The 44,374-nt window shown below is 45.6% G+C and carries 37 protein-coding genes; 20 read left to right on the top strand and 17 right to left on the bottom strand.

The window, feature by feature from the left end:
* Positions 1–577: 577 nt before the first annotated feature.
* Together FCL48_RS22180 and FCL48_RS22175 are read left to right on the top strand one after the other, a co-directional pair.
* Entirely contained in the window at positions 578–1,018 is a 441-nt protein-coding gene (locus tag FCL48_RS22180) for a universal stress protein (protein ID WP_136875808.1), read from the top strand.
* A gap of 172 nt (positions 1,019–1,190) precedes the next feature.
* Positions 1,191–1,451, top strand: coding sequence for a hypothetical protein (locus FCL48_RS22175; RefSeq protein WP_136875806.1), 261 nt, complete (start codon positions 1,191–1,193; stop codon positions 1,449–1,451).
* 100 nt (positions 1,452–1,551) lie between these two features.
* Here FCL48_RS22175 and FCL48_RS22170 read toward each other — a convergent pair whose 3' ends face one another.
* Together FCL48_RS22170 and FCL48_RS22165 are read right to left on the bottom strand one after the other, a co-directional pair.
* A complete protein-coding gene (locus tag FCL48_RS22170) occupies positions 1,552–3,438 on the bottom strand; it encodes an AAA family ATPase (RefSeq protein WP_169309331.1) in 1,887 nt (628 codons plus the stop codon).
* A gap of 88 nt (positions 3,439–3,526) precedes the next feature.
* Positions 3,527–4,528, bottom strand: a complete 1,002-nt coding sequence (locus FCL48_RS22165; protein WP_136875802.1) for a TAXI family TRAP transporter solute-binding subunit — start codon at positions 4,526–4,528, stop codon at positions 3,527–3,529.
* Between the two features lie 781 nt (positions 4,529–5,309).
* Here FCL48_RS22165 and FCL48_RS22160 point away from each other — a divergent pair.
* Positions 5,310–5,756 carry an Hsp20/alpha crystallin family protein gene (locus tag FCL48_RS22160; protein ID WP_136875800.1) on the top strand — a complete coding sequence of 149 codons (447 nt, stop codon included), beginning with the start codon at positions 5,310–5,312 and terminating at the stop codon, positions 5,754–5,756.
* Positions 5,757–5,793: 37 nt separating this feature from the next.
* The gene (locus tag FCL48_RS22155; RefSeq protein ID WP_136875798.1) at positions 5,794–6,174 is read left to right on the top strand and encodes an Hsp20/alpha crystallin family protein; all 381 of its coding nucleotides are present in this window, start codon (positions 5,794–5,796) and stop codon (positions 6,172–6,174) included.
* 202 nt (positions 6,175–6,376) lie between these two features.
* Here the strand turns inward: FCL48_RS22155 and FCL48_RS22150 are convergent, their stop codons facing one another.
* Together FCL48_RS22150 and FCL48_RS22145 are read right to left on the bottom strand one after the other, a co-directional pair.
* A complete protein-coding gene (locus FCL48_RS22150; RefSeq protein WP_136875796.1) occupies positions 6,377–6,856 on the bottom strand; it encodes an S-ribosylhomocysteine lyase in 480 nt (159 codons plus the stop codon).
* Between the two features lies 1 nt (position 6,857).
* Positions 6,858–7,565 carry a 5'-methylthioadenosine/adenosylhomocysteine nucleosidase gene (locus FCL48_RS22145; RefSeq protein ID WP_136875794.1) on the bottom strand — a complete coding sequence of 236 codons (708 nt, stop codon included), beginning with the start codon at positions 7,563–7,565 and terminating at the stop codon, positions 6,858–6,860.
* A 169-nt stretch (positions 7,566–7,734) separates the two neighbouring features.
* Between FCL48_RS22145 and FCL48_RS22140 the strand changes: the two genes are divergently transcribed.
* Together FCL48_RS22140 and FCL48_RS22135 are read left to right on the top strand one after the other, a co-directional pair.
* A complete protein-coding gene (locus tag FCL48_RS22140) occupies positions 7,735–8,682 on the top strand; it encodes a LysR family transcriptional regulator (RefSeq protein ID WP_136875793.1) in 948 nt (315 codons plus the stop codon).
* A gap of 28 nt (positions 8,683–8,710) precedes the next feature.
* Entirely contained in the window at positions 8,711–9,379 is a 669-nt protein-coding gene (locus FCL48_RS22135; RefSeq protein WP_136875791.1) for a hypothetical protein, read from the top strand.
* Here the strand turns inward: FCL48_RS22135 and FCL48_RS22130 are convergent.
* Positions 9,368–12,424 (bottom strand): hypothetical protein, encoded by a 3,057-nt coding sequence (locus FCL48_RS22130; RefSeq protein ID WP_136875789.1) that lies wholly within the window; start codon positions 12,422–12,424, stop codon positions 9,368–9,370. The two genes, FCL48_RS22135 and FCL48_RS22130, sit on opposite strands and share 12 nt — an antisense overlap.
* A gap of 234 nt (positions 12,425–12,658) precedes the next feature.
* Between FCL48_RS22130 and FCL48_RS22125 the strand changes: the two genes are divergently transcribed.
* Together FCL48_RS22125 and FCL48_RS22120 are read left to right on the top strand one after the other, a co-directional pair.
* Positions 12,659–13,357 carry a response regulator transcription factor gene (locus FCL48_RS22125; RefSeq protein ID WP_136875787.1) on the top strand — a complete coding sequence of 233 codons (699 nt, stop codon included), beginning with the start codon at positions 12,659–12,661 and terminating at the stop codon, positions 13,355–13,357.
* A gap of 4 nt (positions 13,358–13,361) precedes the next feature.
* A complete protein-coding gene (locus tag FCL48_RS22120) occupies positions 13,362–14,429 on the top strand; it encodes a cell wall metabolism sensor histidine kinase WalK (RefSeq protein ID WP_169309330.1) in 1,068 nt (355 codons plus the stop codon).
* Between the two features lie 118 nt (positions 14,430–14,547).
* On the opposite strand, the gene FCL48_RS22115 is transcribed toward FCL48_RS22120, so the two are convergent.
* From FCL48_RS22115 to FCL48_RS22085, 7 genes are all read right to left on the bottom strand, one after another.
* A complete protein-coding gene (locus tag FCL48_RS22115) occupies positions 14,548–15,534 on the bottom strand; it encodes a DUF6765 family protein (protein ID WP_136875783.1) in 987 nt (328 codons plus the stop codon).
* Positions 15,535–15,602: 68 nt separating this feature from the next.
* Positions 15,603–16,508, bottom strand: coding sequence for a glycyl-radical enzyme activating protein (locus tag FCL48_RS22110; RefSeq protein ID WP_136875781.1), 906 nt, complete (start codon positions 16,506–16,508; stop codon positions 15,603–15,605).
* The gene (locus FCL48_RS22105; RefSeq protein WP_136875779.1) at positions 16,505–16,945 is read right to left on the bottom strand and encodes a hypothetical protein; all 441 of its coding nucleotides are present in this window, start codon (positions 16,943–16,945) and stop codon (positions 16,505–16,507) included. The genes FCL48_RS22110 and FCL48_RS22105 overlap by 4 nt, the downstream gene beginning before the upstream one ends.
* An 18-nt stretch (positions 16,946–16,963) precedes the next feature.
* Positions 16,964–19,420, bottom strand: a complete 2,457-nt coding sequence (locus FCL48_RS22100; protein WP_136875777.1) for a pyruvate formate lyase family protein — start codon at positions 19,418–19,420, stop codon at positions 16,964–16,966.
* 68 nt (positions 19,421–19,488) lie between these two features.
* Positions 19,489–21,906: a hypothetical protein gene (locus tag FCL48_RS22095; protein WP_136875775.1), complete on the bottom strand. Its 2,418-nt coding sequence runs from the start codon at positions 21,904–21,906 to the stop codon at positions 19,489–19,491.
* Positions 21,907–22,023: 117 nt separating this feature from the next.
* Positions 22,024–22,305: a hypothetical protein gene (locus FCL48_RS22090; RefSeq protein WP_136875773.1), complete on the bottom strand. Its 282-nt coding sequence runs from the start codon at positions 22,303–22,305 to the stop codon at positions 22,024–22,026.
* Positions 22,306–22,314: 9 nt separating this feature from the next.
* Positions 22,315–22,947 (bottom strand): hypothetical protein, encoded by a 633-nt coding sequence (locus FCL48_RS22085; RefSeq protein ID WP_136875771.1) that lies wholly within the window; start codon positions 22,945–22,947, stop codon positions 22,315–22,317.
* A gap of 690 nt (positions 22,948–23,637) precedes the next feature.
* Here FCL48_RS22085 and FCL48_RS22080 point away from each other — a divergent pair.
* From FCL48_RS22080 to FCL48_RS22055, 6 genes are all read left to right on the top strand, one after another.
* A complete protein-coding gene (locus tag FCL48_RS22080) occupies positions 23,638–23,973 on the top strand; it encodes a hypothetical protein (protein ID WP_136875769.1) in 336 nt (111 codons plus the stop codon).
* A gap of 411 nt (positions 23,974–24,384) precedes the next feature.
* On the top strand, positions 24,385–25,470 hold the full coding sequence (msrB, locus tag FCL48_RS22075) for a peptide-methionine (R)-S-oxide reductase MsrB (protein ID WP_136875767.1): 1,086 nt from the start codon (positions 24,385–24,387) through the stop codon (positions 25,468–25,470).
* Positions 25,471–25,806: 336 nt separating this feature from the next.
* Complete coding sequence (locus FCL48_RS22070) at positions 25,807–26,544, top strand: GGDEF domain-containing protein (RefSeq protein WP_136875765.1); 738 nt, start codon at positions 25,807–25,809, stop codon at positions 26,542–26,544.
* 240 nt (positions 26,545–26,784) lie between these two features.
* Positions 26,785–27,240 carry a FecR domain-containing protein gene (locus FCL48_RS22065; RefSeq protein WP_136875763.1) on the top strand — a complete coding sequence of 152 codons (456 nt, stop codon included), beginning with the start codon at positions 26,785–26,787 and terminating at the stop codon, positions 27,238–27,240.
* Between the two features lie 35 nt (positions 27,241–27,275).
* The gene (locus FCL48_RS22060; protein WP_169309329.1) at positions 27,276–27,878 is read left to right on the top strand and encodes an OmpA family protein; all 603 of its coding nucleotides are present in this window, start codon (positions 27,276–27,278) and stop codon (positions 27,876–27,878) included.
* A gap of 1 nt (position 27,879) precedes the next feature.
* Positions 27,880–29,937, top strand: coding sequence for a CHASE2 domain-containing protein (locus FCL48_RS22055; protein WP_136875759.1), 2,058 nt, complete (start codon positions 27,880–27,882; stop codon positions 29,935–29,937).
* A 74-nt stretch (positions 29,938–30,011) separates the two neighbouring features.
* Here FCL48_RS22055 and FCL48_RS22050 read toward each other — a convergent pair whose 3' ends face one another.
* The 3 genes from FCL48_RS22050 to FCL48_RS22040 all read right to left on the bottom strand — a co-directional run bounded on the left by FCL48_RS22050 (position 30,012) and on the right by FCL48_RS22040 (position 32,415).
* Complete coding sequence (locus FCL48_RS22050) at positions 30,012–30,845, bottom strand: S1 RNA-binding domain-containing protein (RefSeq protein ID WP_136875757.1); 834 nt, start codon at positions 30,843–30,845, stop codon at positions 30,012–30,014.
* Positions 30,846–30,991: 146 nt separating this feature from the next.
* Positions 30,992–31,672 (bottom strand): DnaJ domain-containing protein, encoded by a 681-nt coding sequence (locus FCL48_RS22045; RefSeq protein WP_136875755.1) that lies wholly within the window; start codon positions 31,670–31,672, stop codon positions 30,992–30,994.
* Between the two features lie 29 nt (positions 31,673–31,701).
* Positions 31,702–32,415: a VWA domain-containing protein gene (locus FCL48_RS22040; protein ID WP_136875753.1), complete on the bottom strand. Its 714-nt coding sequence runs from the start codon at positions 32,413–32,415 to the stop codon at positions 31,702–31,704.
* 629 nt (positions 32,416–33,044) lie between these two features.
* Here FCL48_RS22040 and FCL48_RS22035 point away from each other — a divergent pair.
* The 6 genes from FCL48_RS22035 to FCL48_RS22010 all read left to right on the top strand — a co-directional run bounded on the left by FCL48_RS22035 (position 33,045) and on the right by FCL48_RS22010 (position 41,277).
* Positions 33,045–33,458 carry a hypothetical protein gene (locus tag FCL48_RS22035; RefSeq protein WP_136875751.1) on the top strand — a complete coding sequence of 138 codons (414 nt, stop codon included), beginning with the start codon at positions 33,045–33,047 and terminating at the stop codon, positions 33,456–33,458.
* A gap of 621 nt (positions 33,459–34,079) precedes the next feature.
* Positions 34,080–35,060 (top strand): virulence protein RhuM/Fic/DOC family protein, encoded by a 981-nt coding sequence (rhuM, locus tag FCL48_RS22030; protein ID WP_136875749.1) that lies wholly within the window; start codon positions 34,080–34,082, stop codon positions 35,058–35,060.
* A gap of 358 nt (positions 35,061–35,418) precedes the next feature.
* Entirely contained in the window at positions 35,419–37,989 is a 2,571-nt protein-coding gene (locus FCL48_RS22025) for a transporter substrate-binding domain-containing protein (RefSeq protein WP_136875747.1), read from the top strand.
* 359 nt (positions 37,990–38,348) lie between these two features.
* Positions 38,349–39,449 carry an iron ABC transporter substrate-binding protein gene (locus FCL48_RS22020; protein WP_136875745.1) on the top strand — a complete coding sequence of 367 codons (1,101 nt, stop codon included), beginning with the start codon at positions 38,349–38,351 and terminating at the stop codon, positions 39,447–39,449.
* Positions 39,449–40,519 (top strand): iron ABC transporter permease, encoded by a 1,071-nt coding sequence (locus tag FCL48_RS22015; RefSeq protein WP_136875743.1) that lies wholly within the window; start codon positions 39,449–39,451, stop codon positions 40,517–40,519. Before FCL48_RS22020 ends, FCL48_RS22015 begins: the two co-directional genes overlap by 1 nt.
* Positions 40,516–41,277, top strand: coding sequence for an ABC transporter ATP-binding protein (locus tag FCL48_RS22010; protein ID WP_136875741.1), 762 nt, complete (start codon positions 40,516–40,518; stop codon positions 41,275–41,277). Before FCL48_RS22015 ends, FCL48_RS22010 begins: the two co-directional genes overlap by 4 nt.
* A 54-nt stretch (positions 41,278–41,331) precedes the next feature.
* Here FCL48_RS22010 and mmuM read toward each other — a convergent pair whose 3' ends face one another.
* Positions 41,332–42,276: a homocysteine S-methyltransferase gene (gene mmuM, locus FCL48_RS22005; protein ID WP_136875739.1), complete on the bottom strand. Its 945-nt coding sequence runs from the start codon at positions 42,274–42,276 to the stop codon at positions 41,332–41,334.
* A gap of 128 nt (positions 42,277–42,404) precedes the next feature.
* On the bottom strand, positions 42,405–43,829 hold the full coding sequence (locus FCL48_RS22000) for an aldehyde dehydrogenase family protein (RefSeq protein ID WP_205747796.1): 1,425 nt from the start codon (positions 43,827–43,829) through the stop codon (positions 42,405–42,407).
* Positions 43,830–44,374: the final 545 nt, after the last annotated feature.

The raw sequence follows: 44,374 nt of genomic DNA, 5'->3' as shown, positions 1-44,374 counted from the left end.
CAAAGTGTCAAGGCTGCGAGGAACGAGCACTCGCCTTGGTCTTGACACTTTGAGATAGCTGCACTACTCGGGCCTTTAAATAAACACGAAAGGTTAGCCGAATTTACAGAAAGAATGTTGCTTTATCCATTGAAGCGCTCTCATTATTGGGATAATTGCTGGTTTCATGAAAACAGGTCGTATCATTTCTTACAGATTGGAAATGATCTTTGACCATATCAGACTTCTTCGCTCAACATAAACATGACCATGTTGCTGCACGCTTAAATCAAAAAAAACACTATTGATCTGCAAAAATTTGCAGATCAATAGTGAGAAATTCTGCATGACATTGTTTTCCTCTGTAGAGAATAGAAAGATGACCGGAGTAGAGTTTTGTCCTCATTTTGTTTCCATAATCCCACAGCTCTCCCAGTACTGGAGGCTGGGTTGCACAACTCTGTTTTCAGGGCTCGGACATGAAGTCATCTCATCATCTTTTTGACTAGTATATGGCATAGTTTGTGCTGAATTAGAGTAGGAGGTTTGTTGTAAGGTGGAGGCTTTGTTGTTCAATAAATTAGAAGGAGGATTGACGATGAAAGTAACAAATAAAATTGTTGTTCCCGTAGATTTCTCAGAAGCGACCGATGGCCTTGTCGACTATGCTATTTCTATGGCGAATAAGCTGGCATCCAAGGTGCATTTTATTCATGTCCTGAATATGTATCCAGGTGATGCCATGTTTGGTGTTCCCTTCCCTCAGGATTGCGAAGAAAACCTTCGTAGTGCGGCTAAAGAGAGAATGTCAAATCTCATTACAGATATGACAGAAAAATCTGCCGGATGTACAGGTGAGGTTATTTCTGGTGATCCTGTCGACAAGATCCTTGCCTGCGCCAAAGAAAAAGAATCAGACTTAATTATCATAGGTACCCATGGCGCGAAGGGGTTGGAAAAAATTTTACTGGGAAGTGTTGCGGAGAGAGTCGTGAGAAAGGCAGAGTGTCCGATATTGGTCATGAATCCGTTTAAATAATTTCAGCCTCAAATATATGGTACAACCATAATGGGCTATGGGGTGTTCCCCATAGCCTGGGTCGTGGTTGCAGCTGTTGTATGATTATGTAGATTTTCAAGCTTGGTTTACCTGAGCTGTCAGTCCTTCATGGTGAGGTGGAGAAGAATAATGTACAGGGAGGTGTTTTCATATGAAAGAAGAATTGAACAAACTTGTGGAAAGACTGAAAACGGAACGAGACGAGTTGAAGTTAAGAATGCACCTGGCCTCAATGGAGGGAAAGGAAGAATTCAGTGAGGCGGAGAAAAAATGGCAGCAGTTGAAGGCAAAGGCCTCCGAAATAGCCGATGATGCCGTGGAAACATCCGAGGACCTCATTGCTAAAACAAAAATTGTGGGTGAAGAGCTAAAAGAGACCTACAAACGTATTTCTGAGCGATTATCGCAATAAGACTGTATTCGAGTATGGCTTTTACGAGCTTGCACAGATACGGCCCTTCTGGGTCCATATGAACAACGTGATGCTACTGTGATGTAATTTTTTATCTCATTTACTGGTTCTGTTTGGCTTTGAGGAGCCAGTCTATGATGGCGCCCGGATCCTCATTGCCCCCAGGCTTCACCTTTTTAGGTGGAGCCGCAGTTTTTTCGGCTTCTGCGATTACATCATCTGTAGCTGTTTGTGGTTCTATGACCTGGGATGTTTCCTGTGCAGGTTTGGCGACCTCTCCCTGACTCTCTTGGGTGCCGGTATTTGTAGCTATAGCTGCAGCCAGGTCGGGCATGGACGGTGGTTGTGGTGTGACGGGCTGTGACTGTTGCGAAACATCCTGAAGTTTTTCCGGATCTTTCTGAGCTTGTGTCATTAACTCCTGCCCGTCTTTCTGGGATATTTCCACCTCAGCTGGTGTTTTTTCCTGCACATCCTTAGGTACTTCTATTGTCATCTCAATGGAATTGGTGACAGAACTGTTCTGTTGCCCTGAGATAATGGCTGGCGATGTCGGAGTTGCTAATGCCTCAACTTGCTCTTTACCGGGAGCCGGAGTTTTCTCAACCATGACTTCTGGGGTAGCAGTTTTCCCAGTTAATTGAGGTGCTTGAGGTGTTCTTATCCCTGAGGGCTTTTGAGGTGGTGGAGCCGTTTGAATCTTGGGAACCTTCCGGTCGACAAGATCAACCTTGTTGGTTTCCTGTACTTTTGCTTCCTGCTGTCCTGCAGTCTGCTTTTCAGGGGATAGTGTTGTCGTTTCGGTGCTTTCAGCTGGTCCTGTATTTTCTTGTGGTTCAGAGCTCGTGCGGTCAGGGTGTGACACTGCAACTGTCTGGCCCTTCTGCAATGGAGCGGCTATTGTTTCACTGATTTTTTGTGTGAAGATCTGTATGATGGAGTTAAATGTATCTCCTTTAAATACCAGAAATGCGGCAAATACGAGCGCGACGGCAAAGATTGGCACAATTGCCCGAGAGAGCAGATTTCTTCTTTTTGTCTCCGGCCTTGGCATTATTTCAGGATCAGGGAGTGGTTTTGATGCCCTCTCAATCGCCTCAATGGACAGAGGTGGAATCTCAGATTCTTCGAGCCATTCATTGTTTGTATTGAAAAAACTATTTTTCTCATGGGAGGCAGGGAAGTGGGCAGGGTGGAGCTCTTTTGAACATCGACCAATCATCTCCTCAGAAATGATCTCCTGTTCCTCCACATAACCAAGCAGCAGGGCATGGTCGCAAATAATGTTAATGACCCGGGGAAATCCCATGGAGATGGAGTGAATGGCATCGATGGCTGCGGGGGTAAAGATCTCTTTTTTAACCCCAGCCACGGCGAGGCGGTATTCAACACAGGCTCTGGTTTCTTCGGCATTAAAAGGCGTCAGTGTGTAACTAATGGTTAAGCGTTGCCGTAGAGCTCTGTTCTTGTATTTTCCGAGGGTTTCGTTGAACTCGTTTTGCCCCACCAGCAGGATAGTGAATAATTTCCTATCTTGCCTCTCAATATTTGAAAGCAACCTGATTTCTTCAAGGGTTTCATCGGATAATTGTTGCGCTTCATCGATGATCAGAATGACTTTTTTATTGTCGGACTCCGCCTGCTCAAGAAATTGAGTGAAAAGCAGAAGAAACTCACTCTTACGTTCAAAATCGGTATCTATTTTGAACATCTGAGCGACGTATTTCATGAATTCGAGTTTTGTCAGTCCCGGATCAGAGACTCGCGCAGCTATAACATCATTTCCTAAAATATTTATAAAGGCATTGATCAGTGTCGTCTTTCCTGTGCCGACATCCCCGGTGAGCAGGAGGAATCCCTTGTCGTTTGTCACGCCGTATTTAAGGATTGATAACGCTTCTTTATGCTTTTCCCCCAGCCAGAGAAAGCTTGGGTCAGTGCTTATCTCAAAAGGATTTTTGTTGAGTTTGTAGTAGGAAAGATACATAGCCGGACTCCTCGGCATTAAGTATTCCAGTTCGCTGGGATGAAAAATAACCTGGTTTCTGGAGTACTGCTCAGTCAGATCAGGTTACCTATAACATTTCTTTTATCGCTTCTAAAATTGGATTGTCGTCTTTTATAGTTGTAGGCCGTGTAATATTTTTATTCAATCGGTTTTTTACACAATCGTATTGTTCCCAGCCTTTTAATGGGTAATTCAGATCAACGGAGTTCCACTTCTGGTGTCCGTTTTCTTTCAGCCACTGAAGGTTATCATGAAGCAGAGTTGCAAAGCTTCCAACATTTCTGCAGTTAGCGTTACGAAAATCATACGATACCAGTACGGCTTTGACTGCGACCGTGTTAACAGGTTCCGGCTGCCAGGAATACGTGGCTCCGGGGATTTCACCCTCGGGGTAAAAATCAACAATCGCCTGGTTTTCAATAGGTACCACGTGGAGATTGTCCGCATCGCTGATCTGTTCACTAAACAGCTTAACGGGATAGCCGGCTACATAGAACATCGCATCCACTGTGCCCGCTTTGAGTTGTTCCAGAGCGTCAGTTGTTCCAACCGTAACCATATTAGACGGCTGTATACCAGAAACTTTAAAGAGTAGTTTGGCCGTCAGATAGGTTCCACTTCCTTCCTGACCGATAGCAACATTTTTGCCCTGAAGATCGTCAAAACCTGTGATGTCTTTTTTGCCAACCAGATGAATCTCTTCATTATAAAGAGGAAAAACCATCTTCATTTTCCGGGCAATTTTTTGTAATTCAGGATCGGTTTCAATCTTGGCCACGAAGGCGAGTACGTCGGACTGGACAATTCCCATCTGGGTTCGCGGTCGTTTGTACACTGCATACACATTGGAAACAGAGCCATCTGAATTGAAAACAGAGAGGTCAATACCATTATGGCTCATGAGTTCTTTGAGGTTTAAGCCAAACTGATAATATGTTCCCTGAGGCCCACCGGTCATCATGCCCATAGGGGTCAGTTTTACGGGTTCTGCATTTGCCGAACATACTGTGAATACTGAAAACGAAGTGAAGAGAAATATGAAAAGTGCCGTTGAAAAGATTCGTGTCATTGTAGAGGTCTCCCTGGATAATAACATGATGCCTTCTCCTAGAGAATACGAGAAGACAGATACGAAATTTTAATATCTTTATTATCCTAACGAGATTGTGAATCGTTTTCAATTGTTTTTAGCGGCTTTAAAACCCGCAGGGGAATAGAGGAGGGCAGAGGATTATAGGCCTCCATACTGTGAACTTGTTGTACCGACTGAGTCTACACAGGATAAAAATTTGAATATTAAGGTTTTTTGACCAGTTGTAGTTGTTGCCTTGTCGTGTCAATACTGCTTCGTTGCCTTTATTCCAGAATTGCATATTCTGGCCTGAGTATAGGCTCCTGAAGCTGTTGGTTTTCTGTGCAGTTTTATCAGTGGCGTTCTTTGGACTGTCTTCAATAGAGCTATCTTTCGTAGGCTCTGGCCTTTCAATTCCACTATCAATAGCAGAACTTTTTATTGCCGGCCCGTGTAATTGTAAATGCGCTGTGAAAACGTGTAAAGAAGATCACGATTTATCATCCTGAAATAACACCATATTTATAAAATGACTGGTCAAGTTACTCATAAGTTAAAATGTCATATAGTAATAAATAATAAAAATGTAAAAAAATACATTGCGTGAATTGACATGGAATTTATGTGTAATTATTTTTCTTGGCAGGAAATGAGGTGGAACGAAATTTTCTGCAGGCCTGTCTGGGGTGCTTGCATGAAGGTAACTGGGATAATTTATAAATATCGTTCTATTGAGACGGGATGTAAAACAGAAAAAGATAAAACAGGAGGGATAGTCATGTGGACAAGAATCAGTGATCTTGATCGTATGTTTGCAACAATGGATTTACTTCGTGGTAAGATGGATCGGCTCGGTACGGGACTGGACAGATCCTATGGCGAAGGTTCCGGCTGGAGAGTTGTGGGTGGCTTTCCCAGAACAAATATGTATGACAACGGAGACTCTTTTCAGGTAATGGCTGAACTTCCAGGCGTAGCAAAAGAAGATCTCAGTATCAGAATCCAGGGAAACTACCTCGAGTTGAGTGGCGTGCGCAAAGCTGTTGTTCCTGAAGGTTTTACAGCGCAACGAGTTGAGCGGGATTCTTCGTCTTTTACCCGTAGTTTTACCCTTGAGGCTGAGGTTGATGCTGACAAGGTTGAGGCCGTCTTGAAAGATGGCTTGCTCACCTTGATTCTACCAAAGGCAGAATCTGCAAAACCAAAACAAATTTCAATCAACTAACCCGTTACAATTACAGACAGAAGACGGAGGTAGAACAATGAGCACGAATACCGAACTTACCAAAAGAACAGAGGACATGGTGGAAAAACGTCCGGACTTGCTGACAGTAGCACCCGCTGTCGATATTTTTGAGAATGATCATGAAATCCTTCTCAAGGCGGACATGCCAGGGGTGCTTAAAGAAAAAATATATGTGAACATCGACAACGGCAAACTTGAGGTATCCGGAGCGCGTCACCTTGAGACGAAGGGGGCCAGAAACTGGCAGGAATTTGATGATGTCGAGTATCGCAGAGTGTTTTCTGTGCCGCAGACAATTGATGTAGAAAAGGTACATGCGGAGCTCAAGGATGGAACACTTGAGTTGCACCTGCCAAAAGCGGAGTCAGCTAAACCGAGAACAATTCAAATCAGTTAAAATCAGAGTCGTTGCAGGTTGACGAAACATGTTGTGAGTTGAGTGTAAGATTTCCGCTGAAAGGGTAGTAAAAAAAGAGGGTACCAGGGTGCATCGGTTACCCTCTTTTTTTTTAAGTCAGACGATTCGACCATGAGATCTGGTCTGGTTCTCTTTGCTCTCTGTAGCTTTAAAGCGGAGGGCATTTTTACTGGCTTTCAACTTATTTGGGGTAGAAGAGATGAGTTGAGTCGATTTCTGTGAGTATCTCACGGGTAAATTTACGAGCTTCCTGCCGTGCTCCGGTAAGATCCGTCAGTTTGTAATTGCCGCATTCTATAGCGGAAGCTCCTGGAATAGCACCCTTGAAATCAGATATATGCTGGAATAGTTCCACCATCAGGGGGATGATCTCCTGGGATTGCAGGTCACCTGCAAGCAGGAGATAAAATCCGGTCAGACAGCCCATTGGACCGAAGTAGATTGTTTTATTGGCATAGAGAGGATGGTTCCGGAGAAATGTTGCTGCGATATGTTCTATGGTATGGGCCGCGGCAGAGGTCAGAGCGGCTTCTGTATTGGGCTCTTTGAGTCGCAGATCAAAGGTTGTTACCGTTTCTGTGCCGATACTGTCTTTTCTGGACACATAAATTCCTCTTTTGAGCTTTGTATGATCGATGGTAAAACTTGCTATCTTTTCCATTTCAGGCACTCTCTTGTATATTTTTCAAAAGGTGTAAAACCATTTTGACTGAATTTTCTGCCACTCTTGCCATGCAGGCGCTGTAGTTGCCGACACTCCCATGCTCGTATACTTTGTCTGAAACCGATCGTATCAATACGAAAGGAACATTGAAGAGGTAGCTTGTTTGGGCAATTGCCGCACCTTCCATTTCCACAGCCATTACCTCGGGGAAATTCCCCAGAATTTTATTTATCTGGTCAGGTTGATGGACAAAGGAATCTCCTGAAAGAATTGTTCCCTGATGAATTTTTACTGATTCATCTTCAAAGGTGGTCCTGCATGCCATATCCATAAGATATTGGCTTGCCCTGTAGGCCGTTGGCATTTTAGGGATTTGTCCGAATTCATAGTCAAATGCCGTGGCATCTGCGTCATGGTAACGGACCTCGCTCGAAATAACGATGTCTCCAATATTGAGGTTTTCAGGGAAGCCTCCTGCAACACCGGTATTTATGAGGTAGTCAGGTGCCAGTTTATCTATCAGTAGCGTTGCGCCAACCGCAGCATTTACTTTGCCGATCCCACAGAGAAACACTACGACCTCTGTTTCGCCCACCCGACCGGTGTAGTAGGTGAATTGACCAAAGTTTACTGTTATACAACGGTCGATTTCTTCAACAAGCAGAGAAAGTTCTTCTTCCATTGCCGCTATAATTCCAATTTTCAATCCGCTAAATCCTTCCAGTTTTGTTGTATCTACGTTCGGTAAGCTCACGTTCAACCGAGCTGTAATCAATGGTTGCCATAGTAAACCGGAAAGTGTAATTAGTAAAATTACTACTTCTGATGATTTTAGTTAGTTTAGCTTCTTTAATAAGGTGTAGAGGAATACGATAATGCTGCCGGATTTCAACAGGTTAAAGGTGTTTTATCATATTTACAACGAACAAAGCAGTACAGCTGCGGCCAGGCAACTGCATATCACCCAGTCAGGGGTCAGTCAGCACCTGAAAAAACTGGAAGAGGAGATGCAGGCAGTATTGTTTACCCGGGTGAAGCGACGGTTAGTTCCAACTGCTGCGGGGATAAAGCTCTATGAAATTGTAAAAGGTTTTATGGTTGAGCTGGAATATGGGGTGCAAACCATACATGAGACAACTGAAAGACCAGCAGGGCTTCTTCGTATTGGTGCTCCTTCCGAGTTTGGTAAAAATTATATTCCCCTGATTTTTGCAAGTTTTAAAAGAGCGTATCCTGATGTATCGTTGTATCTGGAGCTGGGCGACCCAAAGCACCTTTTTTCCATGGTTGCAGAGGGGAATCTGGATTTTGCCTATATTGATATCTTACCCATTTTTATAGACACTCCAGGTGGGGTGTCATCTTACACTATTGATACTGTTGTCTGTGAGGAATTTGTCCTCGCCTGCTCTGAAAGGTATTATAACCGTTATATTGTAAAGCCCAGTTTCGACACTCTTGTGGGCTTGGAATTTATTGCCTACAAGCGTGATCCGGCACTTCTTCTCAGCTGGTTTGACCTGCATTATGGTACCACACCTTCAAAGCTGAAAGTGGCATTTACAGTGGACAGTGCCCAGGCGATCATTGCTGCCATAGAAGAAGATCTTGGCCTTGGTATTACCGTAAGTCATCTTATGAGAAAGCAGATTGCAGAGGGGGCGATTGTGCCAATCACAATTACCTCAAAAAAACTTAAAAACACCATTGCCTGTGTGCGATTTAGGGATAAAAAACAGACAATCACAGAAACCGCTTTCCAGACACATCTGGTCAAGGAGCTGGGGAGAAATCCATCTTTGCTGAGACAGTTGCGCGGCTAAGGCCGCTGGAAGAAAAGGAGACAAGAAGATGCAGTCCCGAGAGACTATCTGGATTCTAGGCGGTGGAAAATTTGGTCTTCGTGCCGCCAAACTTTTACGACGGCTGACGCCTCAGCCAGCCATCGTGGTCATTGACAACAGGCCGGGACCTGAGCTTACAAAAGGGCTTGAAGGGATCGAGACTATCTGCGCCGATGCCGTTGACTGGTTTACAAAAAACTTTGTTGCAGGTGCCTATGTCAGCAGGGTTGTCCCGGCTATTCCGCAACACGTCGCAGTGGAATGGTTGAAAGCAAAACTGGCCGAGACCAACTTTCTGGTAAAAAATCTTGCCTTACAAGATGAGTTGCTCAACCAGCTGCCAAATCCTTTTCGTACCGGACCAGGGCAAATTGCGGTTTCCTATGCGGACTTTCTCTGCCCGGAGAACTGCCCCGAACCGGAACAAACCTGCACGGTTACGGGGGAACCTCGGTCCACCCCATTGTACAGCTATCTGAAACAGTTCAAATTGGCAGGTTTTACACCGGTCATCCTGCGTAGCCGACAGTTTGCGCCGGGAGTTGGCGGCTTTTACCCTGAGGATTTATGGCATCTGCTGGCAGAAGTAGAGGCCTTACCACAACAGCCGCTCCTCATCGGTACTGCCTGCAAATGCCATGGCATTGTTGATGGATTACTCATTCTATTGAAATAGCTTCTGCAGCAGCTTTCCAGCCTGATCGCTCAGCTGTTTTTTCCCTGCCTCTTTGATAAGATCGCCAAGGGCCCTCTGGATAACCTTGTCACTGACTGAGGGCTTTGAAACAGTGCCTGTTATCGGAACAGTGATAGAAGTACCTTCCAGATATTTGTATACATCTCCGCCGACCATCTTTCGGGTAATTGGGATCTTTGCAGTATAGTCCAGACTCTGATCAAAGCCGATTGAGCCTTCCATGATAAGAGAATGTTCGTTGATGACAGCTTCAAGGGGTGAGCAGGTAATACGTTCATCTTTTCCGACAAAGGTCATCGGTGTGTCGGAGAGTCGTATTTCATTTTCGTCAACCTTCATGACAGCAAGAAGTGGGGTGAGTAGAGTTCCGGCCTGCAGCTTCACATCATTAAAGGTGAAGGTTCCTTGAAAGGTAATATCTTTTTGCAGCTTCTTGTCGGTGGGTACTTTGAGATGCTCCATTTCCAGATTGATGGTTCCAAGGGCCACCGAGGCACCTTTGAATAACGGGTGGACTTTGGCCAGCAGATCGTTGGACATTTCTCCCGTGAGGCCGACTTTATCCAGAATCATACTGTTTTCCGGCAGGGTGATAACGGGGGAGGTTCCTGTAAAATCAATGGCAGGTTTGACCGTGAGTGCCCCTTTGTTGACCGTGGCCTTCATATCTATTGTTGCAAGCGCGTCTTTCAGTTGCAGCGGCAGACTGAGCGACTGAATATCGAGTCCATATCCTCTGATGGTATCGGCTTTTAATGCGGTCGCAAAAATACTGTGTTTTGGTATCTCTACCCACTTCCCTGCTGTTGTACGTGCCTGCAGATCAAATGGGGTATTGGAGACGCCACCCATGGTCAGTTTAAGCTCTGCAAAAGAATTCAAAATCTCGCCGATCAAAGCGAGATCAAGGCTCGTAGTGCCTTTAGCGGAGATCATCTGCTCCTTGTTTTCTGGCAGAAGGGTCGCGCTGGTTTCTAGGATCAGTGGCTTGGAATTGAGTTTGAAATTTTTGATGGTGTAGTTTTTTGCAACCAGATCAGCCAAAACTTCCAGTTCGAATTGGACATTTTCTTCGGTTATTGTCTTCTCTCCATTGTGAAAGGTCAGGGGATGGATATCAGCCGTGAGGGCTATGGCTGGTTTTTCCAGCTCGCCATCTATATTGATGGAAAGATCAAGTGCTCCTGCAAGCCTTTGCTCTGCAGGGAGTGAGTCAAGGGCGTGGAGCAGGGTTGTGATACGCTCAAAGTCAAAGCTGCCTTTGAGTTGCCCTGCGGTAACAGCGCCTGGCGTTTGAGCTGTTTTAAGACGAATGTTTTCCACTGCAATAGTTCCGTTGCCCTGCCAGGAAGAAAAATCAATTGTACTGTTAAACAGGGAGGTGGGCTTCATCTTAGGATCGAGCTGCACTTCACTTGTAATCCTGGTGGTGAGGGGGGCAACCGGGCTCAGGACTACTCCATTGTGGCTCAGTTTGAAGTTATCCACTTTGATATCTGCTGTTACCGCACGCTTTTCTTTACCCGCATCTGTCACATTTACGTCAATGGCTAATTTACCAGCAGGCGCCCACCCGTCCAGATCGATAAATTTTTCAAATTCACTGAGTGCTGTTCCGATATCTGAAAAAAGATGAAGCTTGATGTTTTGGCTGTCTCCACTACCACTTGCCTGCAGAAAGGATGAATCGACGTTGAGCATATCAAGGCTAAGGGTGTCGGGGCTCTGCCTGCCTTGAACGGTAATTTTCACAGGTTTGTCCCAGGTGATCTTTTTCTGTTCCGCGATCCCGGCCAGTCGTTTAAGGTTGGCGTTTGCCAGAAATATGGTGGACGTGCCTTCAGTAGAAAGATCTGCTGTTAGATCTATCATTCCCTCAGAGAGGCTCACTCCTTTTTTGAGGTTGAGGGTTGCCGGGAATTGAGAAAGTAGCTCGGCACCATTTACCTGAGCCTGGGCTTTGATAGTCTGAACCTTCTCTCCTACCAAGCTTCCTGTGACCGAGCCATTCAACAGTGGAGATTGAAACTGTAATTTTTCTATTGTTAGGATGTCCTGGTTTTTTTGTACGGTTACATCGACATTTATGCGATCTATTGACGGTGTGTCTGACTTGAGGGGACCATCCTGCAGAGATAAATCCCGGACAGCAAGGTTTCCGGTTAGGCCAATTGAAGACGTCCCTTTACCAGAAATCTGAAAAAGTCCATTGATGGTGCCTTTTCCGTTTGGAATATTTGCCTGTTTGGCTGCAATGGCGAGCAGGTCTTCTATCTGCCAGTTTTCAATTTTGAGATCTGCCTTTGACTGGAGAGCATCCAAGGACTCGGCGAGTTCCTGGGGCAGCAGAACATGACCTTCACCTGTGATCCGGCCTGTTCCGGGATCATCCTGAAAACTGAGCTGGTAATCGATTATTTTGGTGTCGCCATTGATCTTAATCAGCAGATTCAGGTCTTTGACGACTGTTTTTTTAAGGTTATCCTGGCCGATGGTAAGCAGGCTTCCATCAGTAATATTAAGCTCAGCATTGACGGGTGGCAGAAGCACAGTGGAACTCTGGCTGTCTTTCGTTTTCTGGTCGCCCGCCTGTTCAAGCTCTATTGTTTCTTTTACCACTTCTGTCGAGGCCGTGTCCGCTGTAGTGGTTTTTTTGTCCGTTGGTAAGATTATTGTGGCTTGAGGCCTTTTGATATCAACTATTCCGACATCTGTATAATCTGTGGCAAGGGCCAGCAAGCCTTTACTTGTGGTAATTGTATCGGCTGTAAAATTGACTCCCTGGGCAGGATCCTCATATTTCACTTCACCAATCTGTACGCCTTTGAGCCAGGAGAGGGTCAGCTGAGAAAAGTTGAGGTTACCTGGGATTCTTGTGTTGATAAGGTTTTTAACCTGATTATTCACCCAGGAAGTTGAGCAGATTTGTGGTAGAAAAACCAGACCGAGCAGGAGGAGAAACAGAACTCCCAGGCCAATTTTAAGCAGAGGGGATTGTAGCAGAACTTTTTTTGATTGTGCCATCGTCTTTAGCTCCTCAGGGTACGTTGTCGGCGTGTTAGCATCGTTTTCGCATGCAGGTGGATGCTAAAAAGAAAGATTGTTATTTGAAAAGGATACCGTCCTGTTGTGATAAGATGGTTATAAATTTATGAAGGTAAAGAATTTTACTTCAATATTTGGGCTTAATATAGTCTTTTTGCTAGGAAAATGTAACATGTAACGTAGACAACCTCAGTAAAGGAGCCTGACTTGGCGATGCTGGAACGTCCAATCCTGATTGTTGAGGATGATAAGAACACCTCGAAACTGGTTACAACCTATCTTGAAAAAGAAGGTTTTTCCACAATTGCAGCCTATGATGGTGAGCACGCACTGACGCTTGCGCGCCTTAAAAAACCTGGGTTTGTCATACTGGATGTGATGCTGCCCAAGGTCGACGGCTGGGAGATATGCCGGGAACTCCGAAAGTTCTCTGATGTTCCTATCCTCATGCTGACTGCCCGTGAAGAAGAGATAGACAGAATTCTTGGTCTCTCATTAGGGGCGGATGACTATGTGGTGAAACCTTTTAGTCCAAGGGAACTGGTGGAACGGGTCAAAGCTATCCTGCGTCGCACTCAACCCAGGCTTCCGGCTCGTGATAAGGTGTTCTGCCATAAAGACCTGGTGCTTGATCCCGGTAAATTCAAGGTGACCCTTGCGGGGAAAAATATAAATCTCACAACCTCTGAATATAAGCTTCTACATATCCTGATGCGTTCGCCCGGCCAGGTCTTTTCAAGAGAACGGTTGCTGGCCCGTTTTTATGAGCATGGGGAGACGGTGGTTGAACGGGTTATTGATGTGCATGTGGGTAAGATACGGCAAAAAATTGAAGAAAACCCATCAAAGCCACAATACATCATTACGGTTCGGGGTTTTGGTTATAGCTTTGCAGATGGCAGCGAGGACTGATTGGATGAAAAACCGGCTGCTCTGGAAACTGCTCCTGACCAATATTCTCCCCGTTATTGGGGTCATTTTTCTCATTGTCTGGTTTGCCGTCGATAAGCTTGCCGCCAACTATTTCATGGCGCTCATGGAAACCTATGATGTCTCACCGGATGAGATCCATCAGATGTTTCTCACGTCGATTCATTATTACCTGGTCTGGGCAAGTCTTGCCGCCTTGGGCCTCGCGATTGTGCTCAGCTACCTTCTTACTCGAAGAGTGCTGCGGCCGCTTTCCCAGATGACGGCAATCACCAAGGAAGTTGCCGCTGGAAATTTTAGTTTAAGGACGAAAGTCAAAACAAATGATGAGGTGGGCGAGCTTGCGGTTGCCTTTAATAAAATGGCAGACAGTCTGGAGCAGATTGAGCAGTTGAGGAAAAATATGGTGGCCGATGTTGCCCATGAGTTGCGTACCCCGCTCACCAATCTCCGCGGATATCTCGAGGCCCTGCACGACGGTATCATTCCCCCCACAACAGAGACCTTTCAGATGTTGCAGCAGGAAAATCTGCGGCTTGTTCATCTGGTCGAAAATCTTCAGCAACTCGCCAGGGCAGATGCGGCGAGAGCCTATTTGAAACGGGAAAAACTGAACCTTGGAGAGCTTGTGCAGCAGATGGTGGAATTGCAGGAACCAAATTTCAGAGCAAAAAATATCGGGGTGTTTATTTCAGATCATGCAAGGGATGTGATGGTGGCGGCGGACCCGGATAAAGTGCTGCAGGCTCTTAGAAATATGACGGAGAACTGTTGGAAATACACTCCTGCTGGTGGCCAGGTAACAATATCTGTTGCAGCGGTTAACTCAGGGATCAAGGTGGACTTTCAAAACAGTGGCCCGGGGATATTAAAAGAAGACCTCCCCTATGTTTTTGAGAGGTTCTTCCGGGCGGATCGCTCCCGATCAAGGGATGCGGGAGGTGCAGGCATCGGTCTTGCCATAACCAGAGAACTCATAGAAGCCCATGGCGGTCAGGTTGGTGCAGAGAGTCGGCCCGAAGAAACCCATATCTGGTTTACCCTGCCTGTTTGACAGTACCAAAGTTCTTGAAGGTGTTATCCTGATCGCAGCTTTTACAGATAAAATCCAACTTGATGGTATGCCTTATTATTTTTGTCCCCTCTGGAGTGGGAGGGGACGACAGCCCTTATTAGACAATATGAAGATCGATTCCCATTTGTGAAAAAGTTGGTTCAAGGTGTTTCATTGCCGTGGCCTGATGTTCTTTTACCGCTTCCTGAAAACAGTACCAGTTAGTCTTCTCATAATCGACGTCCTCCCTCCATGCATACCAGCAGTTGTCGGTAAGTAATTCAAGAATGCTGCCTTGCATGGCCTCTTGTTTCCAACTATTTTTATTGAAATTTTTTAACCAGGGGGCGAGTTTTTTGTAGGCTTGCAGGCGTATCTTCTCGTTTATGTTTTTGCAGCCGGAGTAGGTGGTACCACCCATGGCACCATAGAGATCTGATTGTAATTCACTCCAGGAAAGATTGGCCGCAATAGCTTTGGTCTGCAAGTGGTTGCGATACCGTTGGTAGATACATTCTGCTGCCTGAAGAAAACGCCTGGTATTGTCAACCTGACCATCAACCAGTCGGTTGTCATCCCAGCGGTGAGCGATCCAGTCGGGATGGTGTTCTGCATCAGCGTGTCCGATGTCTGGTTTTGGGTCCAGAGCAATATTGTTGAAATAATCATACCAGCCAACAAAATTCTGATGGGCCCAGGTATCAGCATAGGCATGGGTTGCAATGCCGATTCTGTACAACCTGGTTTCTGAAGAATTGTTGAGAGCTTCATCGAAAAGCAGACCAGCCAGGCCATTATCGGGTGTGGTGTTGAGTATATGCATTTTCCCATCTCTTCTCCTGGCATTCGGGTCGTTGGGTTCGCCTGGAACAAAATGGAAAATTGGGTATATCCTCATCAATGTATGTTTTGGTTTCAGGATATTCATTGTTTGCGAGATATAGTTTTCATATATCTCGTCATTGTTCCGGTTCTGAACCCGGACAACCTCATCGTTTTCATCGGTAAATTCACTGGCCCATGCAATCCTGGTGGCGTCTTTCTGGCTGAAACCTGCAGCGTGGGCGATAATTCCAGTAATGTAATAATGAAATTCAGTATCCATGTTTAGCCCTCTTATGATATCTTTGTATTGGCCTGCCAAAAAACCTGATGATTATTCATGAAAATTCCTCAGTTTATTACCTCAAAACTGTATCCTTCAAGTAGATTCTGCCATTGGCGTAGCTCCTTATGGTTCATAGGTTTGTCTGGTAATTGTGGTTGTGATGCTGGCTTTCTGGTGATCATCTGACTATGCAGACCAAAGGGATGGTACGGCAGAAGCCGAGCCCGGGTTACACCTGTCTCCTCAAGCAGCTCAGCTATTTGTCTAAGATTTGTCGTGGTTGCCGTGTATGTTGGAATAATTGGGATGGAGACAATGAGCTTCTCTTTGTATAAACCTGTGAGTCGCTGCAGGTTCTCAATGATTAGACTGTTATCCTGACCGGTGCACCGTATGTGTTCTTTTGAATCAACTCTTTTTACATCGAAGTAAATCAGATCAAGGGTCTCAAACAATTGTCGAGCTTTGTCGTTCCAATTAAAAAACCCGCAGGTCTCTATGGCTGTATGGATCTTTTTTTTGTGCAGGCTCAGTGTTAATTCGAGTGAAAAATCCATTTGGCTGGTGGGTTCTCCGCCACTAAGCGTCACCCCACCCCCTGAAGTCAGGTAATAATTCTGGTCACGCAGAAGTATTTCCATTAGCTCGTCAAGATGGTATTCCACACCCACTTTTTGCAGAGCTTTTGATGGACAGACCTCAATGCAAGCCATGCAGTACGTGCAAAGAGAAAGGTCAATACGCGCGATGCTTTCAACGGTGATAGCGTCTACGGGACAGGCAGCGGCGCAGTCTCCGCAACCGATACAAGATTTTTTATTAAACGAAATCTCCGGGTAGTGCTCCTGAAATTCAGGGTTGTGACACCAGAGACAGGACAGGGGACACCCTTTGAAAAAAAGAGTGGTCCGAATTCCCGGGCCGTCATGAATTGAATAGCGGCCAATGCTGCCGATTATTGCAGTTGTCATAACCTGGGCATGAGCTGGAGTAAGCGTTTGCTCATATAGCCAAATTTGGAAATATAATTTAAGTTCCCATTGGTCTGGATCTCACGGTTGAGCATGGAGATAAGGATATCCTGTTTTGGTGAGAGTAAAAAGTTCAGCAGGGCTTTGCCGCTGCGAAAGGTGACAGTGATGTTGGGATCCTTAATTGTCCCTTCAACGACTTTCATGCGGTTTTTCCCAAAAATAGCAGCTACTGTTACCTCACCATCTTTGCTTGCAAACTGGTATCGGCCATTAAAATTGACGATATTGCGTCTGTAATCGGGCTGAATTACAAACATGATTTTCATCAGAGTAAGCAGGGTCTGGAGGAATTCTTCCGCAACTTCTGATTCGATGCAGTTGTTTAATTGCCGCCAAAGTCCCTGGTAAACCTGCTCTTGGATCAGTTCGATCATTGTAAGCTCCTTTATCTGCTACTCAGGGAAGTCAACGGCATGACCGTTTGTAAGATTGTACTGGGTACGGTGTATCAGCTCATCTTTCATGTGTTCGTTGAGATGCTTGAAGTAGGCAGAGTAGCCTGAAACCCGAACCATGAGTTCAGGATATTTTTCTGGATGTTTTTTGGCATCAAGCAGCATCTCATAGGTCATAAGGTTGAACTGGACCTGCTGCCCACCCGAACGAAAATAGGCCTCTACGGTTTGGGCAAAACGTTTGCCCATGGCATCTGTATCTTCTTCTGGGGTATATTTCATGTTGAGGGCCCAGCAGCCGGGGATTTCAGTCCCTCCGAGTTCTGCGACTGCATTGAGACAGGTTGTGAGTTCGGGTGCCGCACCAGAAACCGGAGTGATACCGCTTGCAAGCAGCTCGTTTGCACGCCGTCCATCCGGCAGGGCACTGCTGATTGCCCCAAGGCCTGCGTGATTTGTCATGGTCCAGTAGGCAGGGCGGTATTTTCCACCTCGGTAGTTGGTGTAGCTCTGATAGGTCTGAAACAGAAAGCGGGTGAGGTTGCGGGCGTTTTTCCTGGCAATGGGGTGTTCGGTGCCGTATTTCGGGGCACGGTTTTGCAGGTAAACCCGCATTTTTTCACCATCGCTGCCGCTGAAATTGTTTCTGACTGCAGTAAAAAGTTCCTCAAGTGTGTATTTCTTTTCATTAAATACAACCTCTTCAATGGCATTCAGCGAATCTACAACGTTGGCAAAGCCAATGTGGGTAGCACCTGAGGAGTTGTAGACTGCCCCACCTTGTATCAGATCACGGCCCTTCTCCATCGGACCTTCAAAAAAAGCAGAAAGAAGAGGGGAGGGCATCATCTGCTGGTGGATGGTACCGAACATTTCGTTAAGCTGGACCGCCTGGTCAATGAGCCATCTGGTCTGGTTCTTAAAGATTTCCCAAAACCCTTCAAAGCTGCTGATCTGTGATGGCGAAGCGGTGACAGGGCCTATCTGTTCCTCCTCTGTGATGGGGCGTTTTCCCTGATACATTGCCATTTCCATACAAGCGACAAGATTGAGCATGATAGAGCTCGATGCAGGGTAGTCCCGGCCGCTGCTGGCCAGTTCTACACAACCTATTATTGCATAGTCCCTGGCATGTTCAAGGGTTTCACCCTGACCCATAAGTGCCTCTATGTTTTTCACATCGTTGAAAAATGCAGGCACCGCCCTGGTGTTGATGATAACGTCTGATACGCGCCTGCAATATTGGTGGGAGTTTACCTCGTAATGGTATCGGGCATTGACATTTGGGTCGCGGGTTTTCAGGAGTTCAGTCACCCTCAGCATAATATAGGTAAGATCATTGACGCAGTCCCTGCCTTCTTTATCCACGCCTCCAAGGGTAACGGCCGGAACTGTTCCGGCACCGCCAAACATTTCTTCAGAGGCTTCCGGAACCATGGTGACGTTATCGGATAGTTTCAGCCACAGGCACCCAAGGATTTCGATAGCCTCGGCAACAGTGAGTTCCCCTTTGGCTATATCTTGCTGATAATATGGCCAGAGTATCTGGTCGAGTCTGCCGGGACTCATGGCCATATTTATGTTTTCTGCATGAATGCCTACCTGACAGATCCATATCGCATTAACCGCCTCGCGAAAGGATCTTGCAGGTTTTGCTGGGACATGGCGACAGACTTTTGCTATCATTTCGAAATGATTTTTTATCTCAGGCTGGTCTGAAATTTCAGCAAGATTTTCAGCCTCTTCGGCTAAATGTTCGGCGTAGATTATGATTCCTTCAAGGGCAATCTGTATGGCAGCATAAAAGTCCTGTTGCTGTTTTGTTTCAGGGTTGTTGTCTGCTGCAAGCTGATTTTTTCTTGTTTGTGCAATTTGTATGAGCCCTTCCAGCCCCTGCTCAAGCATAGGTTTGTAGAGCGGGACGGCATGGGAAATACAACCAGCTTTACCAGCCAGGAAAAAACTCAAATTTTCAAACAACTGTAAGCATCTCGGATTGCCGAACCGGGTCCGGGCAAGCTCAATGACGTTGCGGTCCATCCAGAAAGGAAAAATCTCAAAATTGAGTTCATCGGCTTCAGCCGTTGTAAGGGTCATTGGATTTTTTTCTCTGGTGCTGACGCTATCCAATTCTGGCCAAAGATAGAGGGCAAAGAATTCAGGAAAAAGCGGAGCGCCCAGTGGTTTACTGGTGGTCGAGCCTGCAAGCAGGTTTTTATCAAAAAATTGGACTGATTTATGCCGAAGGAAATAGTGTACGGCTCTTGCCTGCCGGACCTCTGGTGCATCATCAGGCTTGTCATGTTTTCGCAGGAAGCGGGTGATATAACGTGCTCGTTCTATGCAGATTGCAGGTTTGCTGTTCAACGAAAGTGTGCGTAATTCAGCAAGTCGCGGCAGGCTGGCAAGGGTATAGTTCTCTAGAGAGTAATCAGGAAGGTTAAGTAGTGTCATGAGAATTCCTCCTCGGCCAATTAATATGTGTTATTTTGATAGCTTGAAAAAATGATTCACCTTATATTTTAGTTTTTCCTCTCTTTATCCAGGGTATCCAACCCTATCTCAAGTCGATGCTTCTGCCACTGGGCATCGAGCAGAAGAAAGTAGCCAAAGAGTTGATATCTATATTTTTGCGGATCAACAGAGGAATGAAACGGTGTATCAAGGGCCGTGGAATAGATGAGCTGGCCCAGAAAAAGCCCCGATGCAATTTCAACTAACTCATCGAGACAAAAACCGATGGGGATAGGACCACCGATCATGGGATACCGATAGTGAAATTGAAACACCTTTTTCTTTTGCCCTGGACCACTGTTCATTGGCAGTATCGATTCCCGGTCATCGGTACCTAAAAAGACATATCCTTGTCTGTAAAATGGAGAAGGACTTTTGTCTGAAGCGTCTTGAAGTATGGGGTGGAGTGGGTGATAGTTGATATCAATCTGATGCATCAGACCATCGAATGTGAGAATACGTTCGTCCATCAGATTAGTACCGTAAATCCAGTTATTGTCCGCCTCCTTTTGCCAGAACAATTTATCATCGTCATTCATGGTTGTGTCCCAGCTGCCATTTTGCAGATGTGCATGAAACATTCCCGGTTTCTGCCAAAAACCATCTCTGTTTTTTTGAATAAGATGGTAGTGGGGGGCACTGGCAGGGCAATTTCGCAGCTCTTCAACACGATGAGGGTAGCGCTCTGCGAGATCCTTACTTTCATCGAGGAACATACTGAGTTTTCGGCCACTGATTTTTTGAAAGGATTTTCCGGCCCATGGGAATATATATTTGCCTATTGAATGCCAGATGGCATCGAGAAGGTTGTCTGGTGGACAGGCGGCGGATTTTAGTGTGTCTGCAAGGAACTCCGGGAAAAACAGAGAGTCGTCCAGCTGTTTTTCAAAATCAGGCCGGAAAGTATCTTGAAATCCACAGTGTAAATTGAGATTTGCACCGTGATAAAAGTCCAGGCCTGTAATGGGTTCCGGCTTACCGTACCAGGATGTTGCCGCTGCTGTTAGTCTATGGTTGTATTTTTGTTGTCCACTTCCCGTGAACAGACCGTTTTCGATGTGAGGTGCGATCCCACGACGAAAGAGCATATTGAATTTTTCGAAATAACGCAGTGTATCTTCATGACGACTTTGTCTTGAAATTTCATTGCTGATGCGTTGGAGCATCTGCAGGATAGACTCCCCTTCGTTGAGCTCATTGCAGATATCAGGCTCGTCCGGACGCGGAGAGGGTTCAAGGATAAAGGTTGTAAATTTTTCTCTGAGACTGCGGTCATTTTTCCAGCTCTGCTGAAGCCTGTGAGGGGGATGACGCTTCTCAGGCTTGACGGGAGGTTCTAAAGACTGTGATAGCTCGGTGTAGGCAAATTCTCCCGACCGTGGACGAATTTCATAAAAACTGTCCGCACTATATATTTCAGCAGAATTGTCTGGGTCCAGCATGAGAAAATAGCCGTTATTCTGGTATTGATAATAGGCCGGTGATACAGCTTTTCCTGTTCCTGGATTATAGGGCTCACCAATGGAATGCTCAGGTAGAACAATACCGAGTGGTGAGGTGATAGTGCCCAGACTGAAGTGGCGGGTGGCATAAATGAGTTGGCCGAGATAAATGCCATCCGCTATCTCTACGAGTTCGTCAATTAGTCTGGTCATCGGATACACAGGGGCAAGGCGAGGCCAGCGGTAGTTGAGCTGATAGACAGGTTTCTCTGCAGTCTCCGGCAGAATTGAGGTGCCCAGATCGCCTAAGAAATAGCCTCCGGTTTTTTGAAAAGGAATCTTAAGTTCCTTCGCCAGGTTTTCTTGAAGAAGTATGCTGTCAAAATCGTCCCGGGATGTGTCCAGAGGCCTCTCCTTTAAATTCCACAACACGGTGAGAGTAGGCAGGCTGATGATTTGCAAAGGGGTCGGATCTGGAGGGGTACGGAAGAAGTTTCGGCCAAGACGGGTAGTGTTCTCGTTATAGCTTTGCAGCACTGCAGCATTGCCGTTACATTTTTCTTGTACAGTCTGCCTGTCTACCGGTTCAAAGGTTTTTCCCATCCACAGGCCACTATAGGCAAAGCTCATATTCCAGGCGGTGGACATCCATTCGATACTGGCGACATGGGAGCGATCAAGGTCAAAGAGCCGGGCCGCGTCTCTGAAATAATCACTATCCCGAATACCCATGGATACTCCAACCATTGGGCCATTGATGGTTCTACAGCGCCCACATTTAAACAGCGTTTCAAGTTTTTTATGCAGCCCTGGCCACAGCTGGCGCTGCTTGTTGTCAGAGAGAATTCTTTTGTAATTGGCAAGAGTTGTGTAAATGTTGCCTCCAAAGTCTTCGGCAAAGATTTGCGCCAGATCTCCTGCAAGTTTATCCGCTGTGCTGGAAGACGATGAAGGAAAATTTTCTGCTGAAAGATAGATACCCATCTGTTTCTCCCCCTCAGTTACAAAAAACGTTAAGTGGAAAGTAATCTCCAAAATGTAAAACATTGAATAATGATGCGTTTACAATTGGTACGTTGCCGCTGAGTTCTCTTGCCTGCCCTACGGGATGGTGACGGTTTGTATCCTGTTGTTGCCTGAAATATTCAGGGTTACATCGGTTTTTTTTCCCATGTAGATCACCGTAAAGGTGTTTTGCCCCTGGGGATGATTGATGATGATTATCCCCTGGTTATTTGTATAACCAATATGTTTGTCATGATGAGTAACAACGGCAGAGACTGCTTTTATCTGTTGTTCGGCACTGATAATTTGAAAAATATCCGCAATTGCATGTGTTGATAGTGTCTGAAGAACGAGGAGGGTAATCGCAATTTTTTTCATGATTGACCTCTAGTTTGGGGTTGGACACGCTTCAATATCTATGGATGCGGCGGTGAGTGTTATGTCATGATAGATTATCTTATTGCCATCTAATGATTTGATGATGCTTGGTTTGCTGTCCTTGAAATTCTTTATTTCTCCACTGAGATCTATCTGGGCGAAATAGGATTTCCCACAGTTTCCACACAGCGTAAAATCGATCTGTTTGACTTCATCTTCGATCGGGACTCCTTTTTTGATGTCACAGATATATGAGAAAAAACCGTGGATATCTGGCCCCTGTGGCGTACATTTGGGCTTCTGGTAGGAGAGATGTCCCCGATCGAAGTTGACTACCTGGTCTTTGGGAGGGACGAGCCGTCCTGAAATAAACCACTCAGCGGTGGAGTTCATTGTTTGCTCAAGTTTCAATTGCTCTAAATCGACAGCTTTGTCATAGCCGTAAGCGGCAAGTATTGAACCGATGAAAACGAAGGCAAGTGCAGGATAGTTTGTGGTAAGTTTTCCAAAGAAGGGGACATCGACAACTGTTTTCTCACCCTTTTCGGTCTCTACCTTGTACACCTTCTGGAGAATAAGAGATAAACCTCCAAGTAGGATGATGAGTGCGGCCAGAATATATAAAGACATTGCTCCTGTCATGATTCCTCCTCTACGAAGAAAACAGATAACTTTGGATTAATCACTCTGTGCTTCTTCCTGCACCTCCCCATACTGCAGATGTGAGAGTCGGGCTGTTCAATAGGTAGCAATTCATCTGTGTTCCCCTCCTCAGCAGGGAAGTATCCACAGGATGAAATATCCTTGCCTAAAAAAGAGATTGCAGGTGGCAAAACAACGTAGAGGGTTAATGGCTGGTGTAGGGAGAATGAGGTGACAGCGACGGATATGTGCAATACATGCAATGTGGGAATTGGTGACTCCTGACAATTGCAGATATCGTCTGACATGTCAAAGCCATTTGTTACTGTGTAATCCCCCAAAAACAGTTGTTTAAGTCTACTTTTATTGTACCTTTTTCAGCACCTATTTGCAAAAAATACTTCAGCCGGAATTATTATGTAACAAAGGGAAAGGGGTCTTCATTGCCAAAGCCCGGTGGCACATTAAAAAATGTATGGCAGTTCAAGACAAAGAGGTACATAAGGTGTCGATATTGCACCATTCACCCATAATGAACTAGTAGTTGTTGTAAAAAAGCAACTACGTTTTCCCCTTTACACAATCTTTACACACCTTTTAATCGCCTTTTACATTGCGTCCCCATTGTAATCGATAAGAGGAATAGGCCTCTTGTAACATTCACGATTATTATTTTTCGGAGGACAGACAATGAAACGCTCTCAATTGAATCTTTTGACAGGTACCCTCTTTCTGGCTGTTATTGGCTTATCAGGTTGTACGGGACACGATAAAATGGCAATGGCAGATGGCATGAAGCATGACTCGACGATGATGAAGACAGAACCCATGGATAAATCGAGCAAAAAGATGGCAGAGGATAGGAACAAGCCTGCGGCAACTGAAATGAATCATAGTATGGATACCATGAATGTTACAGTTCAAGAGCCCATGGATACGATGAAACCTGCAATGGAAAATGAAATGGTCCCAATGGAGAGTAGTGTAGAGACTCCAATGGAAGCTGACATGAAACCCATGGAATAGCTTGGTGGGGATCTGCGTTAAGTCAACTCATACAAATTCAAGAAAGGGCAGGGAATACTATGAAATTACGCAATAAAATAGTTTTTATGCTTGTCGTCAGCCTGTTTTCAGTTTTGTTGAGCTCTTTTTCAGCTCTTGCTGAACGACAGAAGGCGGTTTTTGAGGTCGGCTGATATGACGTTGGTAAAGCTGCCCTGGAAGGGCAGCCCGGCATTATAGTGGTTGAAAAGGGTTGGAGTCATGGGCGGGAAATTAACACGGTTGTTTTTGATACGGGCAAGACTGATATTGGCTTCATGGAACAAACACTTCAACAGTCGGGAACCTATATCAGCACAATTGAAAAATAACCGTATGCGACATTACCGGTCCGGGGTAAGTGGTTCTAACAGGTATTCAGGGAGGTGACGCATGAAATCTTTTCTCATCATACTATTTTGTATGGCGTTTATTGTGGTTGGCACAGTGATCGCAAAGAATGTAAATGAATCTCAGCCGGGCAAAGAGACGGCTATGATGAAGGGGACAGATGGTACTCTTGCAAAAGCGGTGTTTGCCGGAGGCTGTTTCTGGTGCATGGAAAAACCTTTTGAAGAACGTGAAGGCGTTGTTGCCGTGGTTTCAGGATATGCGGGGGGCGATACTGCGCATCCCAGTTACAGCAACTATATGAAGGGGGGGCATATCGAGGTCGTCGAAGTTTCCTATAATCCAATGATTATAACCTATAATGAGCTGCTTGATATTTACTGGAGACAGGTTAACCCGACCGATGCCGGGGGACAGTTTGTTGATCGCGGCCATGGTTATACCACAGCAATCTTTGTAAACGATGCTGAGGAGAGGCGGATTGCGGAAGCGTCGAAAATGGCCTTGGGGAAAAGTGGTGTGTTTAATAAACCTGTAATAACCCCAATTATGGCAGCGGTTCCTTTCTACCCGGCTGAACAGTATCATCAGGACTATTACAAGAAAAATCCGATCAGATACAAGTATTACAGATCCCGTTCAGGTAGAGACCAGTTTCTTACAAAGATATGGGGAGATGAAAAGGTGACGAAACGAAACACCCCAGATAACAATGGGTTAAAAGAAAAGCTGACTCCTTTACAGTTCCACGTGACTCAGGAAAATGGAACAGAAGCACCGTACAATAATGAATATTGGAACAATAAAAAGTCTGGAGTCTATGTGGATATTGTCTCTGGTGAGCCACTTTTCAGTTCTCTGGACAAGTATGACTCAAAAACAGGCTGGCCAAGTTTTTCCCGTCCTCTGGTCAAAGAAAATATTGTGGAAAAAGAAGATGTTTCACTTTTTTCTGTGAGAACCGAGGTCCGGAGCAAAAAGGGAAACTCGCATCTGGGGCACGTCTTTGAAGATGGCCCGGCTCCTGATGGGCTCAGGTACTGTATCAACTCTGCGGCCCTTCGTTTTATACCAGCTGAAAAATTAGAGGAAGCCGGCCTGGGGGAACTCGCGAAAGATTTTAGGTAGCAGGAATTGTATCGGCTCCTGAAGTTAAAATTTGTAGAGAGCACTATTTTATCGTAAATAGTGCTTTTTTTATTTGAATTTCTCTTTTACCTTGTGAAACTATTTTCTTTCATTTTTCCTGTGCAATTCTGGCTTCTGGTTTCTATGATGTTGATATCAGTTGTAGAATTATTGAAATATTGAATTTAGATAACAACCTGTATTGAAATAATTTCTCAACAGGAGAAAATGAGAGGGCTGGGAGTTGAAAATAATCTCAGTGTCTTTTAAAATCTGATAGATGTTCACGTTCATCAGGATTTTTTGTAAATTTATATCTGTATCTCGGGGCCGTTCATGAAAATTCGTAAATCCAGTAGTCACCGTTCAACGGGAACGAGTGCGACGAACAGTACTTCGGCGGCGACCGCAGCCAAAGCGTATGCCGATGCCTCAGTGGCACCTGCCCGCACAATCACCGATACAACCACTATAATGGGGATTCCTGAAGCGGAATTGACGCCAAAAGTACGTGAGGCCATTTTAACCCTGATGCAGGAGGTGGACAACCTTCGCCGCTCCATGGATGGTATGAGTAAACGCCTGGCGGCAACGGAAGCACTGGCAGACCAGGATGTTCTGCTTCCTATCTATAACCGTCGGGCCTTTGTTCGTGAGTTGACCCGTCTGCAGGCCACAGTAGAGAGATACAACAGTGATGCCTCATTGGTGTATATTGATCTTGATAATTTTAAGTCGGTAAACGATACCTATGGACACAGTGCTGGGGACTATTTGTTGTCGGAGTTTTCCGCAAGGCTTATGGACAGTGTCCGTGAAACTGATATTGTGGGGAGATTAGGGGGGGATGAATTTGGGCTTATTTTGTCGCATACCCATCGTGAGGCGGCAAACACTATGACGGGCCGGTTGGCCAAAGACTTGAAAGAGAATCCTGTGCTCTGGGAGGGGAATCCACTGGAGGTGGGCATGTCCTATGGTATCGTGGCCATTGAGCCTGGCCGGGATGTACAGGACACCATGGATCTGGCAGACAGTGCAATGTACCAGCAAAAATTGAAGGGGAATAAATAGGCTGTGCTTTTTCCACTGCAATCAACGGATAACGTTTTTTGTCCCCCGTGCTGTGCAGTTTTATCTCCTCTTGTTTGCAGGGCTCTCTCTGCTCTACCATCCTAGCATGAGAAGTGCTCCTTTCCTGCCTGATCTCTCGGCTTTTCACAGCTTGTACCTAACTGAATAAATGTTTATGTGTAGATACTGTATCGAAGTGCTGTTGAGTCTGGATTGGCCATAACAAAAGTGGAGATATTTATGGAAAAATTAAAAATATCGTTGTTGTTGCAGCTGTGTTGCATCTTTATTGTAGGTGTTTCAATCGCTCTGGCCAACCAAACTGAGCGTATCGGAAAAATAAAAACATCCCAACCTGAAGCTGATATACGAAGAGATACCACGGTTATAGCCGCTCGTGCTGGGAGTGAGGTATTCGCAAATGATATTCTGGAAACGGGAAAAGCAGGCAACTTGAGCATCATCTTCAGAGATGGGGCTATGCTTACCCTTGGACCCTCATCAGAATTCACCGTTTCTGAGTATATTTTTAATCCTGTTGAGAAATCGACCTCCTTTATTTCAAAAATGAAAAAAGGTGCAGCCTCCTATATTTCCGGGGCAATAGGCAGAATCAATCCTGAATCTGTACGTATTGAGACACCTACAGCTTATCTTGGGCTGCGTGGAACAAAAATTCTTATCAATGTGGATTAATTTCAGTTACACACAATTGAGCTATGGGGAGCCATATGATCTCGTCTCGAATCCTGAGTCTCTGCTTTTTCCTGCTGTTATTCGTCTCTGCCTGCAGTAAAACAATGGTTGTGCTTGTCCCCGATCCAGATGGTGCTGTGGGTAAGGTAACCGTTACACCTAAAATAGGATCCAGCCACCTGCTGGAAAAGCCCATGGAGAGCATAAACACCTATCCCGTCTCCATTCTTTCTCGCGGAAGTGATATTATAACCATGGAGTCATTACCGGAGTCTCTCAAGGAGACACTGCGCAATGAACCTGAATATCTCAGCCAGTTCATTTTTTATTTTCAAAGCGGATCAGTAGAACTCAATGAAGAGTCACTTGGAAAAGTCAGTTTAGCGGTGCAGAAGATTGAGGCTAAAAAATCCTGTGATGTAGTCTCAATAGGTCATTCTGATTCTGTTGGAGATGAAGAGTATAATGTAAGGCTTTCCAGCCAGAGAGCTGAGGTGGTAAAATCGATGTTAGTGGCTGCTGGTGTTGCCGCAGAATGTATTGAGACAATCTCATATGGTGAAAGTGATCCCCTGGTGAAAAGTGGCGACAATGTGGATGAAAGTGTCAATCGCCGGGTCGAGTTAGAGATTCGTTAGCATGTTAAGGTCATTGTTTCGAGCAAAGCCACGTTCCTGGGTGGAGTTGGAAATAGATTCCTCCAGGCGAATGAATCGCTATATTCTCTTTACCGGCTTTATTGTTTCCCTTCTGGCAGGTGCTTTTACCTACACTAATCCGGTCTTTCTAGAACGTATAAAGGCCATTGTCTATGATATACAAATCAAAAAATTAGACACGGTGCCACCATCCTCCTCCCTTTTGATCGTCGATATTGATGAACAAAGTCTCGGCCAATTTGGTCAATGGCCCTGGCCCCGCTATAGAATAGCCCTGTTGTTGGCAAAACTGCAGAGCTGGGGTGTTGCGGCTGTGGCTCTTGACATGGTTTTTCCAGAGCACGACAGGACTTCTCCCAAAAATCTTCAACAGGCCATTGAGCGGGATTTACAGGTTTCCCTGTCCCTTGATGGTATACCTGAAGCCCTACAGGACAATGATGCGATTCTCGCGAATGTTTTGCGCGACAACCCCGTAGTTCTTGGAAATTATTTTCATTTCCAAAAAGATGTGCAGGAATCAGAGTGTTATCTTCCAGCACCCAATGTTGCCATCGTCTCCAAAGGGGAGAGAAACACCTTTATCAGTAGACTGTTAAACGCTCAAGGAGCCACCTGTAATATTGAGATTCTTGCCAAGGCCGCTACAACGGGTTTTTATAATGCCCGGCCCGATGATGATGGGGTTTTTCGCAAGATTCCCCTGTTACTTTCCTATAAAGAAAACATCTATCCCGCTCTTGCCCTTGAAACAATCCTCACCGCCATGGGCAAGAATCAACTTATCGTCGAGCAGCAAGAGGATGGGTTTCTCCTGAAGATGCCCCAGAAAAATATCCAACTGGACAACTCAGGGCAAATGTATCTGCGATTCCGTGGGCCTAGCCGCACCTATCCCTATATTTCAGCACAGTCAATCCTCAATGAGAATGTTGATAAAGGTCTTTTCAGGGACAAAATTGTATTCATAGGTTCTTCAGCTATAGGTCTCAATGATATTCGTTCCACTCCCTTTGACGCAGTGATGCCTGGGGTGGAGATCCATACCGTCATAGCTGACAATATTCTTCAGGGAGACTTTCTACTCAGGCATTATTGGGCAAATCTCCTTGAAGCTGTTACTGCCTTTTTTGCTGGTTTGTTCTTATACTTTTTCATGATGTGGACGAAACCATTTGTCGGACCACTCATATTAATTGGTGCATCCGTTGTGCTCCTTAGCGGGTCACAACTTGCCATGGATGACCAGGGCATCATTATATCTGCAGTGCCTGCAATCATGACAATGCTTGTGAATCTTTTTCTTCTTTCAACCCTGAAGTTCTGGCGGGAAAAGGTCGCGAATAAAAAACGTACAAAACAGTACCAGGAAAGCCAGGAGGCCACTATCGACGGTTTTTGCGCACTTGCCGAATACCGCGATCCTGAGACTGGCGGTCATATTCGAAGAACCCAGCATTATGTAAAAGAGTTGGCAACGTATTTGTCCGCCAGGAAAAAATATGCGGATCAACTCAATGACGTGATTATTGATGTCATGTTTAAGGCCGCTCCTCTCCATGATATCGGTAAAATAGGAATAGCTGATAATATCTTACTCAAACCGGGCAGACTGACTGACGATGAGTTTGTGGACATGAAACGACATGCGGAGTTTGGTGCAGAGGTTTTTAAAGGGATTGAGAGGAAAATCGGCAGTACCCCGTTTGTTCAGATAGCCCGGGAAATTGCGAATTTTCATCAGGAAAAATGGGATGGCTCCGGCTACCCTGAGGGGCTGGTCGGAGAGGAGATACCACTTCCCGCAAGGTTAATGGCCCTGGCAGACGTTTACGACGCCCTTATCAGTGAACGGGTATATAAAAAGGCCTTTAGTCATAAGACATCCCGAACCATCATCATGAATGGTCGTGGGTCTCATTTTGATCCCGATGTGGTTGATGCCTTTCTGGCGATTGAAGAGCGTTTTATACAGATTGCCCTTGATTTTTCCGATTCTGAAAGTCAACGTGAGGCCTTATTGAAGGAAGAGGAGTGACAGTCTTTTAAGATCTGCCTTACTTTCAGACTCAATCAGTGTGGCCGTTCTGCATCAAAGATCAATTCCGTTCTTTAACTGACGAGTTTGATACCATCTGAACTGATTTGTATCAGTTTCTGTTTGTAGAGGGATCCCACTGCTTTTTTAAAGGTTTTTTTACTGACGCCAAATGTGGTGTAGATCTCTTCCGGTGGGCTTTTATCGCTGAGGGCGACGCTGCCATCATTTTTTTTCAGTGTCTCAAGGATGTCCTGGGATATGTCATCAACCTGCTGATACCCTCTCGGCTGCAGGCGCAGATCAATTTTCAGATCATCACGTATTTTCTTGACGTAACCTTCAAGTCGCTGGCCTATGGCAATTTTTTGAAAGACTTCATTGCTGTAAATCACACCTATATGAGAGCCATTGACAACGGCGCTGTAACCAAGATCTGTGTGTGCATAAACAAGCAGATCGACCTTGTCGCCCTCCTTAAATTCAGGAAGCCTGCGACCAAGAAATTTATCAAGTTTCGACGAGGCTGTAATGCGGTGTGTCTTTTCACTCAGATACACATAAACAACATAGGCATTGCCTTTTCTCATACTGTTTTGCTGCTCACCTTTTGGTACAAAAAGATCGTCTTCAAGCCCCCATCCAAGAAAAGCACCAGCCGGAGACGTTGAAACGACGGTGAGAGTGGCACATTCTCCAACCAGAACCGTTGGTCTGTGAACCGTTGCCATCAGCTGTTGTTGTTTATCGACATAAACAAAGACATCTATGGTGTCATCTTTCAGATATCTTTTGCCAGACGGTGTGCTTTTTAAAAGAACATCACCGGCCTCACCGCCCGATAAGAGAATGCCATTTTCATAAATCTCTTTTATCAAGAGCCGGTTTATCTTGCCTATCTGTACCATTTTGCCTCTATATATCTCTTACGTTATTTGATTGTAAGACTGGTTTTACATTGTTTTTAAGGAAAAATTAATGGAGCCATGGGGGAAGCTTTGATGCACTACCCTTTGTATTGCCTTTTGCAGAGCATCTACTGATGTTCTGGGGTTTAGTCAAGAAGGACGTCCTTGGCCGCATTTATCTTGGCGGTTAAAAATGCGGAGCCTCCGTGGTCGGGGTGTACTCCTTTTATGAGTCGCCGCCAGGCCTGATGGATTTCCTCTCTGGTTGCGCCGGGCTCCAGACCAAGAATCTGGTAGGCCTCCTGTTTGCTCATGTTTTTCAGTCCAGAGGTGTCATTTTCCTGCCTGGCCGAATCAGGATCAACATCATCGCGCCAATTGGGGTGATAACGATCGAGAAATGAAGCAAGCAGGGAGGCACTGTCTGCATCTGAACTGATTTCCTGATACAGCATGAACAGGTCGGCCTCTTTCATTGCTGAGAGCCGGGCTCCCTGCTGGCGACCGGCCAGCACTTTGCCGTCGATCTCACCTGTATCATGGTCAAGTTCCATCTCAAGGTATGTTGAGCGGACAGTTGATTTTTGTCCGCCGGGGTGATCGACGGGGCGTCTCGACCGATTGCGCCGCCACCAGGAAAGGCCTAAAAACATGAGAGGCATTCCAACCACACCACGCCTGAACAGGGTCAATATCGCTCCAGTCGTTATGAGAATCAGGGGCCCCATGTTTGTTAAAAAGGCGGCGCTCTTCTTGGCTGGCTGGGTGAGGATCAGCCAGAACAGCAGGAGCACCATGAATAAAAATAAAATAATATACAATCCCATTCACCTATCCAGACAAAAAAGGTAAAAACTTATTGCTCCATCTGCTGCAGGAGTAACCTTGCCTTGTGTTTATCGCTGTTTGACAGGGCTTTTATACCACCTTGTGCATATATTGCCACTGCTCCAAGCAGTTCGGCTAGTTCTTTAGCCGAATCTGGTCCAAGCCGAAAATAGGCACCTCCTGTGAGCCTCGCCATCTCACGAAAGCCATTTTCAGCTGTACCATCATGTCCTTCCTGGAAAAAGAAACAGCGTACTCCTTTTAAACCAAGTTCACCTGCTTTCTGGCAGAGAGAATCGATACTTTCTTCAATTGCATCACCGATAAAAACAAGTGCCGCGACTTTCTCTCTGGTTGTCTCACGATAGGCGTGATTGAGGATTTTCGCAATCTGTGTATGGCCACCTCGACATTTAATGTTGAGCATCAGGTTTCGGAGCGCAGCGGCATTAATAACCCATTTGGAGGCACGACATTCGTCAAAACCTCGAAAATAAACGAGTTGCACCGATAAGCCTCCGGCCTTGGTTACGGCATCGAACATTGCAGCCTGAATGTCCATAGCCCTGTCCCAGGTTGGCTGCCGACTGTTGGTTGCATCGAGTGTGAACAGCAGTCGTCCGCTCTTGGCAAGACTTGCATTACTGACCGCCTTGAGAAATGAGGCTATTTCAGTCGAAGATGATTTTTCTCCAAGTGCTTTGCCGCTGTTTGCAGTGGAAGTAAGGTCTTTATCTTTCATACTTTGAGTTACTTGTCAGTTAATAAATCGAAATGGCGTAAAAAACATATAAAATTACAGGTCGAAATAACGACCACTCTGTGAAAACACAGATCGTGTATCTAATATAAACAGTGAATCATAAAGGGCAAAATGTAGCCGAGGAGAGATTCACCTGTTTCGTGAAAATGTCGTCAAATCAGCCCTGTACGGGTGCTGAAGATAGCAGCAGAAGACAATGGCCTTAATCAAGCAGGGAAGCAGGTAATAGGCAGTGCCTCCTTTGCAGTGTTTTTTTGTAATATCGTGGTGTAGAGGAACTCATTTTTATTACTGCTCCCTTTTTGCCACGACTGATGTCGTGTAATAAAATCCGCTGATGCCCCATACATTTAACGATATTTCCTAACGTATTATTATTCTGGCAAGAGGGCAAGATCTACCTGCAATTTCGAGAGAGGCGGCTCCTGCACGCCTGACAGGGCGAGGTGGTGTTGTGTCTTGATTCACAAGGGAGGCCGACTCCAGGCCTCTGATCGTAGTTTCCCCTTTTAAAGGCTGAATTTTTGCGTTAATTGTTATGGGAGTGACATATACTGTCGTACGTACTGCTCGGATTTTTCAGGTAACCAGACAAAGGAGGGTTCCCTATGGATCTTATCACGTCGAAAAAGCTGTTAAAAGATTCCACTGATCAGAGTCAAGCTTTGACTCCATCTGCTGCCTCGCAGTATATTGCAGCGGTCAAGGCTATCCTCTTTGAGGATTACTCATCGCCATCACCTGATCTGATACAATATTTTATCAACCGTTTGCCCCTGGCAATCCGCTCAGAGAAAACAGTCGACCAGTTTCACACCATAGTAAAAATAGCATTGAAAGAGTTTGTCGATGAGTGTGTGAGCGATCGACTGCAATTGGATATGTCGGCTGATCAGAAGGATGTGGAGAGATCAAACCAGGCTCCTGATGTTTGTTGTGGCAAAAAGAGCGGCCTGAACAGGCAGGACAACTCCATCAAGGATGAAGACTTTGAAAAGTTCTTTGTTGTTGATGTGACATAGAGCAGGTGGCTTCCTCTCTGTGGCTCCTGCTTTGCAGTAAATATCGAGAGATGGGGAGACAGGCCGCACAACGATAACGAACCTATTGTTTTTGCTACAGAGAAAGACTTGTTTCCAAACTTCAGCCAAGCTGATGACAACCTCAGCCGTAATTCTTCGTATTATCTCGGCCTGCTGAGTTTCTCGTCTCAGCTGATGGATCATGATATACTCACCATACAACGCTTTCGGTATTGTTGAGGACGATTGAATTTGTTCCGATGCTGCTAGTGGACCACCTCCTGGTTGTTTCGTTGAACCCCGATAAATCTGTCATCAACGACTACAACCAGATTGGTTGTGGAAAAAACGGTACAACTAATTTAGCCAGCTGTGCACCAAGTGCATCCTCCCTGAACAATTCAGTAAATATGGGGACGGAACGAACAGGTAGAACCATGCCAAGAAATGTGATACTTTCAATAAGGATTCTGAGGAGAGTGGTTTCCGCCAGAAGATTGAGATGTATGTCTTTCTCCTGATGTTGACATCCTCTGATTTCCTAATTTCCTTGCCAATAGTCAGGTGAGGGGTGATATTTTACACTGCAGCAACAAAAAATAAGATAGATAATATAAAAATATGCAACCAGATCGCGGTAATATAATATTGTACCAGGCAGATGACGGCCAGCAATCGATAGATGTCCGTCTCGCAGGCGAAACGGTCTGGTTGACCTTAAACCAAATGTCAGAGGTATTTGATAGAGATAAGTCTGTAATATCAAGGCATCTCAGAAATATCTTTGAGACTGGTGAATTAACAAAGGAAGCAGTTGTTGCAAAAAATGCAACAACTGCTGCTGATGGGAAAACTTATAATGTTGAATATTTCAATCTTGATGCCATAATCTCGGTAGGCTACAGAGTCAATTCAAAGCGCGGTACCCAGTTCCGTATCTGGGCGACTTCCATACTCAAAGACCATCTCGTCAAAGGCTATACCCTCAGCCAGCGTCGACTGGCGGAAAAAGGTATCCATGAAGTGCAACAGGTTCTAGCATTGCTGACGAATACTCTGGAAGACCAGAAACTCGTCAGTGATGAGGGCCTTTCGGTACTGAGCATCGTTAATCAGTACGCCAAAACCTGGCAGCTGTTATTGCAGTATGACGAAGATAATCTGCCGTCTCCAGGTATCAAACAGGTCTCAGGTGAAATTCTTGATCTTGATGGTGTAAGAACAGCTATCACTTCCCTGAAAAAGGAGTTACTTACCAAGGGGGGGGCGACCGATCTCTTTGGTAATGAGCGTAATAATGGCCTTGCCGGGATCATCGGAGCAATCCACCAGACCTTTGGCGGGCAGGATCTCTATCCAAGTACTGAGGAGAAGGCGGCCAATCTTCTTTACTTTTTGATTAAAGACCATCCTTTTACAGACGGTAATAAGCGGATCGGTTCTTTTCTTTTTCTTCTGTTTCTAAAGATAAACGGGCGGCTCAGCATTAATACATTTGATAATAAGGCACTGGTTGCCTTAACGCTACTGACGGCTGCGAGTGACCCTGGCCAGCGAAATGTATTGATCCACTTGATCGTCAACCTCCTTTCAGGTGATTAGCGGAGAGAGTCTCCCTCCATGTGAAGGCATAAGTTTAGTATTATTTTATTGATATATTGGCGACCGATTATTCCACTAAAAAAGCTATGATAAAACATCTAAAAAGCATATAATTCAGGCAAACGGTTGAATTGTTCTCCCCTTGGCAGGTGCTACGTTTTATTGGTTCAAACGTGCAGAATCTGACCTGAGGTTACACTTGACTCGTGATGCCTGGAAGTGTAAATCATCAGCCCCCAAAAAGCTCATGTTGATCTTTCTGTACAGGTAAATCCTACTAGTCTTGGATTGTCTGTATTCCATGGGAAATAGATCTGATTAAAAACAGTGTCGAAGAGATATCGAAATACGGATAATTGTGAAAAAGATTAATTCTTTCTTTGATGTAGGACTCCTGCTACAAATCATCATCTGCGCTCTACTTTTTCAATCTACAGCTATTGATGTTACCGAGGCTTTAGGACAGGAAGAGAAAAATGGTGTAGCGCTCTCGCCAGAGGAAATATCCTGGCTTAAAGCACATCCGGTGATTCGTCTGGCACCCGACCCTCATTTTCAGCCCATAGAATTTTTTGACAGCAATGGTCTATACGCAGGTATTGGTGCGGACTATACACAGCTTATCACTCAAAAACTGGGGATCAGCTTTGAAGTTGTTAAATGCAACAGTTGGGATGATGTTGTCAAGCGAATAAAAAACCATGATGTCGACGTTTTAAATGCTGTTGTTAGAACTCCAGAACGAGAAACCTATCTTGATTTTCCACCACCCTATCTCACTATTCCTTCAGTCATTATTGTCAGAAATAGTGTCTCTGACGAGTTGACACTCGATAGCCTCAAAGGTATGCGTGTTGCCATGGTTAGAGGCTATGGCTATGTAGATCTGGTTCGCCAGAATTACCCGGATCTGGAAATTGACTTGGTCTCTAACCTTAAAACAGCTTTACGAAAAGTGTCATTTGGTATGGCTGATGCCTTCGTGGGGGATCTGGCAACAGCAAGTCATACTCTAGAGGCTGAGGGTATTACGAATTTAAAACTGGCAGGGGAGACGCATCCGCCTAATGTTTCTGGATTTGCCGTGCGCTCTGATTGGCCGGAATTAAGTGGGATCTTGCAAAAGGCTCAGGCGTTATTGACGGAGGATGAACGGAATACTATTCGTAATAAATGGATACACCTTCAGTTAGCCCCTGGGATTTCCAAGGAAAAATTGCGTAACCTGATAGCCATTGTTTCCGCTGTTGTTTTAGTTATCGTTTGTTCTTTTCTGCTGTGGACTCGTATGCTGAACAGGGTGGTCCGTACTCGCACGAATGCTCTTTTTCAGGAAATTGAAGAGCGTAAACGTGCTGAACAGGCGTTGAAAGAGAGTGAGAAAAAATTTCGTGTTATGGTCGAAATCTCACCTCTTGCCATTTATATGTTTGAGGGAATCGAGCAGAAAGCTGTATATATCAACTCCACGTTTACCAAATTGTTCGGTTATACGATGGCTGATGTTCTAGATGTCAACCAATTGTGGCCACTTGCTTATCCTGACGAAAAATACCGTACTGAGGTGATGGAAGAGTGGCAAAAAAAGGTAATACATGCCATTCATACGAAGACAGCAATTGAACCGATGGAGACCGTCGTTATTTGTAAGGATGGGTCCAGAAAAAATATTTCCTGGGGATTTATTGCAACAGGAGAGCAACACTGGGCTTTTGGCCTTGATCTGACTGAGATAAAAGAGGCAGAAGAAAAGAAGATCGCCCTTGACGCAAAGATGAACCAGTTCCACAAAATAGAGGCAATCGGACAGCTTGCCGGTGGGATTGCCCATGACTTCAATAATATTCTGGGTGTTATTATTGGTTATGCTGAAATGATTCAGGCAGATAGCCGCACAGGATCCACTGTTAGAGCGGATATTGACGAGGTTATCAATGCAAGTCGCAGGGCTAAAGAACTTATTAAACAGATTCTCGATTTTAGCCGCCAGAGTGTGCCGGAATGTATTTGCTTCCAACCTGTTCAGGTTGTAAAAGAAACCCTGAAAATGATCCGCTCCTCATTGCCGGCCACAATTGAAATCCGTCAGGATATAGATTCCCAAACTGGTATGATACTGGCGGATCCGACTCAGATCCACCAGATTTTGATGAATCTTGCCACCAACGCCTATCATGCAATGGGAGACAGCGGTGGTATTCTTACCGTATCATTGAAGAATGTCGTTTTTTCAGCCGAAGACCTCACTGCTCAGCCTGATGTTAAGTCCGGCGACTTCATAGAGCTCGCTGTGGCGGATAATGGTTCAGGGATAGCACCAGAGATCCAGAACAAAATATTTGACCCGTATTTTACCACCAAAGAGATGGGCCGTGGTTGTGGAATGGGACTGTCCATCATCCACGGTATTGTCAAGAAATACAGGGGTTTTGTCAGCTGTGAGAGCAAAGAGGGTGAAGGTTCTGTGTTCAGGGTCCTCATCCCCGTGGATGCTGAAGCGAGGTCCCATGAATCCCAACCTGCAGGGGAGCCAGATCGTCAGGGCGGCAACGAGCGCATTCTTTTTGTGGATGATGAAGAATTACTTGTAGAAATAGGCAAAATCATTCTTGAACAGTCGGGTTATGAGCTGTTTTGCAAAACGAGCAGTCTTGACGCTCTTGACGCTTTTCAGACTGATCCGTACCGCTTTGATCTTGTTATTACCGATCAGACAATGCCGGGGTTAACAGGACTTGAACTATCACGGCGGATTCGAAAAATTCGATCAGATATACCGATTGTGCTTTGTTCTGGATTTATCAGCCAACTTGAAGAAGAGGAGGCAAAGGTCTGTGGAATTAACGCCTTTGCCATGAAACCTATTGAAAGAGAAGTGCTAACAGATCTTGTTCGAAAAGTACTGAATGAAGAAAAAAAGGACTGCTAAGCCGTGTTACCATCTTACTAGAAAGTTAAATTGTGTCTGTTTTTTGCGTTTTGTTCATGCAGCCGTTGCTTTTTTCTTCACAGTTTTATCAATAAAATTATTGGCGTAACGCCAATCTCCATGTGCATATCCTGATGTTTCCATATCTTGGTCGCAACGCTCTCGGTAAAGTTGCCGATCACCTTATCTGTAAGAAAATTATCGTATTTTCATAACAGTCCTGCACGACACGGAGGACCTTTGGTAACACGAAATGAAATTACGTAACATTACTTCTTGACCGCGTTGTGTGTAAATGTTAACTACTAGTAACACGAAATAAAATATCGTCATACTACCTTCTTTAAAAAGGAGTATCTATGTTTTTAAAGGTCTTCATTCTTGCCTGTCTGCCTGTAATCTTTTGCGGCGAAATAGTTGCCCAGTCGATTACAGACGTCCATGGAGAGCTGCTCCAACCCGGAGCACCTGTTGGCCATGTCATATGTTCCGGACCGGGTTGTCTCAGACTGCTTACTTATCTGCAGGCCCAGGACCGGATTGCTGGAGTAGACGATATTGAAACAAGGCATAAGATACTTGATGCCAGGCCGTACGCTCTGGCCAATCCACAGTTTAAACAACTGCCTGTTTTTGGGGAATTTCGCGGGAAAGACAATCCGGAGCAAATTCTCAATCTTGTGCCGCAACCGGATCTCATTTTTAAAACCTTTCCCTTAATGGGGCATAATCCAGTTGAACTGCAGGAGAAAACGGGCATTCCAGTTGTTGCTCTTGATTATGGCGATCTTGGAAAGAATTGCTCGCAGTTGTATGAGACACTTCGACAGATGGGAAGCCTTTTAGGCAAAGACAGACGTGCTCAAGAGGTTATCACCTTTTTTGAGGAGACCATCGCCGATCTCAGGCAGCGCACTGCATCAATTGATGCAGACCACAGGCCTTCTGCATATATCGGGGGTGTCGCAGCCAGGGGGCCTCACGGCTTTCAGTCTACTGAGCCTCAATATCCACCTTTTACCTTTATAAATGCACGTAACCTGGCCTTCGATGAGTTTGCGGTGAAAAGGGGGTTGAGTGGGTCCAATATTTCCAAAGAAAAAATTATCGTCTGGGATCCTGACTACCTTTTTCTTGACCTTGCCACATTACAGCTTGAAGGTGCGGGAGGTGGCCTGCATGAATTAAAAACTGATCCGGCCTATCAACTGTTGACCGCAGTTAAAAAGAAGCGGGTATATGGGTTGCTCCCCTACAATTTGTATGCCGCAAACTATGGTTCGATTCTGGCTAACGCCTATTTTCTGGGAAAATTAATTTATCCGGATCGATTCGAAGATATCGAACCAACAGAAAAAGCAGATGAGATCTACAGTTTTCTTGTAGGCAAACCGGTATTTGCAGAGATGAGCAGCCTGTTTATGAATCTTGTTTTCCAACCGATACAACTGACAGAATAATGAATCTTAATCCGGCTGATGTACCAGCTAAATATCGACAGTATATCAGCCGTAAAATATTGTTTTTATGTTGCATGATGGTAAGTCTAGTGCTTGCGTCGATAGCCGCGATATCTCTTGGGACCGCCGATATATCCTTTTTTGCTGTTGCCAAAAGTCTGCTTGGCTTCAACACCAGCAGGCAAGTTGAGATGATTGTCTGGAATATTCGTTTGCCTCAGGTGTTGGCAGCCATCATTGCAGGAGCTGGGCTGGCTGTTGCAGGAGCCGTGATGCAATGCATTTTGAGGAACCCTTTGGGATCACCATTTACCCTTGGCATCTCCCATGCTGCAGCCTTTGGTGCTTCGTTATCGGTGATGTTGCTGGGAAATGATGGTCTTGTCGCAAGCAGTGCGGGAAACGTATCAATCACTCATCTCTATATGACCACTGCTGCGGCGTTTATCTGCAGTATCGCTGCTTCTGCCCTCATCGTTGGTGTAACAAAAATACGCGGAGCCAATGCGGAGGTGATGATACTTACCGGAGTAGCACTTGGAGCCTTCTGTACTGCGGGAACGATGTTTTTACAATTTTTTGCCGATGACACCCAACTGGCGGCAATGGTGTTCTGGACCTTTGGGGACACGGGCAGAGCAAGTTCGCAGGAGTTGATGTTTATCTTCGTTGTGACACTGTTTTGTTTAATTTGTTTTTTTGCTGACAGTTGGAATTATAATGCCATAAGTGTCGGAGATGAAACCGCAAAAGGCCTTGGGGTCAGGGTTGAACGAGTACGTTTGACAGGGATGTTTCTTTCATCAATTCTTACCGCAGTAATTATTTCATTTCTTGGAATCATTGGTTTTGTCGGCCTGGTCGTGCCCCACATGGTTCGTAAGATCATTGGATCGGATCACAGATTTCTGCTGCCGGCTTGTATTTTGGTCGGAGCTTTCCTTCTCCTTGTTTCTGATGTCGTTGCTCGATTGCTCCTTGCCCCCCATGTGTTGCCCGTTTCTGTGTTAACCGCCTTTATAGGTGCGCCTGCTTTTTTCTGGATAATTTTAAGAAGAGGATCACGATGATTTTATCTGTAAAAGACCTCGTTTTTGCGTATAACGGCACCGATATTCTTAAAAAAATAGATCTTGCTGTGGAGCCAGGTCAGCTGCTGGCCATTCTTGGTCCCAATGGTGCCGGGAAAACAACGCTTTTAAAATGTATTGGCAACATACATTGCCCTGCTGCAGGAACTATCCAGGTTGAGGATCGTAATATCCTGAAGATGTCGCCGGATAAGGTTGCCTTAAGTATTGGCTATGTCGCTCAGCACAGTGAAACCACCCGGCTGACCGTTTTTGATGCTGTGCTGATGGGACGAAAACCGTATATCAAATGGCATGTTGCAAGCCATGATCTGCAAGTTGTGGAGGAGGTTCTGATGCAGCTTGATCTTTCGAAACTATCTCTGCGCTATTTAGACGAGCTCAGCGGCGGAGAGCTACAAAAAGTCGCCATTGCCCGGGCGCTTGTTCAGGAGCCACGGCTGCTGCTTCTGGATGAGCCCACCAGCGCTTTGGATTTAAGAAATCAGATCAGTATCTTATCTATTGTAAGAGAAATTGTGGACACCAGGCAGATCGGAGCTGTGATGACCATGCACGATCTGAACAGCGCCCTGCGTTATGCCGATCGTTACTGTTTTCTGCGTAACGGCTCTATTTATGCAGAGTGTGACCGCAATACAATATCCTCTGACATTATAGAAGACGTCTATGGTCTGCCCGTCTCAGTCCACAATATTGATAACTGTCCTGTGATAATTCCCCAGCAGCCATTATAGCGGGCGGGGAGGTGGCTGTTCGTTTCAGCCGCAGGCACCACAACAAAGAATGTTTCACGGTTGTAGGTTGCGTGCCCAGGCAGATATTTCTCTGATATCCTCTGGTGTTGTACGGCAGCAGCCTCCAATGATTCGCGCCCCCTGCTTGTACCAGCTGTGTGCCCGTTCTCCATAAGATAGAGGGGCAACATTGCCGTCCCAGGTTTTTTCCTCAGGATTATAACATTCACCTGAATTCGGATAGATGATGATTGGTTTGTCCGTGTTTTTTCGGATTTCGGTAATCAGGGATGCAATATGCTTTGGAGCCGTGCAGTTTATGCCAATTGCTGCCACCTGCTCCTGGGTATTGAGCCATTTGGCACAATCTGTCATTTTTTCACCATTACTGATGTGTAGACCGTCTTTGGCACTGAAACTGAGCCAGCAATAACTGCTGGGGTTTTCCTTGAGGAGTTCAACTAAAACCTTTGCCTCCATCAGACAGGGGATCGTCTCGCAGGCCAGAATATCAGGTCTTGCATCAATGAGTGTCTGCAACCTTTTTTTGTGAAAAGCGCTGAGTTCTGACTCTGAGAGGTTGTAATCGCCCCGATACTCCGAGCCATCAGCCAGGTAGGCGCCGTAAGGCCCAACTGATGCTGCTATCAGGGGTTTTGGTCGATTGTCATGATTGGCAGAATTTGCCCAGAAGGCATCTCTTGCCGTGGTTGCAATGGTAATGGAAAGTTGAATGAGATCATGGGCCTGCTGTTGATTGAGCCCACGTTTCATAAAGCCTTCGTAGCTGGCCTGGTAACTGGCGGTTATGACACAATCGGCTCCCGCTTTTAAATAATCGGCATGAACCTCGCCGATGACTTTAGGATTTTCTATAAGGACCTTGGCCGACCATAAGGGATCATTCAGGTCGTAGCCTCGGCGTTCCAGCTCACTGGAAAACCCGCCATCAAGAATCATCAGTGGGTAGGTATCTAAAATATCCTGGATAGGGTTCATCTATGTTTACCGTAAAAGGAGTGTATCTGGTAAAGTTGGAGGACCTTTGAACCCGTGTTAAACGAATATTTATGGTTCTCCTGACCTTGAAAAGCCTGTGTTTAACAAAAGAAGGATTATGATAAACCTTATGTGCTGGGCTTTACAACGACTAACTTCATTTCCGTCATTTCAGTGACAGCATAATGAAGTCCTTCACGGCCGGTTCCGCTCTCCTTAACTCCGCCATAGGGCATCTGGTCGACTCTAAATGTCGGTATGTCGTTTATCATGACCCCGCCAACTTCCAGTTTTTTTGCGGCGTGCAGTGCATTGTCAAGAAGAGGGGTATAGATTCCAGCCTGTAGACCATAAACGCTGTCGTTGACTTGGTCTATGGCATCGCCGAGTTCATCAAAGGGCCAGATAACCACAACTGGTCCAAAGACTTCCTGGCAGGACACTTTTAGTCCCTTGGCAACGTTGGTGAGGATAGCAGGGGAGACCATGTTCCCGGTTCGCTCACCTCCACAGAGAACTGTGGCGCCGTCATCCTCGGCAGTTTTGATCCACTGTTGAACTCTGTCTGCATCCTTTTCACTGATGAGAGCAGAGTAATCCGTTGTGGCCTTGTCAGGCTGACCGCCGTTAAGTTTTTTTGTCGCGATCACCATTTTCTGGCAGAGATCCGCATAGAGACTGCTGTGGACAAAGATGCGTTGTAGAGAAATGCAGACCTGTCCCTGAAAGGAAAAGGCCCCGACAACGCAACGATCGATCAGGGTATCAATATCGACGCCCTGATCAATGATGACCGCTGAATTGGAACCCAACTCGAGGGTCACTTTTTTAAGTCCAGCCTTTGCCTTAATGGCTTTTCCAACGGGAGGACTGCCGGTAAACGTGACCATGGCGATTCTTTCGTCCTCTACAAGGACATCTCCAACGACAGCGCCACTTCCTGTGACGACGTTGAGAGCTCCTGCAGGCAGGCCGGCATCGTGAAATAATTCGGCGGTAAAGAAGGCTGAAAAAGGCGTCTGGCTGGCGGGTTTGAGGACTACCGTGTTGCCACCAGCAAAGGCGGGACCTATCTTATGAGCCACCAGGTTAAATGGGAAATTGAATGGGGTGATTGCAGCAATAATCCCAAGTGGTTCCTGGATGGTAAAGCCAAATCGGCCTTTGCCGCCTGGAGCTGCGTCAATAGGGATCATCTCTCCACTTAAGCGACGGGCTTCGTCCGCTGCAAAGTGATAGGTCTGTACGGTTCTGTCTATCTCCGCGAGAGCCGCATTTAAGGGCTTGGCCGCCTCAGCACAGAGAATAGCGGCAGCTTCATGCCGGCGCTTATCAAAGAGCTCTGCAACCCTGTCAAGGATTTCGCCCCGTTCATATGCTGATAAGGCCCGCATAGCAGGTCTAGTTCTTTCAGCGGCATCTATTGCAAGTGAGACCTGAGAAGAAGTCGCAACACTGACTTCTCCGACCAGATGTCCATCAAAGGGGCTATGTATGGTGAGGGTTTGTTCTGTTGGTACCCACCGGCCATTTATCCATAAATCTTTTTTCATGGTTTCTCCAATAGTCTTCATTCCTGGTATGCTGATTGAATATGATAGATCTAACAATACTTATCTTATGCGTGGTGTTTCCACAAATTATTTTGTGATTGCCTGTTCCGGTTTTAAATAATGCCATTGGAGTTTGACGGCGAATAGAGTTTGGCGCAGGTGGCATTTTGATATCACCTGACAAAAAGGTATGCAATGAAGTGAGCATGTACAAACAAAAATCCCCAATCAACAGTTTAGTTGAATGGGAATTGGTGTAAGGCTACGGCAATGACCTACTCTTGAGCGCAGCGCCCGTGCACTACCATCGGCGCCAGGTAAGTAAGCGAAGTGAGACTCCGAGAGAGGTAGGTAAGGGGGCGGGGCGAGACTCCGAGAGAGTTAATTTCCATGTTCGGAATGGGAACGGCTGGATCCCCTTTGCTGTGACCGCCGTAAAACTTGTTGTGCCTGAGGTGGAGAAGGGGATATGTACCCATCCTGCCTTGCACTGTTTTACGTGTAATCCCAGTCGATAATAGAATAAAAAAAATCCCCAATCAACA

The sequence above is a fragment of the Desulforhopalus sp. IMCC35007 genome (assembly GCF_005116575.1).
GTDB lineage: Bacteria > Desulfobacterota > Desulfobulbia > Desulfobulbales > Desulfocapsaceae > Desulforhopalus_A.
The sequence above is the reverse complement of the archived record's forward strand: the minus strand, read 5'-3'. Positions and strand labels throughout refer to the sequence as shown.

Bases quoted from the DNA above. Each gene is read 5' to 3' on its own strand.
- FCL48_RS22125 (WP_136875787.1), top strand. From the start codon at position 12,659: ATGCTGGAACGTCCAATCCTGATTGTTGAGGATGATAAGAACACCTCG.
- FCL48_RS22095 (WP_136875775.1), bottom strand. From the start codon at position 21,906: ATGGGTATCTATCTTTCAGCAGAAAATTTTCCTTCATCGTCTTCCAGC.
- FCL48_RS22100 (WP_136875777.1), bottom strand. From the start codon at position 19,420: ATGACACTACTTAACCTTCCTGATTACTCTCTAGAGAACTATACCCTT.
- FCL48_RS22020 (WP_136875745.1), top strand. From the start codon at position 38,349: ATGTTTTTAAAGGTCTTCATTCTTGCCTGTCTGCCTGTAATCTTTTGC.
- FCL48_RS22070 (WP_136875765.1), top strand. From the start codon at position 25,807: ATGAAAATTCGTAAATCCAGTAGTCACCGTTCAACGGGAACGAGTGCG.
- FCL48_RS22080 (WP_136875769.1), top strand. From the start codon at position 23,638: ATGAAACGCTCTCAATTGAATCTTTTGACAGGTACCCTCTTTCTGGCT.
- FCL48_RS22000 (WP_205747796.1), bottom strand. From the start codon at position 43,829: ATGAAAAAAGATTTATGGATAAATGGCCGGTGGGTACCAACAGAACAA.
- FCL48_RS22165 (WP_136875802.1), bottom strand. From the start codon at position 4,528: ATGACACGAATCTTTTCAACGGCACTTTTCATATTTCTCTTCACTTCG.
- FCL48_RS22055 (WP_136875759.1), top strand. From the start codon at position 27,880: ATGTTAAGGTCATTGTTTCGAGCAAAGCCACGTTCCTGGGTGGAGTTG.
- FCL48_RS22150 (WP_136875796.1), bottom strand. From the start codon at position 6,856: ATGGAAAAGATAGCAAGTTTTACCATCGATCATACAAAGCTCAAAAGA.
- FCL48_RS22140 (WP_136875793.1), top strand. From the start codon at position 7,735: ATGCTGCCGGATTTCAACAGGTTAAAGGTGTTTTATCATATTTACAAC.
- FCL48_RS22050 (WP_136875757.1), bottom strand. From the start codon at position 30,845: ATGGTACAGATAGGCAAGATAAACCGGCTCTTGATAAAAGAGATTTAT.
- FCL48_RS22065 (WP_136875763.1), top strand. From the start codon at position 26,785: ATGGAAAAATTAAAAATATCGTTGTTGTTGCAGCTGTGTTGCATCTTT.
- FCL48_RS22170 (WP_169309331.1), bottom strand. From the start codon at position 3,438: ATGTATCTTTCCTACTACAAACTCAACAAAAATCCTTTTGAGATAAGC.
- FCL48_RS22060 (WP_169309329.1), top strand. From the start codon at position 27,276: ATGATCTCGTCTCGAATCCTGAGTCTCTGCTTTTTCCTGCTGTTATTC.
- FCL48_RS22130 (WP_136875789.1), bottom strand. From the start codon at position 12,424: ATGGCACAATCAAAAAAAGTTCTGCTACAATCCCCTCTGCTTAAAATT.
- FCL48_RS22110 (WP_136875781.1), bottom strand. From the start codon at position 16,508: ATGACAACTGCAATAATCGGCAGCATTGGCCGCTATTCAATTCATGAC.
- FCL48_RS22010 (WP_136875741.1), top strand. From the start codon at position 40,516: ATGATTTTATCTGTAAAAGACCTCGTTTTTGCGTATAACGGCACCGAT.
- msrB (WP_136875767.1), top strand. From the start codon at position 24,385: ATGAAATCTTTTCTCATCATACTATTTTGTATGGCGTTTATTGTGGTT.
- FCL48_RS22085 (WP_136875771.1), bottom strand. From the start codon at position 22,947: ATGACAGGAGCAATGTCTTTATATATTCTGGCCGCACTCATCATCCTA.
- FCL48_RS22120 (WP_169309330.1), top strand. From the start codon at position 13,362: ATGAAAAACCGGCTGCTCTGGAAACTGCTCCTGACCAATATTCTCCCC.
- FCL48_RS22045 (WP_136875755.1), bottom strand. From the start codon at position 31,672: ATGGGATTGTATATTATTTTATTTTTATTCATGGTGCTCCTGCTGTTC.
- mmuM (WP_136875739.1), bottom strand. From the start codon at position 42,276: ATGAACCCTATCCAGGATATTTTAGATACCTACCCACTGATGATTCTT.
- FCL48_RS22160 (WP_136875800.1), top strand. From the start codon at position 5,310: ATGTGGACAAGAATCAGTGATCTTGATCGTATGTTTGCAACAATGGAT.
- FCL48_RS22105 (WP_136875779.1), bottom strand. From the start codon at position 16,945: ATGATCGAACTGATCCAAGAGCAGGTTTACCAGGGACTTTGGCGGCAA.
- FCL48_RS22175 (WP_136875806.1), top strand. From the start codon at position 1,191: ATGAAAGAAGAATTGAACAAACTTGTGGAAAGACTGAAAACGGAACGA.
- FCL48_RS22040 (WP_136875753.1), bottom strand. From the start codon at position 32,415: ATGAAAGATAAAGACCTTACTTCCACTGCAAACAGCGGCAAAGCACTT.
- FCL48_RS22090 (WP_136875773.1), bottom strand. From the start codon at position 22,305: ATGAAAAAAATTGCGATTACCCTCCTCGTTCTTCAGACACTATCAACA.
- FCL48_RS22015 (WP_136875743.1), top strand. From the start codon at position 39,449: ATGAATCTTAATCCGGCTGATGTACCAGCTAAATATCGACAGTATATC.
- FCL48_RS22180 (WP_136875808.1), top strand. From the start codon at position 578: ATGAAAGTAACAAATAAAATTGTTGTTCCCGTAGATTTCTCAGAAGCG.
- FCL48_RS22035 (WP_136875751.1), top strand. From the start codon at position 33,045: ATGGATCTTATCACGTCGAAAAAGCTGTTAAAAGATTCCACTGATCAG.
- FCL48_RS22115 (WP_136875783.1), bottom strand. From the start codon at position 15,534: ATGGATACTGAATTTCATTATTACATTACTGGAATTATCGCCCACGCT.
- FCL48_RS22155 (WP_136875798.1), top strand. From the start codon at position 5,794: ATGAGCACGAATACCGAACTTACCAAAAGAACAGAGGACATGGTGGAA.
- rhuM (WP_136875749.1), top strand. From the start codon at position 34,080: ATGCAACCAGATCGCGGTAATATAATATTGTACCAGGCAGATGACGGC.
- FCL48_RS22135 (WP_136875791.1), top strand. From the start codon at position 8,711: ATGCAGTCCCGAGAGACTATCTGGATTCTAGGCGGTGGAAAATTTGGT.